This window comes from Kribbella sp. NPDC050459, from assembly GCF_040655315.1.
Classification (GTDB): Bacteria; Actinomycetota; Actinomycetes; order Propionibacteriales; family Kribbellaceae; genus Kribbella.
Window position 1 is genome coordinate 871971 of record NZ_JBFAJQ010000003.1, and the last position, 56346, is coordinate 928316.

53 protein-coding genes and 1 riboswitch (2 of these 54 running past the window's edge) are annotated in these 56346 nt (G+C 69.4%); of the genes, 19 read left to right on the top strand and 34 right to left on the bottom strand.

The window, feature by feature from the left end; all coding sequences use genetic code 11:
• The 5 genes from AB0I12_RS15345 to dut all read right to left on the bottom strand — a co-directional run.
• Positions 1–1434 carry the 5' end (the start) of a S8 family serine peptidase gene (locus AB0I12_RS15345; protein WP_359929497.1) on the bottom strand. The gene continues 2196 nt to the left of window position 1, outside the view, so 1434 of the gene's 3630 nt are visible here — the first part of the coding sequence; the start codon lies at positions 1432–1434; its stop codon lies beyond the left edge, outside the window.
• 160 nt (positions 1435–1594) lie between these two features.
• Positions 1595–2371, bottom strand: coding sequence for a DUF3159 domain-containing protein (locus AB0I12_RS15350; RefSeq protein WP_359929499.1), 777 nt, complete (start codon positions 2369–2371; stop codon positions 1595–1597).
• Entirely contained in the window at positions 2364–2753 is a 390-nt protein-coding gene (locus tag AB0I12_RS15355) for an OB-fold nucleic acid binding domain-containing protein (protein ID WP_355690469.1), read from the bottom strand. The genes AB0I12_RS15350 and AB0I12_RS15355 overlap by 8 nt, the downstream gene beginning before the upstream one ends.
• A 19-nt stretch (positions 2754–2772) precedes the next feature.
• Complete coding sequence (locus tag AB0I12_RS15360; RefSeq protein ID WP_359929501.1) at positions 2773–3420, bottom strand: DUF3710 domain-containing protein; 648 nt, start codon at positions 3418–3420, stop codon at positions 2773–2775.
• 75 nt (positions 3421–3495) lie between these two features.
• The gene (gene dut, locus AB0I12_RS15365) at positions 3496–3948 is read right to left on the bottom strand and encodes a dUTP diphosphatase (RefSeq protein ID WP_359929503.1); all 453 of its coding nucleotides are present in this window, start codon (positions 3946–3948) and stop codon (positions 3496–3498) included.
• A gap of 52 nt (positions 3949–4000) precedes the next feature.
• Here dut and AB0I12_RS15370 point away from each other — a divergent pair, with 52 nt between their 5' ends.
• Positions 4001–4468, top strand: coding sequence for a DUF3093 domain-containing protein (locus AB0I12_RS15370; RefSeq protein ID WP_359929505.1), 468 nt, complete (start codon positions 4001–4003; stop codon positions 4466–4468).
• A 27-nt stretch (positions 4469–4495) separates the two neighbouring features.
• Positions 4496–4825 (top strand): DUF4235 domain-containing protein, encoded by a 330-nt coding sequence (locus AB0I12_RS15375; protein ID WP_359929507.1) that lies wholly within the window; start codon positions 4496–4498, stop codon positions 4823–4825.
• Positions 4826–4905: 80 nt separating this feature from the next.
• Here AB0I12_RS15375 and AB0I12_RS15380 read toward each other — a convergent pair whose 3' ends face one another.
• From AB0I12_RS15380 to AB0I12_RS15390, 3 genes are all read right to left on the bottom strand, one after another.
• Entirely contained in the window at positions 4906–5205 is a 300-nt protein-coding gene (locus tag AB0I12_RS15380) for a DUF4193 domain-containing protein (protein ID WP_130379292.1), read from the bottom strand.
• Between the two features lie 295 nt (positions 5206–5500).
• Positions 5501–6295 (bottom strand): inositol monophosphatase family protein, encoded by a 795-nt coding sequence (locus AB0I12_RS15385; RefSeq protein ID WP_359929510.1) that lies wholly within the window; start codon positions 6293–6295, stop codon positions 5501–5503.
• Positions 6292–7362, bottom strand: a complete 1071-nt coding sequence (locus tag AB0I12_RS15390) for a ferrochelatase (protein WP_359929512.1) — start codon at positions 7360–7362, stop codon at positions 6292–6294. The genes AB0I12_RS15385 and AB0I12_RS15390 overlap by 4 nt, the downstream gene beginning before the upstream one ends.
• A 72-nt stretch (positions 7363–7434) precedes the next feature.
• On the opposite strand from AB0I12_RS15390, the gene AB0I12_RS15395 reads away from it, so the two are divergent.
• Together AB0I12_RS15395 and AB0I12_RS15400 are read left to right on the top strand one after the other, a co-directional pair.
• Positions 7435–8610, top strand: a complete 1176-nt coding sequence (locus tag AB0I12_RS15395) for an MFS transporter (protein ID WP_359929514.1) — start codon at positions 7435–7437, stop codon at positions 8608–8610.
• A 40-nt stretch (positions 8611–8650) separates the two neighbouring features.
• A complete protein-coding gene (locus AB0I12_RS15400; protein ID WP_359929516.1) occupies positions 8651–9367 on the top strand; it encodes a MerR family transcriptional regulator in 717 nt (238 codons plus the stop codon).
• On the opposite strand, the gene AB0I12_RS15405 is transcribed toward AB0I12_RS15400, so the two are convergent.
• Positions 9350–9967: a trimeric intracellular cation channel family protein gene (locus tag AB0I12_RS15405; RefSeq protein WP_359929518.1), complete on the bottom strand. Its 618-nt coding sequence runs from the start codon at positions 9965–9967 to the stop codon at positions 9350–9352. The two genes, AB0I12_RS15400 and AB0I12_RS15405, sit on opposite strands and share 18 nt — an antisense overlap.
• A 56-nt stretch (positions 9968–10023) precedes the next feature.
• Here AB0I12_RS15405 and AB0I12_RS15410 point away from each other — a divergent pair, with 56 nt between their 5' ends.
• The 3 genes from AB0I12_RS15410 (at position 10024) to AB0I12_RS15420 (ending at position 12197) form a co-directional block, all read left to right on the top strand.
• Positions 10024–11037: a phosphotransferase gene (locus tag AB0I12_RS15410; RefSeq protein WP_359929520.1), complete on the top strand. Its 1014-nt coding sequence runs from the start codon at positions 10024–10026 to the stop codon at positions 11035–11037.
• Positions 11034–11861, top strand: coding sequence for a formate dehydrogenase accessory sulfurtransferase FdhD (gene fdhD / locus AB0I12_RS15415; protein ID WP_359929522.1), 828 nt, complete (start codon positions 11034–11036; stop codon positions 11859–11861). The genes AB0I12_RS15410 and fdhD overlap by 4 nt, the downstream gene beginning before the upstream one ends.
• A gap of 84 nt (positions 11862–11945) precedes the next feature.
• Positions 11946–12197, top strand: a complete 252-nt coding sequence (locus AB0I12_RS15420) for a hypothetical protein (RefSeq protein ID WP_359929524.1) — start codon at positions 11946–11948, stop codon at positions 12195–12197.
• 21 nt (positions 12198–12218) lie between these two features.
• Here the strand turns inward: AB0I12_RS15420 and AB0I12_RS15425 are convergent, their stop codons facing one another.
• Genes AB0I12_RS15425 through AB0I12_RS15435 form a run of 3 tightly spaced genes read right to left on the bottom strand, consistent with a single transcriptional unit; the run spans position 12219 to position 19082 of the window.
• Positions 12219–15161: an AAA family ATPase gene (locus tag AB0I12_RS15425; protein ID WP_359929526.1), complete on the bottom strand. Its 2943-nt coding sequence runs from the start codon at positions 15159–15161 to the stop codon at positions 12219–12221.
• A gap of 37 nt (positions 15162–15198) precedes the next feature.
• On the bottom strand, positions 15199–17958 hold the full coding sequence (locus AB0I12_RS15430; RefSeq protein ID WP_359929528.1) for an AAA family ATPase: 2760 nt from the start codon (positions 17956–17958) through the stop codon (positions 15199–15201).
• The gene (locus AB0I12_RS15435) at positions 17955–19082 is read right to left on the bottom strand and encodes a metallophosphoesterase (RefSeq protein ID WP_359929530.1); all 1128 of its coding nucleotides are present in this window, start codon (positions 19080–19082) and stop codon (positions 17955–17957) included. The genes AB0I12_RS15430 and AB0I12_RS15435 overlap by 4 nt, the downstream gene beginning before the upstream one ends.
• 173 nt (positions 19083–19255) lie before the next feature.
• Here AB0I12_RS15435 and AB0I12_RS15440 point away from each other — a divergent pair, with 173 nt between their 5' ends.
• Both AB0I12_RS15440 and AB0I12_RS15445 read left to right on the top strand, forming a co-directional pair.
• Positions 19256–19807, top strand: a complete 552-nt coding sequence (locus AB0I12_RS15440) for a GNAT family N-acetyltransferase (RefSeq protein ID WP_359929532.1) — start codon at positions 19256–19258, stop codon at positions 19805–19807.
• Complete coding sequence (locus tag AB0I12_RS15445) at positions 19800–20294, top strand: HAD family acid phosphatase (RefSeq protein WP_359929534.1); 495 nt, start codon at positions 19800–19802, stop codon at positions 20292–20294. The genes AB0I12_RS15440 and AB0I12_RS15445 overlap by 8 nt, the downstream gene beginning before the upstream one ends.
• A 3-nt stretch (positions 20295–20297) precedes the next feature.
• Here AB0I12_RS15445 and AB0I12_RS15450 read toward each other — a convergent pair whose 3' ends face one another.
• From AB0I12_RS15450 to AB0I12_RS15470, 5 genes are read right to left on the bottom strand one after another with little or no spacing between them, the layout of a single operon-like run.
• Positions 20298–21971 (bottom strand): ABC transporter substrate-binding protein, encoded by a 1674-nt coding sequence (locus AB0I12_RS15450; RefSeq protein WP_359929536.1) that lies wholly within the window; start codon positions 21969–21971, stop codon positions 20298–20300.
• Positions 21968–22954: an ABC transporter ATP-binding protein gene (locus tag AB0I12_RS15455; RefSeq protein WP_359929538.1), complete on the bottom strand. Its 987-nt coding sequence runs from the start codon at positions 22952–22954 to the stop codon at positions 21968–21970. The genes AB0I12_RS15450 and AB0I12_RS15455 overlap by 4 nt, the downstream gene beginning before the upstream one ends.
• Positions 22947–23942 (bottom strand): ABC transporter ATP-binding protein, encoded by a 996-nt coding sequence (locus tag AB0I12_RS15460; protein WP_359929540.1) that lies wholly within the window; start codon positions 23940–23942, stop codon positions 22947–22949. Before AB0I12_RS15460 ends, AB0I12_RS15455 begins: the two co-directional genes overlap by 8 nt.
• On the bottom strand, positions 23935–24933 hold the full coding sequence (locus AB0I12_RS15465) for an ABC transporter permease (RefSeq protein ID WP_359929541.1): 999 nt from the start codon (positions 24931–24933) through the stop codon (positions 23935–23937). Before AB0I12_RS15465 ends, AB0I12_RS15460 begins: the two co-directional genes overlap by 8 nt.
• Positions 24933–25862, bottom strand: coding sequence for an ABC transporter permease (locus tag AB0I12_RS15470; RefSeq protein WP_359929543.1), 930 nt, complete (start codon positions 25860–25862; stop codon positions 24933–24935). Before AB0I12_RS15470 ends, AB0I12_RS15465 begins: the two co-directional genes overlap by 1 nt.
• Before the next feature lie 165 nt (positions 25863–26027).
• Here AB0I12_RS15470 and AB0I12_RS15475 point away from each other — a divergent pair, with 165 nt between their 5' ends.
• Both AB0I12_RS15475 and AB0I12_RS15480 read left to right on the top strand, forming a co-directional pair.
• Entirely contained in the window at positions 26028–26870 is an 843-nt protein-coding gene (locus tag AB0I12_RS15475) for an alpha/beta hydrolase (RefSeq protein ID WP_359929771.1), read from the top strand.
• Positions 26870–27562 carry a nucleotidyltransferase domain-containing protein gene (locus AB0I12_RS15480; RefSeq protein WP_359929545.1) on the top strand — a complete coding sequence of 231 codons (693 nt, stop codon included), beginning with the start codon at positions 26870–26872 and terminating at the stop codon, positions 27560–27562. Before AB0I12_RS15475 ends, AB0I12_RS15480 begins: the two co-directional genes overlap by 1 nt.
• Positions 27563–27723: 161 nt before the next feature.
• Here AB0I12_RS15480 and AB0I12_RS15485 read toward each other — a convergent pair whose 3' ends face one another.
• Genes AB0I12_RS15485 through AB0I12_RS15495 form a run of 3 tightly spaced genes read right to left on the bottom strand, consistent with a single transcriptional unit; the run spans position 27724 to position 29563 of the window.
• Positions 27724–28353 (bottom strand): hypothetical protein, encoded by a 630-nt coding sequence (locus AB0I12_RS15485; RefSeq protein WP_359929547.1) that lies wholly within the window; start codon positions 28351–28353, stop codon positions 27724–27726.
• 47 nt (positions 28354–28400) lie between these two features.
• Entirely contained in the window at positions 28401–29057 is a 657-nt protein-coding gene (locus AB0I12_RS15490; protein WP_359929549.1) for a hypothetical protein, read from the bottom strand.
• The gene (locus AB0I12_RS15495) at positions 29054–29563 is read right to left on the bottom strand and encodes a sigma-70 family RNA polymerase sigma factor (RefSeq protein WP_359929551.1); all 510 of its coding nucleotides are present in this window, start codon (positions 29561–29563) and stop codon (positions 29054–29056) included. Before AB0I12_RS15495 ends, AB0I12_RS15490 begins: the two co-directional genes overlap by 4 nt.
• A 114-nt stretch (positions 29564–29677) precedes the next feature.
• Here AB0I12_RS15495 and AB0I12_RS15500 point away from each other — a divergent pair, with 114 nt between their 5' ends.
• Together AB0I12_RS15500 and AB0I12_RS15505 are read left to right on the top strand one after the other, a co-directional pair.
• Entirely contained in the window at positions 29678–31189 is a 1512-nt protein-coding gene (locus AB0I12_RS15500) for a TldD/PmbA family protein (RefSeq protein ID WP_359929553.1), read from the top strand.
• Positions 31186–32592 carry a metallopeptidase TldD-related protein gene (locus tag AB0I12_RS15505; protein WP_359929555.1) on the top strand — a complete coding sequence of 469 codons (1407 nt, stop codon included), beginning with the start codon at positions 31186–31188 and terminating at the stop codon, positions 32590–32592. Before AB0I12_RS15500 ends, AB0I12_RS15505 begins: the two co-directional genes overlap by 4 nt.
• Here AB0I12_RS15505 and AB0I12_RS15510 read toward each other — a convergent pair whose 3' ends face one another.
• Positions 32593–33246 (bottom strand): class I SAM-dependent methyltransferase, encoded by a 654-nt coding sequence (locus AB0I12_RS15510; RefSeq protein WP_359929557.1) that lies wholly within the window; start codon positions 33244–33246, stop codon positions 32593–32595. It lies immediately after the preceding gene.
• 338 nt (positions 33247–33584) lie between these two features.
• Here AB0I12_RS15510 and AB0I12_RS15515 point away from each other — a divergent pair, with 338 nt between their 5' ends.
• From AB0I12_RS15515 to AB0I12_RS15535, 5 genes are all read left to right on the top strand, one after another.
• The gene (locus AB0I12_RS15515; RefSeq protein WP_359929558.1) at positions 33585–34580 is read left to right on the top strand and encodes a hypothetical protein; all 996 of its coding nucleotides are present in this window, start codon (positions 33585–33587) and stop codon (positions 34578–34580) included.
• Between the two features lie 97 nt (positions 34581–34677).
• The gene (locus tag AB0I12_RS15520) at positions 34678–36195 is read left to right on the top strand and encodes a PfkB family carbohydrate kinase (RefSeq protein ID WP_359929560.1); all 1518 of its coding nucleotides are present in this window, start codon (positions 34678–34680) and stop codon (positions 36193–36195) included.
• Between the two features lie 28 nt (positions 36196–36223).
• Positions 36224–37726: a PfkB family carbohydrate kinase gene (locus tag AB0I12_RS15525; RefSeq protein WP_359929562.1), complete on the top strand. Its 1503-nt coding sequence runs from the start codon at positions 36224–36226 to the stop codon at positions 37724–37726.
• 391 nt (positions 37727–38117) lie between these two features.
• Positions 38118–38255: a hypothetical protein gene (locus AB0I12_RS15530; protein ID WP_359929564.1), complete on the top strand. Its 138-nt coding sequence runs from the start codon at positions 38118–38120 to the stop codon at positions 38253–38255.
• A gap of 47 nt (positions 38256–38302) precedes the next feature.
• Positions 38303–39844 (top strand): PfkB family carbohydrate kinase, encoded by a 1542-nt coding sequence (locus AB0I12_RS15535; RefSeq protein ID WP_359929565.1) that lies wholly within the window; start codon positions 38303–38305, stop codon positions 39842–39844.
• 8 nt (positions 39845–39852) lie between these two features.
• On the opposite strand, the gene AB0I12_RS15540 is transcribed toward AB0I12_RS15535, so the two are convergent.
• The 7 genes from AB0I12_RS15540 to AB0I12_RS15570 form a co-directional block, all read right to left on the bottom strand.
• On the bottom strand, positions 39853–40704 hold the full coding sequence (locus AB0I12_RS15540; protein ID WP_359929567.1) for a hypothetical protein: 852 nt from the start codon (positions 40702–40704) through the stop codon (positions 39853–39855).
• 146 nt (positions 40705–40850) lie between these two features.
• Positions 40851–41513: a hypothetical protein gene (locus AB0I12_RS15545; protein ID WP_359929569.1), complete on the bottom strand. Its 663-nt coding sequence runs from the start codon at positions 41511–41513 to the stop codon at positions 40851–40853.
• A 271-nt stretch (positions 41514–41784) separates the two neighbouring features.
• Positions 41785–43494, bottom strand: coding sequence for an IucA/IucC family protein (locus AB0I12_RS15550; RefSeq protein WP_359929570.1), 1710 nt, complete (start codon positions 43492–43494; stop codon positions 41785–41787).
• Complete coding sequence (locus AB0I12_RS15555) at positions 43491–44750, bottom strand: SidA/IucD/PvdA family monooxygenase (RefSeq protein ID WP_359929572.1); 1260 nt, start codon at positions 44748–44750, stop codon at positions 43491–43493. The genes AB0I12_RS15550 and AB0I12_RS15555 overlap by 4 nt, the downstream gene beginning before the upstream one ends.
• Entirely contained in the window at positions 44738–45268 is a 531-nt protein-coding gene (locus tag AB0I12_RS15560; RefSeq protein WP_359929574.1) for a GNAT family N-acetyltransferase, read from the bottom strand. The genes AB0I12_RS15555 and AB0I12_RS15560 overlap by 13 nt, the downstream gene beginning before the upstream one ends.
• Positions 45265–46881, bottom strand: coding sequence for an IucA/IucC family protein (locus AB0I12_RS15565; RefSeq protein WP_359929576.1), 1617 nt, complete (start codon positions 46879–46881; stop codon positions 45265–45267). Before AB0I12_RS15565 ends, AB0I12_RS15560 begins: the two co-directional genes overlap by 4 nt.
• A gap of 32 nt (positions 46882–46913) precedes the next feature.
• Positions 46914–48410 carry a pyridoxal-dependent decarboxylase gene (locus AB0I12_RS15570; RefSeq protein WP_359929578.1) on the bottom strand — a complete coding sequence of 499 codons (1497 nt, stop codon included), beginning with the start codon at positions 48408–48410 and terminating at the stop codon, positions 46914–46916.
• Positions 48411–48587: 177 nt separating this feature from the next.
• On the opposite strand from AB0I12_RS15570, the gene AB0I12_RS15575 reads away from it, so the two are divergent.
• Positions 48588–49895, top strand: a complete 1308-nt coding sequence (locus AB0I12_RS15575) for a hypothetical protein (protein ID WP_359929579.1) — start codon at positions 48588–48590, stop codon at positions 49893–49895.
• Here the strand turns inward: AB0I12_RS15575 and AB0I12_RS15580 are convergent.
• The 6 genes from AB0I12_RS15580 to AB0I12_RS15605 all read right to left on the bottom strand — a co-directional run.
• On the bottom strand, positions 49870–51171 hold the full coding sequence (locus AB0I12_RS15580) for a serine hydrolase domain-containing protein (RefSeq protein ID WP_359929581.1): 1302 nt from the start codon (positions 51169–51171) through the stop codon (positions 49870–49872). The genes AB0I12_RS15575 and AB0I12_RS15580 overlap by 26 nt on opposite strands.
• A complete protein-coding gene (gcvP, locus tag AB0I12_RS15585; protein ID WP_359929583.1) occupies positions 51168–54002 on the bottom strand; it encodes an aminomethyl-transferring glycine dehydrogenase in 2835 nt (944 codons plus the stop codon). Before gcvP ends, AB0I12_RS15580 begins: the two co-directional genes overlap by 4 nt.
• Before the next feature lie 69 nt (positions 54003–54071).
• A riboswitch (glycine riboswitch) is annotated at positions 54072–54161 on the bottom strand.
• A 63-nt stretch (positions 54162–54224) separates the two neighbouring features.
• On the bottom strand, positions 54225–54857 hold the full coding sequence (locus AB0I12_RS15590) for a MerR family transcriptional regulator (protein ID WP_359929585.1): 633 nt from the start codon (positions 54855–54857) through the stop codon (positions 54225–54227).
• Positions 54858–55054: 197 nt separating this feature from the next.
• Positions 55055–55549 (bottom strand): bifunctional nuclease family protein, encoded by a 495-nt coding sequence (locus AB0I12_RS15595; RefSeq protein WP_355690393.1) that lies wholly within the window; start codon positions 55547–55549, stop codon positions 55055–55057.
• 74 nt (positions 55550–55623) lie between these two features.
• The gene (locus tag AB0I12_RS15600; RefSeq protein ID WP_359929587.1) at positions 55624–56322 is read right to left on the bottom strand and encodes a MerR family transcriptional regulator; all 699 of its coding nucleotides are present in this window, start codon (positions 56320–56322) and stop codon (positions 55624–55626) included.
• On the bottom strand, positions 56309–56346 hold the end of the coding sequence (locus AB0I12_RS15605; RefSeq protein WP_359929589.1) for an FHA domain-containing protein. The gene runs 514 nt beyond the window's last position; the window shows 38 of its 552 coding nt (coding positions 515–552); the start codon falls outside the window, past its right edge; its stop codon occupies positions 56309–56311. Before AB0I12_RS15605 ends, AB0I12_RS15600 begins: the two co-directional genes overlap by 14 nt.

Genomic DNA, 56346 nt, shown 5'->3' on the forward strand with positions numbered 1-56346 from the left:
GAGCCGACCGTTGCCGGCCTTGTACGGCAGGTACTGCGGCGTGGGCTTGGCGTTGCTCACCAGAGCGTCCTTCAGTTGCTGGCCCGACCAGTCCGGGTGTTGCGCAGCGAGCAGGGCCGCCGCGCCGGCGACGTGTGGCGTCGCCATCGACGTACCGCTGAGCTCCTGGTAGTACCCGGAGCCTTCGGCGGCGTACTGCGAGCGGGCCGCCAGGATTGCGACCCCGGGCGCGGTGATCTCGGGCTTCAGCCCGCCGTCACCGAGACGCGGTCCCCAACTGGAGAAGTCGGCCAGGTCGTCGGCGCCGTCAACCGCACCGACGGTCAGCACGGCGTCCGCGGCCCCCGGCGATCCGACGGTGTAGAACCCGGGTCCGGCGTTGCCGGCGGCCACGGTGAAGAGGGCCCCGGTCTCGACCGAGAGCGTGTTCAGTGCCTGACTCATGGGGTCGGTGCCGTCCGTGGGACTGCCGCCCAGGCTCATGCTGATCACCTTGGCGTGCTGGTCGCGGGCGGCCCATTCCATGCCCGCGATGATCCAGGACTCCTGGCCGCCGCCCTCGTTGTTCAGCACCTTGCCGACGTGCAGCCGGGCGCCGGGCGCGACGCCCCGCTCCACACCGCCGGAGGCGTCGCCGGTGCCGGCGATCGTCGAGGCGACGTGCGTACCGTGCCCCTGCCGGTCGGTGACGTCCTCGCCGGGGACGAAGCTGGCCGACGCGGTGATCCGGTCGTCCAGGTCGGGGTGCTCCAGATCGACCCCGGTGTCCAGGACCGCGACGTCGACGCCCTGGCCGGTGTTGCCGCCCTGCCACACCTCGGGCGCGCCGATCTGCGCGGTGCTGTCGGCCAGGTCGGCCTTGACCTTGCCGTCCAGCCAGACCTTGGCGATGCCGCCGGACAGCGCCGGTGTCTGCGACCGCGCGGTGGAGCCCGCGGTCAGCGAGTGCCAGAAGCCGGCCGTTCCGTCGGTGACCACCGCGGCGCCGTGGATGCTGTCCAGCGTGCGCTGGCGGCGGGCACCGGCCGGCACCTGCTGGGTCCGCGAACGCGCCGCGGCGTCGGTGTAGGTGACGATCAACGGCACCTGGTCGCCGTACCCGTCCGCCACCAGCCTGGTGACGTTGAACAGGTCGTTGTCGAGGAGCTTCGCGGCCAGGTAGCGGCCGGCCGAGCGCGGATAGACGTAGGTGTCGCCGCCGTCGACGTGTACGTCGTTGTCCGCGAGCCGGCCGTCTGGGCCGGTGACGGTCACGTTCTGCTTGCCGTCTGCTCCGACGGACAGCGTTACCTTGTCACCGGTGACCAGGGTGACGCTTCCCGCGACCGGCTTGGCAGCCGGCGCGATCTTGGAAGGCGTTGAAGGGGTGGTGCCGGGTTGGGCAGCGGCGGCGGGGCCGCCGGTCAAGGTCGCGGCCAGGACGACAACTGCCATACAGGCAGCTGCCGGCCCGGACCCACGGCCAAGGCGTGGTGTCACGAGTGCCTCACAGGATTCGTGCGAACAAAGTCGCGAAATCGTAGGCACCCGGACGCGGAGCGTTCAGCGGATAACTGTGGCCTGTTCTCGCCACGTCATCCTTGTGACACCGCGGCTACTTCTTGTTGCCCCGCAGCAGGTGGGTGATGCTGTCGCGGGCCTCGGCCCACTTCTCGGCGGGCATGGAACCGCGAAGGACGGCGTAGGCGAGCCAGATCGCCAGCGCATAGAAGGGCAGCCCCAGGCCGATCTTCGCGATGCCGAGCGCGTTCAGGCTGCCGGTGAAGTACAGCGGGACCTGGACGATCAGGCGGATCGCGAACAGGCCGACGAAGACCAGGGTGGCGCGGGAGAAGCCTTTGAGCAGGTCAGGATCGCGGCGCCAGGCAGTGCCGGTCTGGGTGATCACGCCGTACAGGACGCCGAACAGGGGCCAGCGGATCAGGACCGTGATCAGGTACAGCAGGCCGTAGCCGAGGTTGGTGAGCAGGCCGGGGACGTAGAAGTCCTTGGCGTTGCCGGTGCGGTTCGCGACCCAGGCCGAGATCAGTACGCCGATGAAGCCGCCGAACACGTTCCGCAAGGCTTGCCGGCGGATCAGCCGCACCACCGCGAGCACCGCGGCCAGTCCGACCGCGATGATCAGCGAGAGCTGCAGCTTGTGATCGGTGACGGCGTACGCGACCAGGAACGCGATCCACGGCAGGCCGATGTCGAGCAGCGCGCCCCAGCCGCCGAGCGCGTGGAAGAAGTCCTTGTCGGTGGACTTCGGCGGCTGCTCCTCGTGCGCGGCCTGGGTGGCGGCCGCCTCGACCTCGGGCTGCAGGATCTCGAGCAGCTTCTCCTGCAGATCTTCCTCGACCTGGTCCCGGCGGGACGTCGGCTCAGCCATGAGCAGCCTGGGGACGCAGCTCGTACCGCGGGTTGAACATCACCCGGTCGCCGTCGACGACGCCGATCCGGCCGGAGGCGATCAGCTCCGAGCCGGCGTGGATGCCGCCGATCTTGCGGCGGCCGAGCCAGATCAGCTTGACCGTGCCGGTGCCGTCGTACAACTCACCCTCCAGTGCAGGTACGCCGCCGCGCGGGCTGAACGTGATGGTGCGCAGCGTGCCGTACAGCGTGACCAGTTCGCGGTCGTGGCAGCCGGTGATGGACCGCGCGCCGCAGTCCTGCGCGAAGTCCTGGAGGACCTCCGCATCCTGCTGGTCACGGTCTCCGGCCAGCCCACGGAACGCACGCTTCCACAGCCCCGCGGGTTTGTTGCTACCCATGTCGTCGAGTGTAGTCCGCTCAGGCCTCTTCGGGCGCGTTCGGTTCGGCGCCCGGCGGCAGCTGCAGCGGCAGCGACTCGCGGACCGCCATCGGCTCGTTCCCGCGGACCACGACGACGTTGCGCAGCGTCGCCTCCATCGGCTCGGCGGCGTCCGGCTCGACGGCGGCGCGGCCGAGCACCGTGCCGCGGAGCAGCCAGCGCGGGCCGTCCACACCGATCACCCGGGAGGTCTGGCTGAACACCTGTCCCTCCGGGTCCTCGACCGGGACGACCAGCACCAGCTCGGTGCCGAACGGGCCGTCGGTCTCGGTCGCCGTACCACCCATCCGGGCGGCCTCGGCGGCGATCTCCTGGCGGACCTCGTTCCAGATGCCGGTGGTCTTCGGCGCCGCGAACGCGCGCAGTTCCAGGGCAGAGTCGTCGAGCATCAGCAGCACCGCCTGGACGACGCCGCTCTGCTCGTCCACCTGCAGGCCGAGCTCCATACCGGGCCTGCCGGTGACGACCAGCGCGCCCAGGTCGATCCGGTCCTCCGCCTCCAACTCGGCGGCGTCGACCTCACTCGAGTCGTACGGGCCCTCGGCGCGGACGTCCGCCGCACCGGCCTCCTCGAGGGTCTCGCTCGTCTCGGGCTCGTCGTTCTTGCCCTTGCGGCGGAAGATCACAGCTGTTGCCTACTTCCTTGGTTGATTGCGGCCGCCGTAGTTTCGCGCATCCGACAGGTCAACGGATGCACCTGCTCAGCGTGTCACATCGCCGAAACCGCCGGTCGACCCGTGTCCCCCGTCACCCCGTGCGGAGCCGGGCAGCGCGGTCACCTCGACGAAGCGGGCCTTCTCCACCTGCTGGACGACGAGCTGCGCGATCCGGTCGCCGCGGCGGATCGTCACCTCGGCGTGCGGGTCGAGGTTGATCAGGTTGATCTTGATCTCACCCCGGTACCCGGCGTCGACGGTGCCGGGGGCGTTCACGATCGAGACGCCGTGCTTCGCGGCCAGCCCGGAACGCGGGTGCACGAACGCGGCATACCCGTCCTGCAGGGCGATGGCGATCCCGGTGCCGACCAGGCCGCGCTCACCCGGCTTCAGGGTGAGGTCGGCGGCCGCCACCAGGTCCGCGCCGGCGTCGCCGGGATGCGCGTACGACGGGAGCGGGAGGTCGGGGTCGAGTCGCTGGATGAGTACCTCGGTCACGAGAGGCGACCCTATCGAGCGCGCCGGACGGTCCACGTGCCAGGCTGGTCCTGTGGGCGTGGAACAAAGCAAGTATCGCGAGAGTCTGCGGGTGCCGGTGTCGTGGTGGATCATCGCCGCCGCCGCTGTCATCACGCTGTTCGTCATCGTCGCCGTGCCGGTCGGGACGATCGCCGGCGCGGTCGTCGGCGGGCTCGCCGCGGTCCTGCTGCTGGCGCTGTTCCTGCGGTACGGCGGCGCGCGGGTCGAGGTCGACGACAAGCGGTTCAGGGCCGGCCGCGCCGAGATCGACCGCGCGTACCTGGGCGAGGTCGAGGCGCTGACCGGCGACGACGCCCGGCACGCGTTCGGGCGGGACTGCGACCCGCAGGCGTTCCTCGTCCTGCGCAGCTACCTTCGCGGGGCCGTCCGGGTGCAGATCACCGATCCGGCCGACCCGGCGCCGTACTGGGTGGTCGCCACCCGCCACCCCGACCGATTGGCTGCCGCCCTGAGCGGGCACAGCGTGGGAAGATCCTGACGTCAGCAGTCGTCCTAGGAGGGTGCAGTGGTCGGAGCGAAGATCGGCTGGAAGCTGGTGCAGGCCGCCTTCACGATCGTGGTGGGCCTGGCCGCGAGCAAGGCGGTCAGCACGGCCTGGAAGCTGGGATCGGGCGGGAAGCCGCCCAAGGACGGCCAGGGCGAGTACCTGGAGGTCATGACCTGGGCCGCCGCCAGTGCCGCGGCCGCCGCAGCTGCGAAGCTGTTCGCGGAGCGCCGCGCCGCGGCGTACTACCTGAAGAGCACGGGCCACGCACCGCCCGGGTATGTCCAGGACTCGGTGGCCGGGCGCCTGATCAGAGGTACGGACACCGGGCTGGTCAAGAAAGAGGACTGAGTCCGAACGCACAACAGCGGGACCTCCCACCGGAGTGGGACGGTCCCGCTGTTCGTTGTGCGAAGTAGGGCGCGCTGGTGTCAGGCTGCGCAGTCGCGGCAGATCAGCTGCCCGTTCTTCGTTTCGGCGAGCTGGCTGCGGTGGTGAACCAGGAAGCAGCTCGAACAGGTGAACTCGTCGGCCTGGCGCGGGAGGACCCGGACCGCCAGCTCCTCGTGACTCAGGTCCGCGCCGGGCAGCTCGAAGCTCTCCGCGGCCTCGGCCTCGTCCTCGTCGACCTTGCCGGAGTTCTTGTCGTGACGGCGTGTCTTGAGCTCCTCGATCGACTCTTCGGAAGCATCCTCGTCCGTCTTGCGCGGGGCGTCGTAATCAGTCGCCATGGTGTTTCCCTGCCCTCTTCGTACCCGTGGTGTTGCCTGCTGAGCCCTTGAACGGGTAAAGCGGCCGAGAAATTCCGCGTCGGAGCACCGCGCCGAACTTTCGTCCCCCGAAACCCTTGACAGCCAGGCCGGGACCGGCAAACACCGTTCCCGAGGACGGGATTGTGCCTTATAAAGGTCCGCAATGCACGACTGGGTCCATGGTGTGGCCCGCGTGTCGCCACAAATGTCAGGACCGAACAGCAGAATGCTCGTTAGTGCGCACTAGTGCGCAGAAACGAGCACTCTCCGGCAGCTACGCGCGCAACGGGTCGGCTGCGGCGAGTAACGCGTGGAACGGCTCGAACAGCGCCGGCGTGGCCGCGATGGACATCTCCGGCGACACCGGCGCGCCGTTCAGCCCGCCGATCCGGGCCCCGGCCTCGGCCGCGATCAGCGCCCCGGCGCCGTAGTCCCACGGGTTCAGGCCGCGTTCGTACACCACGTCCAGCCGGCCGCAGGCGACGTAGCACAGGTCGATCGCGCCGACCCCGATCCGGCGGATGTCGCGGACCTTGGTGATCAGGTGCTGGATCACCTCGGCCTGCACCTGCCGGCGGGCCGGGTCGTACCCGAAACCGGTCCCGACCAGTGCCTGGCCCAGCTCGGTCGCACCCGACACCTGGATCGGCCGTCCGTCGGCGAACGCCCCGCCGCCCTTCGTCGCCGTGAACACCTCGCCCTTCGGCGCGTCCACGACCACCCCGGCGACGGTCTCCCCGCCGTACTCCACCGCGATCGAGACGGCGTACGTCGGGAGGTCGTAGAGGTAGTTGACGGTGCCGTCGATCGGGTCGACCACCCAGCGCACGCCGCTGGTGCCGACCACGTCGTCGCCCTCCTCGCCGAGGAACGAGTCGTCCGGCCGGGCCTGCAGGATCCGGGCCCGGATCAGTTCCTCGGACTCGCGGTCCACCGCCGTGACCACGTCGGTGACGGTGCTCTTGGTGTCGGCGACGGTGATCGTGCCGCGGCGGCGTTCGACGATCAGGTGCGCCGCCTCCTCCGCCACGTCGACCGCAAGCTTCAACAGCTCATCTGAAGACGTCATACAGCTTCCTTAGCTGGGGTGGGTCGGCGGAGCGGTGGGCAGCAGTCGCGGCGGCAGTCGTCCCAGCCCGGGCCGAGCTCGCCGACGCAGGGCCGGGCCGGCTGCTCGCCGCGCTCGGCCGCCGCCCGCTCGAGCACCAGGTCGCGGAGCATCGTGACGAACCGCTCGTCGGTCCCCGGCGTCGCGGCCCGCGCCATCGGCAGCCGGAGCTTCTCGGCCGTCGCCGCGGCCTCGGTGTCGAGGTCGTAGATGACCTCCATGTGGTCGCTGACGAACCCGATCGGTACGACGGCCACACCGGGCACGCCCTCGGCGGCCAGCGCCTCCAGGTGGTCGTTCACGTCCGGCTCGAGCCACGGCACCTGCGGCGGCCCGGACCGCGAGCAGTAGACGAGGTCGGTCCGCCGGGTCTGCCCGGTGCGGCGCTCGAGCTCCGCGGTGATCGACGCGGCGACGTCCAGGTGCCAGCTGACGTACCCGTCGCCGTCCGGGCCGCTGGTCGCGTTCATCGCGGTCGGGATCGAGTGCGTGACGTACGCGATCGCGGCGCCGTCCGGGAGCGTGCTCAGCGCGTCGGCGGTCGACTCGACGAACGCGCCGACGAAGCCGGGGTGGTTCGCGTAGTGCCGGAGCTTGTCGATCCGCGGCGCGTCCGGGACCTCGCGGGCGGTGTCCTCGAGGTTCTCCCGGTACTGCCGGCAGCCGGAGTACGACGGGTAGGCCGACGTGGCGATCACCACGGCGCGCCGGATGCCGTCGGCGGCCATCTCGCGCATCGTGTCGGTCAGGTACGGCGCCCAGTTGCGGTTGCCCCAGTAGATCGGCAGGTCCAGCCCGATCTCGTCGAACGACGCCCGCAGCGCCTTCAGCAGCGCCCGGTTCTGGTCGTTGATCGGGCTCCGGCCGCCGAACGAGTAGTAGTGCTCACCGACCTCTTTCAGGCGCTCGTCGGGGATCCCGCGGCCGCGGGTCACGTTCTGCAGGAAGGGCAGCACGTCCTCGGGCTTCTCGGGCCCGCCGAAGGAGAGCAACAGCACAGCGTCGTAGGGAGGTGCGGCTGGCGACATATCCCAAGCTTCTCAGACGGCCGGAAGCTAAGCTGCTCCCGGTCTCTTATGCTCAAGCCTTACGTTCACCTCATGCGCCGTCCCGGTGCCGGCGCCTTCTTCGCCGCCGGGATCCTCGGGCGCATGCCGATCTCGATGATCGGCCTCGGCATCGTCATCCTGATCGCCCAGGAGAGCGGTTCGTACGGTCTCGCCGGGGCGGTCTCCGGCGTCGCTGTGATCGCCGGTGCGCTGACCGGTCCGGTCCAGGGACGCCTCGTCGATCGCTTCGGTCAGCGCGGGCTGATCCTGATCGGCTCAGTGACCTGCACCGTCGCTCTGGCCGCATTGCTGGTCGCGGTCCGCGCCGACGCTGCTATCTGGGTGCTCTACGTGCTGTCGTTCATCGCCGGTGGCATGAGGCCGCAGGTCGGCTCGTTCGTCCGGGCCCGCTGGACGCACTTGCTGGGCCGTGGTCGCGCACTGCAGACGGCCTTCGCACTGGAGGCTGTCGGCGACGAGGTGGTGTTCATCGTCGGCCCTGTCCTCGTCACCGCACTGGCGACGCAGGTGAGCCCGTACGCCGCTCTGTCGGCGGCCGGCGTCTTGGGACTGGCTGGTGGTATCTGGCTGGCGTTGCTGCGCGCATCCGATCCGCCCGGCCGTGGCAAGGCGAACGGCCACGAGCAGGCGCCCCTCCCCTGGCTGTCGATCATGCTGCTCAGCTTGATCGGTCTGGGTCTCGGCGCGACTCTCGGCGGCGCCGAGGTGATCACCGTGGCGTTCACCACCGAGAAGGGACAGGCCGGGCTGTCCGGCGTCGTACTCGCGGTCTGGGCGTTCGGCAGTCTCCTGGCCGGGCTCTGGTACGGCTCGGTGCACTGGCGCGCGCCGGTCGAGCGCCGGCTGCTGCTCGGCACGATCGCGCTCGCGATCACGCTGGCGCCGCTCCCCTGGGTCGACAGCATCTGGATGCTCGGTGCGGTGCTCTTCTGCTGCGGCATGACGATCGCTCCGACGATGGTCGCGGTCACTGCGTGTGTCGAGGAGTGGGTGCCGCCGGAGCGACTGACCGAAGCGATCACGTGGACCGTCACCGGCATCCTGCTCGGCGTCGCCCCGGGCAACGCGGCCGCCGGCCACGCGGTCGACGTGTGGGGCCCGTCGGACGCGTACTGGGTCCCGTTCGGCGTCGGCATCGCTTGCGCGCTCGTCGCCGCGGTCTCCATCACCTTCGCCCGCCCGAAGGAACGCTTCGCCCACAATTAGGCTTGCATCTCCAGTTACGGGAGGTGTTTGGGTGGTGGGCATGGACCACTCGATCGGGGCTGCGGCGCGGCTCGCCGGGGTGTCGGTGAAGGCCGTGCGGCACTACTCCGACCTCGGGTTGCTGACGTCCCGGCGGACTGCGGCCGGCCACCGGCGGTACGACGACACAGCCGTCGCCCGGCTGCGGCTGATCCGGACGTTGCGGGCCCTGGACCTGGATCTGCCGACGATCGGCGCCGTGCTGCGGGACGAGCGCTCACTCGCCGACGTCGCCGCCACCCATGCGGAGGCCTTGGCGATCCAGATCCAGACGCTGCGCCGGCAGCACGCCCTGCTCACGGTCCTCGCCCGACATCCCGAACCGAAGGACCTTGACCTCATGACCGAACAGTCCGAGCAGGACCGCCGCGCGCTGATCGCAGACTTCCTCAGCGCGACGCTCCGAGGCGTCGACCAAGCGATCCACCAGAACCTCACCCCGGTGCTGCCCGAGGACGCCGACGCCAGCCAGCTCGCCGCCTGGTCGGAGATCACCAGACTGGTGTCCGACGACGAGTTCCGTACGTCGGTGCGCCGCCTGGCGACCGGCTACCAGGCGCTCGCGAGCCAGCGCACCGACGACCCGCTGCGCGCCGACCCGGCGTACCGCGGGCGGCTGATCGCACTACGCCGCGCCGTGGATCCACGCTGGGAGCGCTATCTCGAGCTCGTTGCCGTCGTCAACGGCTGGGCTGCGCCGTCACGGATTGCGGGGTAGCGGGGCATTCCAGCCGCGGCGGATCGCGACCAGCCGGATCGCGAAGCAGGTGACGGCGGCGGCGATCGGGATCCACAGGGCGTGGTAGTCCAGCGCGGACGCGATGACCACGATGGCAGCGCCCAGGAGCGCCGCGGTGGCGTAGATCTCGGAGCGCAGGACGACCGGGACGCGGCCGCTGAGCACGTCGCGCAGGACTCCGCCGCCGATGCCCGAGAGCACTCCGAGGAGTGCCGCGGAGATCGGCGACAGGCCGAACTCGATCGCCTTCAGTGCCCCGGTCACGCAGAACAGGGCTAGACCGGCCGCGTCGAAGATGTTCACCAGCCGCTCGACACGGCCGATACCCGGGTGCAGGAAGAACGTCAGCAGGCCGGCCGCGATCGGGACGACCAGGTAGCGCCAGTCGCGGAGCGCGGCCGGCGGCGCCTGGCCGATCAGCACGTCCCGGATGAAGCCGCCGCCGAGCCCGGTGACCAGTGCCAGCACCTCGATCCCGAACACGTCCAGCTTCTTGCGTACGCCGACCAGCGCGCCGGTGATCCCGAACACGAAAATCCCGATCAGGTCGAGCACCTGCAGCACCACGGATCCACTCACAGCCCGCACGCTAAACCACGCGCGCCGCCGCTCCCGCGCTTCTAAGGTTTGTGGACATGAGCCGCGCCCCCGACGTCGACTACTCCGCCACCTCGCTGCGCCCGAGCTGGGACTCGCTGCCGCCAGCCCTGCACGAAGCTCTCGCGGTTGCCCTCGGCACGGAGATCACTTCCGTGGCCAAGCCGGTGTCATCGGGTTTCACCGGCGGCTTCGCGGCCCGCGCCACACTGGCGGACGGCCGGCACGTCTTCATCAAGGCGGCCCCGGAGGGAATGCACGCCTACGAGGCCTACCAGCGCGAGGCCGAGGTCGTCCCACAGCTTCCGCCTTCCGTGAGAGCGCCCGCGATCGTCACCACGGCCCACACACCCAACCCGGCCGGCTTCGCCGGGGGCGACGGGCCGCGCTGGTTCGCGGTGGTGTCGGAGTGGGTTGAGGGGCGGATGCCGGGGACGCCTTGGACCGTCGAGGACTTCGGGCGGGTTACTGCTGCTTGTGAGCAGATGGCCGAGGTCTTGCGGCCGAGCCCGCTTAGCGGGCTGAGCGTGTTCGCGGAGCTGGTCGGGGACGACGTAGGTGTCCCGGCGCAGATTCTGGCGGGTGAGCGGGAGATGCCGACGCGACTGCAGAGCTGGCTGCCGCGCGTGCTGCCTGAGCTCGCGGAGCTGGTAACCCTCGCACCGGAGGCGCTCTCCGGCGACTCGGCCACGCACTCCGACCTGCGCCCGGACAATCTGCTGATCGACGACGCCGGCACCTGCTGGACCGTCGACTGGAACTGGCTGACCCTCGGCCCGCGCTGGGTGGACTGGGTCGGCCTGCTGCCGATCGCCCAGCACCACGGCATCGACACGTTCACCGCCGTCACCCGCAGCCCGCTCACCGCCGACGTACCGAAGGATCATCTCGATTGCCTGGTGGCCGTGATCGCGGCGTACATGATGAAGAACACCGACGCCCCACCGCCACCCGGCTGTACGCCGGCCCTGCGCGACCACCAGCGTCTGTCCGCATGGACATTCCTGGACTGGCTGGCGGTACGACGCGGCTGGCCTACCGTGGAGGTATGACGAAGGCTCCCACCAGCAGGTTCAAGGTCGAGGTGCTCGACGGTGACCGCACGTCGCGGCGCGAGGACGTCGTCAGCACCGAGGAGCCGCTGGAGCTGCGCCTGGAGTGGCCGGGCCGGCCGCCGGAGCCGCTGGTCGTGACGATGCGCACCCCCGGCTCCGACTTCGAGCTCGCCGCCGGGTTCTGTCTCGGCGAGAGCTTCGCGGTCCGCCCGGACGCGATCCGGACCGTTGCCTACTGCACCGATGTCACGCTGACCCGCGAGCAGCAGTTCAACACCGTCACGGTGACCTTCGACGGTCCCCCGGACCGCGAACCGCCCCAGCGGTACGGCGTGACGTCGGCGGCGTGCGGCGTGTGCGGCCAGCAGAGCCTCGACGAGCTCGCCGAGCGCCACTACGATCCCGTGGACCCGGTCGAGGTCCCGGTCGACGTCGTACGCCGGCTGCCCGACCTGCTCCGCGAAGCGCAGCCGATGTTCAGCCGCACCGGCGGTCTGCACGCCGCGGGCCTGTTCACCGCCGACGGCCGCAAGGTCGTGGTGAAGGAGGACATCGGCCGGCACAACGCGGTCGACAAGGTCGTCGGCTGGACCGTCCTCAACCAGCACAGCCGCAAGGGCCTCGTCCTCACCGTGAGCGGCCGGGCCGGCTACGAGATCGTCCAGAAGGCCGTCGCCGCCGGCCTCGGCATGGTGGTCGCCGTCGGCGCCCCGTCGAGCCTCGCCGTCGACCTCGCCCGCGAATTCAACATCACGCTGGCCGGCTTCACCCGCGGCGACCGCTGCGTCCTCTACTCCGCCCCGGAGCGGATCATCCGGTAAGGAGATCTGCCGCAGATCTAAGGGGGTATGCCTGATGTGAGATCCCCGCCACCGCCGGAACGTGGAGGTGGAAGGGACACGATCATGAAACTGCACTACACCGTCATCGCGATACCGCTCTTCGTCTGCGGCACGGCCGTGGCCGGAGCGGCCCAGGCTTCGGCAGTTCCCCCGCGCGAGCCCGATGCCCAACAGAGCCAGCCGCGTGTCGAGGTCCCGGTGGACGACACCGCCAACGAGGTCGCACAGACAACCGCCGGAGTGCTGGCGGGCGCCGGCCTGGCCGCTACAGCCACCTGGTTCTACCGCCGCCGCCATCCACTCGCTGCCAATTGAGCCGACATCCGGCGGCGAAAATCAGCCGCCCGGATCCGCCAGCCGCTCCGCGAGCGCCGCTGCCTCGAAGCGCGTCGTCGTACCCGTCTTCCGCAGAATGCTCGAAACGTGGACACTCACCGTCTTGTCACTGATCACCAGATCCTTTGCGATCTCGCCGTTCGATCGGCCGGTGACCAGGAAGGCCAGGATCTCCCGCTCTCGCGGGGTGAGAGCCGACAGGACCGACTCCTCCCGATCGGGTACGACGAGCGGCTCCGGTTCACGCAGGCTGATCCGGACCCGCCGGGCGAGCGATTCGACGCTGCGCAGCAGTGGCTCGGCGCCCAACTCGTCGGCACCACGTCGAGCTTGCCGGAGCGGCTCGGCGACACCGGTCGGCGGCCACCCCGCCGCGATCGCCGCCTCGGCATAGCGCCATTGCGCCACCGCTCGATGCCATGGCGCACCCACTGCGTCGCAGGCCTGGGCTGCGCGCTGCCAACGGCTCGCCTGGTCCGGGTCGTCACGACACCGCGCGACCTCGGCGTGAAACAAGGCACTCCGCATCGATTGCACCGACGCGTCTGTCTGCTTCCGGGTGAACGGCTCCCACGGCCAGGAATCGAGGATCTCCTCGAGACCGGCAACGGCCCGCGTGGCACTCGCGGTGTCACCTACGTCGCGTGCCGCCTGTGCGAGCTCAGCAGCCGCATTGGCGTACAGCACCAGCAGGTCATCGTCCTCCGGAGTCGGAGCGGCGCCCGGCCGGGTCAATCTGGCCCGCAGCCAGTCGACCGCCTCCTGCGGCTTGCCCTCGGCGATCAGCACTTCGGCTCCGCCCGCGGCCAGTGTCTCGCGGATCCCGACGAAGTTCTCGGCGATCAGCTCCCGAGCCCGATCGAAATGAAGCCGGCCCTCAGCCGTCCGGCCACGACGTACGGCCAACGATGCCGCGGCCAGCCTGACCGCGGCACCGGGAATGCTCGGACAGCGCGCGGCCAGTGCGGCCCGCAATATCGCCTGACACTCCTCCCACCGTCCCGCCTCCAACAATCCATCGGTCCCGAGGTAGGCGAGGAAGTACCCGAGCATGTCGCGCCCAGGTACCGCCAGTTCGGAGTAGCCGCGGAGCGCCAGATCAGTTGCCTCCGTACGTCGTCCAAGAGTGCGCAACGCGTGCACCTGCCAGACGAACGCCATCAGCCACTCCAGCATCGCGCCACTGGCACGGGCCAGTTGCTCCGCCTCCCGCCCGTCCAGCAACGCCTGTTCGGGTGCGCTGCCGGCGAGCACGCTGCACCGATATCCCAGCGCGGCGGCCAACACCCGGTCAGAGCCGGCGGCACGCGCCACCCGAACGGCCTCGTTCGCATGGGCGACCGCGATGGGGAGACTCTGCCAGTTCTCGGCCCAGGCGACAGCTGCAAGTGCCCGGGCGTAGGCGGAACTCTCGGGGCGGCGACCCGACAGGTCAAGCGCCTGCCCGAGGTCCACCATCACCGCCTCGATCGGCTCCGTCCGGTGCCAGCGCATCATGCCCCGGTCGACAAGGATTCCGGACGCCACCAGCGGATCCCTCGTGCTGTCGATCATGCCGAGCGCATCGCCGGCGAGTTCGATCGCCTGGTCGTTGCGGCCCACCCGCGAGCACACAGCACTGGTCCGGAGGTACAGCGCCGTACGGTCGGCCGGACTGCCGCGAAGGGCTGGTGAGGCTTGCTCCCACAGGTCGCACATTCGCTCCAGCTGGATGACTTCCTCGGCCGGCGTGCGGAGGTTCGCAGCCTGTTCGGCGGCAATCCGCGACCACTTGTAGGCCTCGTCGATCCGTCCTGCCCGGAGGCTGTGTACCGCCAGGTCAGGGGCCACCGATGCCCCCGCCCGGGCTTCCAGTACGTCAAGGTAACCGGCGTGGATGTCCGGCGCCTGGCCCGGTGGCAGTCCGTCGTACAGAACCTCGGCCAGCAGCGGATGCCGGAACCAGCACGGATCAGCCGTGCCCATCGCCAGAACGCCGCGCTCCTGAGCCTCCGTCACACACGCGGACAACCCGGTGACGTCGACTCCCTGACGAGAGGCAACCGCCGCCAGTACGTCGAGAGTGGTCGGGCGACCGCCGACGGCGAGCACCTGGACCAGCTGGCGAGCCTGCTTCGACAAGCGGTGCCATGCGGCGAGAAGCGCCTCCCTGAGTCCTTGGGGGACCGTGTCCGGCAACGTGACCCCGGACAGGTCCTGAACCAGCAACTCCGTGAGGTACGGATTCCCGTCCGATCGGGCCTGGACCTGCGCAACGAGATCGATGTCCGGCAGTACGCCGAGCAAGTCCTCCACCTGGGCACCGGTCTCGGCGAGCTCGAACCGTTCGAGACGGATCTCCTCGAACGACGGCATCCGCCGCATGTCGGCGAGCCAGCCGTGCAGTGGATGGCCCACGCCGAGGTCCTCGTCGCGGCACGTGCCGAGCACCGTCAGGCGCTGGCGGCGGAATCCGGTGATGAGATAGGCCAGAACGTCCAACGACGCGAGATCTGCCCAATGCAGATCGTCGACGACCACGACGGTGCGATGCCGATCCGCGATGCGGTTCAGGACGAGGTCGACGACAGGAACGAGGCGCCCGGCCGGCACGTCGTGTACAGCGCGCACGCCGGGCAACAGGCTGGCCAACTCATCGGCCCCGGCGAGTACCTGAGCCTGCTCGGCCGGATCGGCCGCCTGGAGCCAGTCCTGCAGGATGCCGACGACCGGCGCGTACGGAACGGATGATCCGCCGAAATGGACGCAAGAACCCCAGAGCACCAAGAGCTCCGGCTCTGTGCACAGTTCCCGCACCAAGCGGGTCTTGCCGACCCCCGCCTCACCGCGCACGATCGCGGCGGCCGGCCGCCCCGCTGCGCCGCCGGCCAGGATCCGCCCGATCCGTTCCCGCTCGGCGCCCCGCCCGACGAGCCGATGACCAGGCTGTGCCTGCCCCCTCACGACCAACAGTCTCCACCCGCGCGCAGGTGGTCGCCAATCATCCGTCCAGCGTGATGAACATGGCCTTCGGGACGTATTCGTAGCGGTCCGGCATACAGGTCAGGACGATGATCTGGCCGTGGTCGCCGGCGCGGCCGAGGAGGGCGCCCATGTCGCGGAGGCGGGCCTTGTCGGACCAGCCGAGGGCGTCGTCGAAGATCACCGGCACGCTGCCCTCGCCGGTGCTGACCAGGTGGCTGATCGCCAGCCGGGTGATGATCGCCAGCTGCTCCTGAGCGCCCGTCGACAACGCCTCGACCGGCAACCGGACGCCGTCGAGTTCGCGCTCGGCGACTGCGAGGTCGTCGTCCAGCCAGACCCGGAACGACGGACCGTACACGCTGCGCCCGAGCGACTCGATCCGGCTCTGCAGCGGCTCGGAGTACTTCGTCTGTGCCTCGGCCCGATGCCGGCTCAAGGTCTCGTGCACGCGCTGCGCCGCTTCCGCGCGCCGCAGCAGGCTGTCGTGCTCCGTCCGTACGGCGGCCAGCTCCAGCTCGGCCAGGTCGCGCCGCGTCGCGAGTCCGTCCCGGCCGGACTGCTCGAGCCGGCCTTCCGTCGTACGGAGCGCGTCGCGCAGCCGGTCGCGCTCGTCCTGCAGCCGTTTCGCGACGGCCAGGGCGTGCGTCAACTCGTCGGCGACCCGGTCGGCCCCGGCTTCGTCGGCCTGGGCCTGGACGGCGGTCAGCTCGTCGAGCACCGCCTCGACCTCGGCCGTCGCCTCCGTCTCGGCCACTGTCACGGCCTCGTCGTCGAGCACCGACCGCGCCGACTCCAGCGCCTCGGTCGCGGCGGCCAGCCGCTCTCCCGCCAGCTCGGACCGGGCGCGCGCGTTCTGCGCCTCGGACCGGTCTTCGTCCGCGGCCTTCCGCGCCTGCTCCACGGCGAACTCGGCGTCCTTCAGCAGCCGCTCCGCCTCAGCCAGTCCGTCCCTGGCAGCGTCGAGCGCGCGCTGTGCGCCCGGCAGATCGGCCGGCGCCGGCCCGGTCTCGGTGACATCGTCGAACAACGTGTCATGCGGCGACGCGAACTCCGTGAACTCCGCGAACAGCGACATCTGCCCCGGCACGCCCTCGACGGCGGGTTGTTTGCCGCCGACGTCCTCGGCCTCGTCGACGCTGCCGAGGCGCGCCGTCAGTACGGCGATCCGTTCTCCCGGGTCACCGCCGGCGGTCAGCGACTTCTCGGTCCGGCGTGCCTCGTTCAGCTCGGCGCTCGCGGTGTCGGCCTTGCGCAGCAGCTCTCGCGCCGCGGCGACGTCCTTGACGCCGGCCTTCTTCAGCAGGTCCTTCTCCCGCCGCACGGCGTCGTCGACCCGGGCGCGCAGCGTCGCCGCCTCGCCACCGGCCCGGACGATCACCTCGACCTGGCCCGGTACGCCGACAACGAGCTCGCCGGAGACCAGCACCTCGGTCGACTCGTCGAAGCCCAGCTCGGGCGGCGCGTTGCCTTCCAGACCCGTCCCCGACAGCTCCACGGGCTCCGCGCCGAGTCGGCGTACCGTCACCTCCGGTACGCCGGCCGCGAGCGCCGCGCGCGCCTCGACCACCGCCGCCCGGGCGTCCTCCAGCGCCGCCACGATCGCGTCGTCGACCTTGATCCGGTCCAGGATCGTGCCCGCGGCCGCGATCCGCGCGCGGACGTCGACGAGCTCGGTCTGCTGCCCGACGAGCCGGTCCAGCTCGGCGCGGTCCATCAGGTCGGAGACGCGCCGCTCGGCCGCCTGCACGTCGGTGCGCCGCAGGTCCTTCAGCTCCACGACCTCCGCGAGCGCGGCCTCCGCCGCCTGCACGGTCTCGGCCGCGGTCTTCGCGACCAGCTCCGCGTCGGCCCGGCGCCCGGCCAGCTCGGCCTCGAACTTCGTGAAGCGCTCGACCTCGTCGAGCAGCCGTTCCCGCTCCAGCCGGGTGCGGGTGTGGTTCTCCAGCCGGGCGCGTGCGGTCTCCGCCCGCGACCGCACCGAGTCGCGCCGGAGCAGGATCTCGTCGGTCGCCTGCTTGCGCTCGCGCAGTGCCTCGAGGACGGTGAGATGTTCGGTCAGGCGGCCCGTCACGTCGTCGAGGTCCAGGTTCAGTCGCTCGGCACGGCGGATGTCGGACTGGACCTCCTCCATCGCCTGGAACGCCTGCTTGCAGGACAGCTCGGCCGCGGCAACGGCCTTCGCGGACCGGGCGAAGTCGCCGGTCGGCTTGCCACGGGGCGTCCAGTACCGCAGGTACTCGTGCTCGACGGCCGTCACCAGCGGCATCGACGCACCGTCCACCGGCGTCCCGGACTCCGCGGTCACCGCGGTGATCAACGGCTCGGCATCGGCCGGCGTTGGCAGCACCAACGACTGCCCCTGGCTGACCATCAAGGTCTGCCAGAGCACCGGGTCGACGTTTTCGTGGAACAGCCGCTCGGCCTCGTTGTGCGCCTCGCGCCCCGTCCAGGACTGCCGGCGGCCGTCGGGCTCGACGATCGTCAGCTCGGTCGAGCGGTTCTTCAGCCAGCGCTTCGAGTACGTCAGCTCCCGGCCGCCGAGACTCAGCTCGGCGGTCACCTGCGGACCGACGTCCTGGCCGACCGGCTGGATGTCGCGGATCCGGGTCGACTTCGAGTCGTCGGGCAGGTCGAAGATCAGCCCGAACGCCTCGACCAGGCTGGACTTGCCGACCTCGTTGTCGCCGACCACCACGGTGGTGCCCAGCGCGCGGAACCGGACCATGCGGTCCTTGACGCCACGGAAGTCCCGTAGCGCCAAGCTGTGCAGTCTCATCCCGCGTCCCGCGCCAATCGGTGCATCAGGGACAGCGCGGCGCCGGCGCTCTCGTCCCCACCGGCCAGAGCCTGGCGCAGCTCCTCCATCGCGGCCCGGGCCGGGCCGCTGAGTTGCAGCGACTCCAGGTCCGCCGCGTCCGGCGCCGGGCGCACGGTCCAGAACTTCACCCAGCGCTCGACACTCGCGAAGACCTCGCCCTGGGCGTCGATGATCGTGTCCAGCCGGGCCAGCAGCGGAAGCGACAGCGAGCCGTCACCGGCGAGCCGCACGTACGTCCGCTCCTTGTCCGGCAGCTCGGCGAACCAGTCCTCGAGGGCCGTGATCGACTCCTCGTCGAACAGTTCGACCCGGTGGTCGACCATGTGCCAGGCGCCGACCCGCACCGGCTCGACGTCGATCGCGCCGTCGGCGATCGTCACCTTCAAGACGTTGCCCGGGTCGTCCTCCTCCGGCGACGTCACCTCCTGCGTCCCGGAGAACCAGATCCGGTCGGTGACCCGGGTCGTCGAGTGCCGGTCGCCGAGGCCGACGTACTGCAGCCGGCCGTCCGCGACCGCGGCCTCGAGTGCGGCCTGGTCGATCGGCGGTACGTCGGACATGCCGCCGGACAGGCTCGTCAACTGGCCGTGCGCGAGCAGGATCCGCGTGGTCTCGGCAGCCGGCGTGAGGTCGGCGTACCCGGGCGCGGCCGGATCCGACAGCGGGCGGCGCGAACGCCACGGCGCGCCGACGATCTCGACCCCCGGCATGATCTGAAAGGGCGTCGTTTCGGTCAGCACCGTCACGTGTTCCGGCGCGTGCGCGAGCCACTGGCTCGACGTCCACAGCGACCCCGGCTCCAGCGCGTCGTGGTTGCCCGGGAGCAGCACCACCGGGACAGGGATCCGCTTGAGCGCCTCACAGGCCCGCAGGATCGTCTGCCGCTCGACCTGGTTGTGCTCGAACACGTCCCCGGTGACGACCACGAACGCCGCGCCCGTGTCCTTGGCGACCTCGCCGATCCGCGCGACAGCATCCAGCCGCGCCTGACCCCACCGGGCCTGGCCGTCCGGCCCCAGGAACCGGCGCATCATCCCCAGCTGCCAGTCCGAGCTGTGCAGAAACGTGATCGACTCGCCCATAGCGTTGAGAACGCTAACCCGCGGCACCGACAACCGCGCAACCCAACACACACAAACCGCTACACCGCCCACACTCCGGACGCTCCGCCGAGCCGACTTCGAGCACGGATCAACCATTTTCGTGCGCCGGAAACGGTTGGTGCGTGCTCAAGGACGAATGAGAGGGTCGGCAGGTGGATGCGTACCTGACGACTGAGCGGCTGGTGCTGCGGCGGTTCACGGCGGACGACGTCGCGCTGCTGGTCGAGCTCGACTCGGATCCTGAGGTGATGCGGTACCTGACCGGGCAGCCGACGCCGCGCTCCGAAATCGAGGACGTCGCACTGCCGGCGATCCTCAAGGTGTACGACGAGCATCCGGGGCTGGGCACGTTCAAGGCCGAGACGCGGGACGGGTTCGTCGGGTGGTTCGGGCTGCAGCCGACCGCGGATCCGGGGACCGTGGATGTCGGGTACCGGCTGCTGCGGACCGCGTGGGGCAAGGGGTATGCGACGGAGGGGACGCGCGCGTTGATCGCGCACGCGTTCAAGGGGCTCCGGGTGCAGCGGGTGGTCGCGGACACGATGGCGGTCAACCACCGGTCGCGGGACGTGATGCGCCGGTCCGGGCTGCGGTTCGAGAAGGTGTACCACGAGCACTTCGACGATCCCCTGCCCGGAACCGAGTTCGGGGAGGTCTTGTACGCGACCGACCGCGCGACCTGGGAAGCTGTGCGGCATGGGTGACGACCGGCCGTACGCCGTACTGGACATCGACGCGACGCTGTCCGACACCAGCCAACGGATCCACTTCCTCGAACAGAAGCCGAAGGACTGGGACTCGTTCTTCGCACACGCCAAGGAAGACGCGGTCCTCGACGAGGGTCTGGCGGTCGCGACGACACTCGCCACGGACCACGAGATCGTCTACCTGACCGGCCGCCCCGAACGCCTCCGCCGAGACACCGAGAAGTGGCTGAAAGACAACGGCTTCCCCGACGGCAAGCTCTACATGCGCGGCAACACCGACCGCCGCCCGTCCATGCTGATGAAGCTGGGCCGCTTGAAAAGCCTCGCCGAACAGCGCCCGGTGGCCGTCCTGGTCGACGACGACGCCAAGGTCGTCGCCGCCGCCCAGAAAGCCGGTTACACCGTGATGAGGGCCGACTGGGGCCTCGATCCCGAGACCCAGCCGACTCTCTTCGAAGCCCAGGAATCCGAAGGCCGGACCTGACCGCTACTTGCTGAGGCCGACGATCAGCTGGTTCGGGTACGGCGGGTAGGCGGACAGGTAGAAGTTCTGGACCTTCGACCCGTGCAGGAACGCGTTGCGGGCGTAGATCAGCGGGACGATGGGTGCGTCCTGCATGATCTGCTTGTCGATGGCGCCCCACATGCCGGCGGCCTTACCCCGGTCGGACTCAGCGGTCGCCGCGGCGATTGCGGAGTCGACGGCCGGGTTGGAGTAGCGGGAGATGTTGTATCCGCCGTTGCCGATCTCCGAGGACGCGAACAGCGGCTGGATGTTGCCGATCGCGCTCGGGAAGTCCGGCAGCCAGCTCGAGACGGTGAGGTCGAAGTCCGGCTTGTTACCGGTGATCAGGTCGCTCAGCGGCTCGCTGTCCAGCGGCTTGATGGTGACGGTGATGCCAGCCCGCTTCAGACCCTGCTGGATCGCCTGTGCCACGCCGAGACCGGTCGTGTTGTCGGCGACGAGCACCAGGTTCAGGTTGCTGACACCGGCCGCGGCCAGCATCTGCTTGGCCTTCTCCGGGTCACCGGCCGGCGGAGCCTGGTACAGGTCGTACTTGTTGTACCCGTCGATGCCCGGCGTGATCAGCGTCGACGCGATCTCACCGCCGTACTCCGGTCCGCCCTCGGCGACCTGGACGGCCTGCTTGTCGACGGCGTACTCGATCGCCTTGCGCACCGCCGGGTTGGCGAGCGCCGGGCGCTTGGTGTTCATCGCCAGGTACTCCAGCGCGCCAGACGGCGAGGTCGCCACCCGGGCCTTGACCGCCGGGTTGCCGGTGATCGTCGGGATCAGCGCGGCCGGGACCGACGTACCGGTGGTTGCGGCGAACTTGTCGTCGCCGGCGTCGGCGATCAGCCGCTGGTTCACGACGTCGGGCTGCAGGCCCATGTCCAGCACGATCGCGTCGGGCAGGCCGGTCCGGGCCTGGTCGGTCGACTTGTCCCAGTTCGGGTTGCGTTCCAGCTCGAGCTTGGAGCCGGGCGCGTAGGACTTGACCTGGTACGGCCCGCTGGCCGCCGGCTTCTCGCCGTAGTGCGCCGGGTCGGTGTCGGCCTTCTTGGGCACCGGCGAGAACGCGGGCATGCTGACGATCCACGGCCAGTCGCCGTACGGCTTGTTCAGCTTGAACACGATCGTGGTGTCGTCGGGCGTCTCGACCGAGGCCAGCTCGCCGCCCTTGTACGGGCCGGTGTACTTGTCACCGCCGACGAGCAGCGACTTGTGGTACTGCAGACCGCCCGACAGCTCCGGCGCGAAGGAGCGCTCGATGCCGTACTTGATGTCGCCGGCGACGATCGGCGAGCCGTCGGCGTACTTGAGACCGGACTTCAGCTTGTACGTCCAGGTCTTGCCGCCGTCGCTGACCTGACCGGTGTCGGTGGCCAGGTCCGGCACCAGCTCGGCGGCCTTGCCCTGCTCGGTCTTCCACGACGTCAGGCCGCGGAGCACCAGGTGGATCGAGCTGATCCCCAGGTTCTGGCTCTTGGCCGGGTCGAGGCTGATCTCCTTGCTGGTGGTCAGGATGTGCCAGGTGCCGCCCTGTTCGGCGGTTGCGGTGCTGCCGCCACCACTGCTGGACTTGTCGTTGGCGTTGCACGCGGCTGCGGCCAGCGCCAGCACGGCCGCTGCCGCGACCGCTCGGGTTATGCGTTTCATTCTGTCCTCTCAGAGGTGGGGGGCTCAGGGAAGTAGCAGGCGGCACGGTGCTCCGTATTCCCGTTGACGGGTTCGAGCACGGGTCGTTTCGTCGCGCAAACGTCCTCGGCCTTGTAGCAGCGGGTCCGGAAGGGGCAACCGGACGGCGGGTCGACGGGCGTCGGGACGTCGCCGGTCAGCACGACCCGCTCGCGGACGGCTCCCGGCTCCGGCACCGGCACGGCGGACAGCAGCGCCTTCGTGTACGGGTGAGCCGGCGCGCCGTACACCTGCGCGGCCGGCCCTTCCTCGACGATCGTGCCGAGGTACATCACGGCGATCCGGTCGGCGACCTGACGGACGACGGCGAGGTCGTGGGCGACCAGGACGTACGACAGGCCGAGCTCGTCGCGCAGGTCGGCGAGCAGGTTGAGCACCTGCGCCTGCACCGACACGTCGAGCGCGGACACCGGCTCGTCGCACACCAGCAGGTCAGGCTTCACCGAGAGCGCCCGGGCAATCCCGATCCGTTGCCGCTGCCCGCCGGAGAACTCGTGCGGATACCGCTCCAGGTGCTGCTCGGACAGCCCGACCTGTTCGAGCAGTTCGACGAGTTGGGCCCGGGTCGGCCGGATCCCCTGCGCGCGGAACGGCGTACTCAGGATGGTGCCGACCGACTGCCGCGGGTTCAGCGAGGCCTGCGGGTCCTGGAAGACCATCTGGATCCGGCGGCGGATCGGCCGCAACCGGCGGCCTTTGACCTTGGTGACGTCCTTGCCGCCGATTTCGACCCGGCCGTGGGTCGGGTCGAGCAGCCGGGTCGCGACCCGGGCAAGTGTGGACTTGCCGGACCCGGATTCGCCGACCAGCCCGACGGTTTCGCCTTTGCGGACGACGAGACTCACGCCGTCGACCGCGCGCACGGCCTGCGCCTTCTGCCACGGGACGCCGCGCAAGCCGAAGTACTTGCGAACGTCCTTCAGGTTCAGCAGCTCTTCAGACATCCGCCGGCCTCCGACCCAGGTGGCAGGCCGCCTCGTGATCGCCCTCGCCGGGACGCGGGGTGAGCTCGGGACGCTCGGTGACACAGCGCTCCCCCACGAGATGCGCGTACGCGCACCGCGGCTGGAACGGGCACCCGGTCGTGATCGACCCCGGAGTCGGCGGCGTGCCCGGGATGGTGGTCAGCCGCGGTTTCGGGGGTACGTCGACGCGCGGCATCGCGCCCAGCAGACCGAGGCTGTAGGGGTGCGCGGCCCGGAAGAACAGGTCGCGGACCGTGCCGCGCTCGGCCGCGCGCCCGGCGTACATCACCAGGACGTCGTCGGCGACCTCCGCGACGACTCCGAGGTCGTGCGAGATCAGGATCAGCGCCGTCCCGAACTCCTCCTGGACGTCGTCCAGCAGACGCATGATCTGTGCCTGCACGGTGACGTCGAGTGCGGTCGTCGGCTCGTCCGCGATCAGCACTCTCGGGTCGTTCACCAGAGCCATAGCAATGACGACCCGCTGCCGCATTCCCCCGGAGAACTCGTGCGGGAAGCTGTCCGCGCGGCGGGCCGCGTCCGGGATGCCGACCTTGTCGAGCATCTCGACGGCCCGGCGGAGCGCCGCCTTCTTCGAGACGTCGTGGTGCAGCCGGTACGCCTCGGCGACCTGCCAGCCGACGGAGTAGTACGGGTTGAGCGCGGACAGGGCGTCCTGGAACACCATCGCGATGTCGTTGCCGCGGATCTTGCGCAGCTCGTCGGCGGGCAGGCCGTTCAGCTCGCGGCCGTCGAGCAGCACCTCGCCGGCGACCTCGGCGTTCGACGGCAGCAGCCCCATCACCGCGGCCGAGCTGACGCTCTTCCCGGATCCGGACTCGCCGACGATCGCCAGCGTCTCGCCCGGCGCGACGGCGAAGTCGATGCCGTCGACGGCCGGCACCAGGCCGCCCTCGGTCGTGAAAGTGACCTTCAGGTCGTGCACCTCGAGCACCGGCTCAGCCATGGCTCACCCTCGGGTCGAGCACACCGTGCACTATGTCCACCACCAGGTTCGCGAGGATGATCAGGAAGGCCGAGAACAGCGTGACACCGACGACCACGGCCACGTCGAGCTGACCGACCGCGGTGATCAGCAGATCGCCGAGACCCTGCATGCTGAACACCTTCTCGGTCAGGATCGCGCCGCCGAGCAGGGCGCCGAGATCGAGGCCGAACAGGGTGATGACCGGGACCAGCACACCGCGCAGCCCGTGGGTCAGCACCACCCGCGCCTCGCCGGCGCCCTTCGCGCGGGCCGTGGTGATGTAGTCGAGGTTGAGCTCCTCGAGCATCTGCGACCGGGTCAGCCGGATGTACGAAGCAGCCGACAGGATCGCGAGCACGATCCACGGCGTGATCAGGTGCCAGGCCCAGTCGACCGGGCTCTCGGTGAGCGGCACGTAGCCGCTGACCGGGACCATGTTGAGCCAGAACCCGAACACCAGGATCGCGAGCAGGCCGAGCAGGAACGACGGGGTCGAGACGCCGAGCAGCGCGACCCCGATCGCCAGCCGGTCGGCGAGGCGGCCGCGGTTCAGCGCCGCGATCACGCCGAGCGACACACCGAGCACAAGCCACAGGACGGCCGCGCCGAGCGCGATCGACGCGGTGATCGGCAGCCGGTCCAGGATCAGCGTGGTGACCGGGCGGGCGAGCGGGAACGAGTACCCGAAGCAGGGCGCGTTGCACTGCACCGCCGCCGCGCCGTCGCCGAACGTACGGCCGGCGACGATGCCCTTCAGGAAGTTCAGGTACTGCTGCAGGGTGCTCTGGTCGAGCTGCATGAAGTGCCGCGCCTGCTCGAGGCGGTCGGGCGTACAGGGCTTGCCGCAGGCCAGGTGTGCCGGGTCGGCGGGGATCGCGTAGAAGATCAGGTAGACGGCGAGACTCAGCGCGAGCATCACGATCAGGGCGGCGGCCAGGCGCCGCGTCACGAACCAGACGAGGCCGGGCATCAGCTCGTCCTCCGCAGCCGGACGTCGAACGCGTCCCGGACGCCGTCGCCGAGCAGCGTGAAGCCGAGCACGGCGAAGAACAGCATGGTGCCCGGGAACAGCAGGTACCACGGGTCCGCGCCGGTGTACACCCAGGCGATCGAGTCCGAGATCGACCGCCCGAGACTCGGTGTCGGCGGCGGGACTCCGACGCCGAGGAAGGACAGCGCCGCCTCGGCGCCGATGTACCCCGGGATCGCGAGGGTGGCGACCACGAGCACCGGGCCGATCAGGTTCGGCAGGAGCTCGCGGGTGATCACCATCCAGCCGCTGGACCCGACGCTGCGCGCCGCCTCGACGAACTCCCGGGCGACCAGCGACCGGGCCTGGTTGCGGATCAGCCGTGCGAGGCCCGCCCAGCCGAACAGGCTGAGCACCAAGATCAGCAGCAGCCAGCGCGGGAACCGGGCCGGCACAACGATGCCGAGGGCAATCATGAAGACCAGTTGCGGGAAGCCGAACAGGAAGTCGAGCAGCCGCGACAGCACCGCGTCGTACCAGCCGCCGAAGTACGCCGCGCTGATCCCCGCGAGGGTGCCGACGACGGTGGTGATCAGCGTGACCACCACCGCGATGAACAACGACGTCCGCAGGCCGAGGACCGTGATCGCGAACAGGTCGCGTCCGGTCAGCGGCTCCACCCCGAACCAGTGGGTGCCGCTCGCACCTCCGACCGGGCCGCGGGGCGCGTTGCCGCGCGCCGGGTCGAGCAGGTCGATGTGGTACGTCGTGGCGTCCTGACCGGCGAGTCGCACCAGCAACGGCGCAGCCGCGGCGATCACGATCAGCAGGGTGACCAGGACGAGGCCGATCCGCGCACTACGGTCCCGCCGGAACCGGCGCATCGCTTGCCGGGTGGGCGATACGGTCCCGGCGACCGAGGAACTCACAAGCACTCCTGACAGGTTCGAATCACAGTGATCCGTGATGGCCGACAAAACCTAGGCGGCATCCTCCCACCACGCCGCACGCATCTCGAATCCCGAGAATGTCTGGCTGTTAACTGTGCATTCGGTTAGGTGCTCCCGGACGGTTACGCTCCGCAGGTGGATCAGATGGTGCGAATCGGCGACCGGATGCTCATGTACGCGGTCTACGGCCCGGCCGAGGGCGTCCCCGCCCTGTCGTTCGGCGGCACGCCGAGCACCCGGTGGAAGCGGCCGGAGGTGGTCGCGACCATCGAGGCGTCCGGACTGTGGATGGTGATGCCGGACCGGCCCGGGTACGGCGGATCGACACGGCAACCGGGCCGATCGGTGGCCTCCGTCGCGTCCGACGCGGCCGCGCTCGCCGACTCGCTCGGATGGGATCGCTTCGCGGTCACCGGAGGCTCCGGAGGCGGGCCGCACGCGCTGGCGTGCGCCGCGCTGCTGCCCGGCCGGGTGACGCGCTGCGCAGTGACTGCGAGCAACGCACCGCCGATCGTCGACGGCCCCGAGCCGACCGAGGCGGAGGAGCAGGCCGATCCGCGCCGCAACCGCACGTCCTGGCTGGCGGTGCACGGCGACCTGCGACCGGGGCTCGAGGAGACGGCGCGGTCGATCATGGCCGCGGTCGAGGCGGGCGGGCCGGAGTTCCCGCCCGATCCCGGCGCGCCGCCGGGGCCTGCGGCGCGCGAGGATCCGGAGGCCGTGGCCCGGCTGACGGCCACCTTCGTCACCAGCCACGACGGCTGGATCGACGACCACATCGCGTTCGCGAACCCGTGGGGATTCGACCTCGGCGCGATCGAGGTCCCGGTCAGCCTCTGGCACGGATCGGCCGACGAGCGCGCCGGCAAGTACGCCGACCATCTGGCCGCCGCTCTGCCGCACGCAGAACGCCGGTACTACGTGGGCGGGCACATCCCGCCGGCAAATGCGTACCGCGAACTGCTGCAGTGGCTGACACTGTCCTGATGGACATCGCACGCCAACTCGTTCTCGACCTGTATCCGGACGCCCGGGCCGCGTGGCTCGGTGGCAGTGTGGTGCGCGGTGACGCGGGTCCGACGTCCGATCTGGACATCACTGTGCTGCTGGACGGTCCCCCGGCGCCACGACGGAAGTCGCTGGAGTACGCCGGGTGGCCGGTCGAGCTGTTCGTCCACACCGAGAAGTCACTGCGCTACTTCGCCGACAAGGACCAGCTGCGACGACAGCCCACGATGATGCGGCTCGTCGGCGAGTCCGTCGTACTGCTGGACACGGACGGGTCCGGGGCGCGGCTGAAGCAGGATTACCTGGCCGAGGCGGCAGCCGGACCGAAGCCGCTGTCCACCGACGAGCTGGATCTCCTGCGTTACATGATCACGAACCTGCTGGACGATCTGTCCGACGCCGAAGGCGATGTGCGGCTGGCCATCACGTCGGTGCTGTGGCAGGACGCGGCTCGCCTGCTCCTGACCGGAGCGGGCCACTGGTCCGGCACCGGCAAGGGCCTGCTGCGCGAGCTCACGACGTACGACGTTGCTCACGGCACCGACTACGCGACAGTGCTGCTGGACGGAGTACGGGCGTCGGACGACCGCCTGGTGGTCGCAGTGGACCGCATCCTGGCCGCGTACGGCGGACGGCTGTTCAACGGCTTCGAGCTGGCTGCTGACATCTAGGCCCTGTCTGGTTATCCATCGCCTACTGCGGGGCACTCGGCACGGCACCTCGCCGCACGGGTGCAAAGGCCACGATGCTCCGCATCGAGACCTTCGCCCCCGCACGCCGATGCACCGCACCGAGCACCTCCTCGCGACGGCGCTGAATAACCAGACAGGACCTAGTCGATCAGGTCCCACTGACGCTTCGGGAACAGGCGTACGGCGACGACGGCGACCGCTGCGCCCAGCAGTACGCCGGGGATTATCCAGCGCCAGCCGGTGAAGAAGCTCGGCGACGCGGTGACGTTGGTCTGCACCGGCGCCGGCGTCGGTGTGGTCGTCTGCTCCTGCGACGGGACCTCATAGCCGTCACTAAGGCTAGGCCCGCCCTCGAACTCGCCTTCGAGAAGCTTGAGCGAGGTCAGCAGCTGCAGCAGCTTGACCGGAGCCGTTGAGCGGTGCCAGGTGGGTTGCGCCTGCTTGAGCTCCCCGTTGAACTCCTCGGTGGCGATCCACGGTCCGCCAGGCGCGTCGGGGTAGATGACGTCGATCCGCCAGACGCTCATGTCGTGGATCAGCCACGTCGCGCGGACGAAGCTGCCGACGGCGTGGCTCTCTCCCGTCGCCTCGTCGTGCTGGGTCGTGGTCTGGACCAGCTGCTGCAGGTCGGAGTACTGCTGGTCGTTGTAGCCGAAGGCGATGACCGACGGTGGTGCGCTGAGCAGGACGCTGGTCGGGCCGCCGGCCTGTGCGGGGGTGGCACCGAGCGCGAAGAGCAGGACGACGAGCACGAGGATGCGGCGGACCATGGCAGCCCTCTCTTTCGGTTCCGTTGCTGCTGGTACACCGCTCGCGGTCAGGAGGTTCCGGTCGCCAGCTCCACCGCGCGTGCCTTGTCGACTCCTTCGAGGCGGAACGTGATGCCGTCGCGCTCCCAGACCAGGGTCGGGCCGGCGATCCGTACGACGCGGTTGTCGACCAGCACCAGCTGGTGCGGCGTACGGAACCAGAAGCCGGAGATCTCCGGGACGTAGTCGAGCCCGTCGTAGTACTGCTTGATGTACCTCGGCTCGATACCGGACTGGAACTGTTCCAGGCGCACGCTCCCCCAGCTGGTCGCCAGGAAGCCTTTTGAGGCCTCGACACCCGTCGGAGCACCCAGTGCACCTGGGAGCTTCGGCGTGAAGCCGGCGACGCGTTCAGCGGCCTCCAGGGACAGGTTTCCGGCCGCTGTCGGCGGAGGCGGTGCAGTGCTCGGCCGGGTGCCCACCGGCTCCGCCTGAACGCCTCCGATCTGCAGCCACTCCGCGACCGTCGCGCGGACCGGAGGTGTCAGGGCAGCGCCCGCAAGCAGCACGAGGAAGCCGGCCAGGAACATCCGCCACCTGTCCCGCAGACGCTTCCGCACGGGCACGCCGGCGACTCGCGACAGCACGGCTGCGGTGAGGCCGTCGTCCACGGGAGGCACGACGACCGAGCGTCCGACGGACCGCAGTTCGTCTTCCAGGCTCATCGCTGCACCTCCTTGTCGGGTAGTGCGTCACGCAGGCGGCCCAGCGCCCGGTGCAGACGAGACTTGACGGTCCCGCGCGGCCAGCCGAGTACTACTGCGGTCTCTTGCTCATCCAGCTCCAGCAGGTATCTACAGGTCACGACCAGCCGCATCTGCTCGGGCAACGCCCGGACAGCGGCCAGCAACGCAGTACGGCGTTCCAGCGACACGGCCGCGTCAGCCGGATCCAGTACGACGTCAAGCGGCGCCGCCAGCTCTTCCCGCCGCGCCCGGCGCCCGCGGGCACGCAGCGCGTTCCGGGTCTCGTTGGCCACGATCCGCAACAGCCACGGCCGGAACGCCGCGCCGTCCCGGAAGCTGCCGAGACTCCGGTACGCCTTGACGAAGGCTTCCTGCACCACGTCGTCCGCGTCCGCCCCCGCGCCCAGGAAGGCGGCCGTCCGCTGGGCCACGAGGGCATGCAGCGCCACCAGCTCGCCGTACGCGGCGGTCTCCCCGCCCCGCACCCGAGCCACGATGTCGGCTTCCACATCCAGGCTGATCCGTGCCTCCTGTCTACATCCGGACACTGGCACTACACCGCCGATCATCTCCAGGTTCCCGTGTATAAGGTCGGGTTCGTGCCTGATATCGACGCAAGCTTTCTCGCTCTCCCCCGGCAGGAGTTGGCGGCGGCCGCCCTGCAGCGCGCCCGTGACCTCGGGGCCACGTTCGCCGAGTTCCGGCTGGAGCGGATCCGGTCCGAGTCCATCGCGCTGCGCGACAGCGTGCTGGAGAGCGCGACGGACGACGAGGACCTCGGTCTCGCCGTGCGCGTCATCCACGACGGCACCTGGGGTTTCGCCGCCGGTGTCGCGCTCACCACCGACGAGGCGGTCAGCCTGGCCGAGCAGGCCGTGAACATCGCCCAGGTGTCGCGACCGATCAACGCCGAGACGATCGAGCTCGCCGACGAGCCGGTGTACGACGACGTCACCTGGCTCTCGTCGTACGAGATCGACCCGTTCAGCGTGCCGCGGGCCGAGAAGGTCGCGCTGCTCACCGATTACAGCGATCGCCTGCTCGGGGCCGACGGCGTGGCGCACGTGAGCGTGCACGTCGCCACCATCCACGAGTGCAAGTACTACGCGAACACCGCCGGCACGTCGTACACGCAGCAACGGGTCCGTATCGGTCCCGACATCACTGCGCACGCCGTCGCCGAGGACCGCTTCGACTCGATGTCGTCCACGGCTCCGCCGGCCGGGCGCGGCTGGGAGTACATGACCGGCACGGGCTGGAACTGGGACGAGGAGCTCGCGCAGATCCCCGGCTGGCTGGCCGAGAAGATGGCCGCGCCGAGCGTCGAGGCCGGCACGTACGACGTCGTCATCGACCCGTCGAACCTCTGGCTCACGATCCACGAGTCGATCGGCCACGCGACCGAGCTCGACCGCGCCCTCGGCTACGAGGCGAACTACGCGGGCACCAGCTTCGCCACGCTCGACCAGCTCGGCGCGCTGAAGTACGGCTCGCCGGTCATGCATGTCACCGGGGACCGGACAGCGGAGCACGGCCTGTCCACCGTCGGGTACGACGACGAGGGCGTGGCCGGCCAGCAGTGGGACCTGGTCAAGGACGGCGTCCTGGTGGGCTACCAGGTCGACCGCCGGATGGCGAAGAAGAACGAGGACGTGCTCGGCACGCCCCGCTCCAACGGGTGCGCGTACGCCGACTCGTCCGGCCACATCCCGATCCAGCGGATGGCGAACGTCTCGCTGCAGCCCGCGGCGGACGGCCCGTCGACCGAGGAACTGATCAGCCAGGTCCGGAACGGGATCTACATCGTCGGTGACAAGTCCTGGTCGATCGACATGCAGCGGTACAACTTCCAGTTCACCGGGCAGCGGTTCTACAAGATCACCGACGGCAAGCTCGACGGTCAGCTCCGCGACGTCGCCTACCAGGCCACCACGACCGACTTCTGGGGTTCGATGGAGGCCGTCGGCGGCCCGCAGACGTACGTCCTCGGCGGCGCGCTGAACTGCGGCAAGGCCGAGCCCTCGCAGTCCGGCGCCGTCAGCCACGGTTGCCCGTCCGCGCTCTTCCGCGGCGTCCGCATTCTCAACACCACTCAGGAGGCCGGCCGGTGACGGGCATCCAACTCACCCCGCAAGACACGATCGAGCGGGGGCTGGCCCTGGCCGCGGACGGGGGCGCCGACGGCTGCGTCGTACTCGTCGCGGAGACCTCGAGCACCAACCTGCGGTGGGCCAACAACACCCTGACCACGAACGGCGCGATGCGCGGCTCGAGCGTAACCGTGATCGCCACGGTCGGCGCCGGCGAAGGTACGGCGGCGGGCGTCGTCGGCCGTTCGTCGGTCACCGACGACTCGCTGCAGGAGATCGTGTCCGCCGCGATCGCCACGGCCCGCGCGGCGGCACCCGCCGAGGACGCCCGTCCGCTCGTCGACGGTACGGCGTCGGCGGACTGGGATCTCGAGCCGGAAGAGACCTCCGTCGGCGTGTACGAGAAGTTCGCGCCGTCACTCGGTGAATCGCTGAAGCGCGCCGGCCTCGAGCGGCGCCGGCTGTACGGCTTCGCGAACCACGAGGTCGCCACGCTGTACGTCGGTTCCTCGACCGGTCTGCGACTGCGGCAGGCGCTGCCCCGCGGGTACGTGTCGTCGACCGGCAAGAACGCCGATCTCAGCCACTCGGCCTGGGTCGGTACGGCGACGCGCGACTTCACCGACGTCGACGCGCTCGCGCTCGACGCCGAGCTCACGCGCCGGCTCGGCTGGGCGACCCGGACCGTCTCGGTCGACGCCGGGCGGCACCCGACCATCCTGCCGCCGGCCGCGGTCGCGGACCTGATGACGTACCTGTTCTGGCAGCTCGACGGCCGGGACGCCTTCGAGGGCAGGACCGTCTTCTCCAGGCCCGGCGGCGGCACCCGGATCGGTGACACGCTGTCGTCGCAGCCGGTCACGCTGCACTCCGACCCGGCGCTCGCCGGGCTCGAGGCATTCGCGTTCGCCGTGGCCCGCTCGTCCGGCGGCTCGTCGAGCGTCTTCGACAACGGCCTCACGCTCGCCGCGACCGACTGGATCCGCGGCGGCAAGCTGGAAACCCTGATGACGAGCCGGTACACGGCCGACCTGATCGGCGCCCCGGCGGCGACACCGGACATCGAGAACTACGTGGTGTCGGTCGACGGCGCGACCGGCTCGACCGACGACCTCGTCGCCGGGCTCGGCAACGGACTGCTGCTGACCTGCCTCTGGTACATCCGGATGGTCGACCCGCAGACACTGCTGCTCACCGGCCTGACCCGGGACGGCGTCTACCTGGTCGAGAACGGCGAAGTCACCGGAGCGGTCAACAACTTCCGCTTCAACGAGAGCCCGGTGGACCTGCTGGCCCGGTTCACCACCGCCGGCGCGACCGTTGCGTCGTACTCGAGGGAATGGGGCGACTACTTCTCCCGCACCGCGACACCGCCGCTGCTGATCCCGGACTTCAACATGTCGAGCGTCAGCCAGGCGAGTTAGCTATTTGGACAGAGCGACGCGCCACATCACGCGTTGCCCTTCCTGGTACGGCGTGAGCTCGTCGAGGGTCCAGTTCTCGGCGAGTTCACGGACCAGGGCTTCGTCGAAGAAGCGGCCGACGAACCCGTCGTGCACGCGCAGTCCGCCGTCGAGCTGCTGCCAGTGCCGCGAGCAAGCATCGTCCGACGACCACACGGCGTACACGAAAACGCCGCCCGGGCACAGCACCCGGTGGATCTCGGCGACGAGTGACCGCAGCTCGGACACCGAGAACGCCATATTCAGCAGGAGATTCGCGAACACCGCGTTCACTCCGCCGTCGGCCGGCGGCAGCGGGTCACGGACGTCGTGCAGCGCAGCCGTCACCCGGTCGTCGAGGCCCTCGCGCTGCGCCTCATGCCGCAGCTGATCGAGCGCGGTCTCGCTGAAGTCGGTCGCGTGCACGCTGAATCCCTGTCTGGCCAGGAAAAGCGCGTCCCGGCCGTGGCCGGCGCCGAGCTCCAGGACGTCGTCGATGCCCGCGGCACCGAACCTCTCCGCGGCCCGGTGCGCCGCAACCGACGGCTCCGGCCCGTGCAGCTGCGGGCGTTTCGCGTACGCCGAGTCCCACCGTTCTTGCTGAGCCCTTGCGAGCTCGACATGCCCTGTATTCATAGTGCTCCCCGTGGTCGTCACGCCGGTCTGGACGATCGGCAGACCGCAGCAGCCTACGTCAGAACTTTGAGTAGACGTACTCAGGCGGCGGCCCGTTCCGCCCCGCGAGAGTGGAACGGACCCGAGGAGGACCCGATGCCGACCGCCACCATCTCCTGCCCCACCTGCCGCACCCAGCTGCACCTCACCCTCGAGCCGGCCCCTTATCCACAGCCTTACCCACAACTCCCTGCGCGCCCAGCCCCGCCCCACCTCGGCATCTGCCTCGCCGCAGCAACCGGCATCGCCATCCTCCACAAGCGCCCGCTCCCCGCCGCAATTCCAGCCGGACTGGGCGAATGCGTCTGCGCCGCGGCCGCCGCCTTCGCAGTCGCGACCACGCTCCCCCAGCTCCCCGGCCCAGCCGCTGGTTCACCACAGCACTCGTCACAGCCCTGGCCATCACCGAGCTCGCGCGGGTCGCCGTCGTCCTGCACGCCGCGACCATCACCGTCGCCGCCGTCGACCTCGCCTGCTGCCTCGCAACACAAGACATCCGCCAGCTCGGCTACCTCGCCGCGATCCTCGCCGTACTGGCCGTCCTCGCCGCCGTCCGCAAGCTCACCGACCCGGTCCCCACAGCCACCGCCGCCAGCCTGAGCGCACAGTTCGCAATCATCCTGTTCGCCTTCGACGGGTACGTCGACACGTGGCAGGCCGCCGTCGCACTCGCCGTCGTCGCCGCGATCGGCATCGCCGTCACCTGCGGGTACGTCGGTCAACCGTTGGAGCCCGCCCTGCTCAGCACGGCCGCCTGCGCCGCCGTACTGGCCGAGATGGCTGCCGTGGCAGCCTCCCGGCACACCGCCACCGGCGTCGTCCTCACCATCGTCGCCGCCCCACTGATTGCCTACGGCATGAACCCGCGCCGCCGCCCTTCACTCCTGCAGGCCGCGCTTCTTCTCGTCATCGCCAACACCACCTTCATGCTCGGCGCCGACGCCCACACCCTCGAGTGGTACACGGTCCCGCCCGCCTTGATCCTGCTCGCCACCGGAGTCGTTGCCTGGCGCAACCAACCGAGCTGGGTCTTCCTCGGCCCCGGCCTGCTGCTCGGCCTCGCCCCATCCACCCTCATCGCCAACACCACCGACAACTGGCTGAGAGCAACCCTGGTAGTCGCCGCCGCCGTGGCCAAGATCGGCATCGCCCAGTTCCTCGAGGTGGCCCCGCTCATCCCCCGCTGGATCACCCTCGCCACCGCAGGCCTCATCCTCCTCACCACCGGAGCCACCTACGAACGCCGCCTGGCCCAAGCCAAACAGGCCACCCGCTGGATCAGCTCGCTGCGCTGACAAACGCTCGTCCCAGTGCGCGACACTCGGCATCCGGTCGCCGCGCTGCCAATTGGCGGATACTGAGATTTCGGGCAACTGTTTCACCGGGGGCACCATGTCTGGCGACCACTTCTTGCCATCAGAGGCCAAGGCGCTCGTCTACGACTTCACGGTGCTCCGGAAGAACCAGGGCCTGAAACAGTCCCGGCTGACCGAGGACCGCGCCGGCAACCTGCTGGGATCGCGGGCGGTCCGCGACTACATGGCGAAGCACGGCGTCGGTGATCCCGCGGCCGCCGCGATCCAGGTGGTCATCGACGCCGTACGCCAACTCTCGGTCCCCTCCGACCAGATCGTCGCGGACGCCGTCTTCGGCCTCGGTCTCTTCCTCACCGAGTACGCCGACCAGCACGTACAACTGCCGGTGATCCGCGCCCTCGAGACCGCCGACCTGGGCGACCGGCGAGACTCGTTGCGCAACCACTGGCACCACCTGCACCAGGCCGTCGGCGCCTCCGCCCCCGAGACGCCGGGAGACCGCTACCTCCGCGACACCATCGAGCCGCGAATCTTCCGCGACCTGGCCATGCTGATCACCGGATCCACCGACGAGCATGCGCAGGCGGGCCCGATCACCACTGCCCCCAGGAGGCTCTCCGAAGGCGCCCGGACCTCGTCGCCGGGCCGGGTAGTGGTCGTCGGCGGCGTCGCGATGGATCACGTCTTCCACAGTGACGCCGTACCGCTGCCCGAGACGTCTGTCAGAGCCACTGACCACGTCCGATCCCCTGGCGGCAAAGGGCTGAGCCAGGCGGTCGCGGCCGCGCGTCTCGGTCTCGAGGTCGCGCTGATCGCCGCCTGTGCCGACGACGAGGACGGTGCGACGATCAAGCAGTACCTGGACGACGAACGCGTCGACACCTCGATGATGAAGATCGTCCGCAACGAGACGACGCCGCAGACCGCGGTGATCGAGTTCCCCGACGCGGAGAGCGCCGCGGTCGTGTGGCACAACGAGAACGCCGTCAGCCTGACCATGCAGGACGTCCATCAACATCGCGCCGCGCTAGCGGCCTGCGACGCCGTACTGCTGACCTTCGAGATCCCGCAGGACGTGCTGTCCAGCACGCTGCACCTCGTGACAGGGCTTGGTGCGGAGCGGCCGGTCACGGTCGTCACGCCCGGCCAGCCCTATGACACCGGCCCGCCGTCCGGCCAGGCATTCGCGCAGATCGACTACCTGGTCGCCCACAGCTGGGAGCTCCGGCGACTCAGCTACTACACGCCCGGCAGGCAAGCCTCGAACCACCTCGGCGAGAACTTCCTCCGCCTCGGCGTGAAGTCGGTCTGCGTACTCGGCAACCGTGGCGGAACCATCTACTCCCAGAACGCACCGCAGCGATCGATCACCCCGCCGCCGTCGATGCTGAAGGAATCCTCGATCACGAGAGACCTCTTCTGCGCCGCCCTCGTCGCCCGCCTGGTGGAAGACCGCTCCCTGACCGACGACGCCGTCCGCTGGGCGACAGCCGCCATGGCCAGCTTCGCCGAGGACTACGCCAACGCCCGTACCTTCCCCGACCGCAACCGCATCGAACAAATGCTCCGAGCCTTCCCCGGCGAAGCCTGGTGATGACTCCAACTCTTCTTTGGCGGGTCAGATGTCCGATCAGTTCACCGCGCGATCACCCGAGGTAGCCCCACTCGTCTCGGTGTTCGTCGCCCTGCGCAAGAACGAGGGCATGACCGCGCAGCGCCTCGCGACCGGCCGGGCGCAGCCCCTTCTTCACCTGTCGGCGGTGCGCGATCGAGTTGAACGGACCGGGGAACCTTCGACGGAGGTCGCCATCGAGTTGGTCCGCGAGCAGGTGCGCAGGTTGGACAGTCTCACCGACAGGATCATCGCCGACGCAGCACTGGGACTGGCCAGCTTTGCTGACGTCTACCGGTCGGACGGCGTGCCTGCCAACGTCCTCCACAAGCTCGAGGCCGGAGACCTCGGAGTCAGACGGGCGGTCGTGCTGTCGCACTGGGCAGATCTTCATCAGGCCTTGGCGGGGCCAGGCTTCGCCGGCGCGCCGGAAGCTCCCAGCGATCGCAGTCTCCGCGGGCGAACCGAAGACGAAGTGTTCGAGCGGCTCGCCGTCCAACTGCTCAACGCATCCGCTCTCCACACCTCTGACCGGGCGTCCGGTCACACGGCAACCGCTCCGGTCGCGTCCGAAGCGCCGCCGAAGCCGACGGGTCGTGTGATCGTCGTCGGCGGAGTGACGATCGACCACGTCTGGCGGGTCGACCGGCCGCCCGACCTGGAGACCTCGCGGATCGCGACTGGCTACAGCCGATCTCCGGGCGGTAAGGGCCTCAGCCAAGCGGTGGCTGTCGCCCGGCTCGGATTCGACGTTGCGCTGGTCACCGCGGTCGGGAAGGACCGCGAGGGCCAGGAGATCCTCGATCATCTGGAGCTCGAAGGCGTCGACCGGTCCTTGATCAGAGCTGTACCCAACTCGACGACGCCGGCCACCGGTATCTTCGAGCGCCCGTTCGGCGAGAGCGCGGCAGCAGTCTGGCGCGGCTCCTTGGAGCTCGACAGCCGCCACCTGGATCGGCATGCCAAAGCCTTGTCAAGCTGCGCAGCTCTCCTGCTGACCTTCGAGGTCCCGCTGCCCGTCCTGCAGCGAACGCTCGACCTGGCCACGAGCCGGCCCCTCATCATCGTCACACCGGGTCAGCCTTACCCGGACGCCGAGCTGACACGGGACGCCTTGGGCCAGATCGACTATCTGGTCGCGCGCCCGTGGGAGCTGGAACGGTACGCCCGATCGGCGGACGCCCGGTACGACCCGCAACTGATCAGCAACGAACTCCTGAAGCAGGGCCTGAAGGCTCTGTGCGTCCTCGGCACCCGCGGCGGCACCGTCTACCTGTCAACCGGCGACTCGATCGACATCCCGTCCACGTCATCAGTCATCAAGGAGTCGTCAATCACCCGCGACGCCTTCTGCGCCGCCCTCGCCACCGGCCTGATCGAACACCGCCCCCTCCCCGACGCCATCCACTGGGCAGCCGCCGCAATGGCCGCAGTCTCCGCGGACTACCTGAAGTCCCCCTCACCCCCACTCCGCGCCCGCGTCGACGCCATGTACCAGAAACACTTCGCCTGAGTCGACCTGCCGATTGGCAGCCGGCCGCCGCCCAGAGGCACCCCGACGGGTGCGACCAGACCAATTGGCAGGCCCGGGCCACCCAGCCCATCGACGGGCGTACCAGGTCGGTCACGGTCACCCGCCATTTGGCGCCGTTCGCGTCCGGGCTGCCGCCAACCTGCCCGCGGGGGCCAAAAAGTAAGTCGTTGACACCCAAATGTCCTGAGCTGCAATGGATGGTGAGACGAATTTCAAGCGGGGATCCGGGGGGATCCTTGGCAGCTGACCAGCAGCACGAATGGTTGTGTGAAATTCAGAATCGAGACTCACCATGGCCGAAACTCAAGCAGTAGTCGCGCTAGTATCGAGCGTTGTCATTGCCTACTACGTCGTCAGTCGCTGGAGAGCGTTGGCGTCCTTCCTGGTCTTCATCGTGCTCGCCGTCTTCGTGTTCGGGGTCTTCATGCTGGTCCAGACGTTCAACGGCGAGCCACCCACCCAGGGGGACCAAGTCGTGAAGACCGAGACTACTTCTCACCCACGCTGAGCGTTGGCCGCGGGTTCACCGCGGCCAACCACCGACAGGGGAGCATTGTGCACGCCACCATTTCGTCCGGCCGCCTCCAGATCGTCTTGCTACACATTCTCGAGTATTTCCGGTCGACCGGCGGTTTGACCTTTTCCGGCCTGCAATTCTGCCCGGAAGAATTGGCTGCGCCGTTGCTCGACCTCGCGATGGTGCGCCGCTACTCCCTTGTGCACGATGTCGCTCTCGAGACCAGCGCACTGGCGGTGGTCGCACAATGCGCTCGCGAATTGCGCCCTACGGATCAGATTGTCATCGACGCTGCACTGAGCTTCCGGCTGCACTCCGAGCGATACGCACGATCCGGCATCAGCCGGCAAACCATTCGGCAACTCTCGGACCGCGATCTGGACCGGCGGCGCCACGCACTCCTCGGAAACTGGCGGAGTCTGCACGAGGCACTCCTCGACGCGTCCGACGCACCGCCGATCGGCAGCGGCCCGAGTGAGAGCAGCTTCCGTGCAACGATCGAACCGACCGCGCTTCGAACTCTCGCCCGGCAGTTGGCACTGCGGGAGCTCGACTCCGTCGGGTCCGCCAACAGTTCTCCGTCTTCTTCGACCGACACCGATCACCAGCACACCGAGCGAACGCGCGGCAGGATCATCGTCGTCGGCGCGGCAGTGATGGATGCGGTGTTCCGGATCAGAGACCTTCCGCGCTGGGAGACATCGATCGAAGCGCACGACCTCACGTTCTCGCCAGGCGGCAAAGGCCTGACGCAGGCTGTCGCCGCGGCGCGGCTCGGCCACCGCGTCTCCCTGGTGGCCGCCATCACCGACGACCGGTTCGGGGCGGAGATCGTCAACTATCTCCGCGCCAACGACGTCGACACCTCGCTGCTGAAAATCGTGCCGGGTGCGGACACGCCCTTCACCGGTGTCCTCGAGATGGACCGGGGCGACAGCCTCGCGACCTATTGGCGCAACGAGAACGAGGTGCGGCTCGATCCGTGGGACTGCGACGAACTCGTCTCCGAACTCGTCGAGTGCGATGCCGTCCTGATGACGTTCGAGGTCCCCCGTGAGACCGTCGAGCACAACCTCGCGCTACTGCGGGACATCGGCGACGCGAGACCGTTGACCATCGTCACTGCCGCCCAGCCGTACGCCGACGCAACGCTCTCAGCCGATGCTTTCCAGCAAATCGACTACGTGGTTGCACATCCTTGGGAGCTTCGGTGCCTGAGAAGCACAAGCCCCCAGCACTTCGACCCCGACCCGAGCGCTCGCGAGCTCCTGAAAATGGGCGTCGGATCGGTGTGCGTTCTGCTGCGGGGTGCATGCACGATGTACTCACAGTCGGCCGAGGATGTCGTACAGGCTCCTGGCCTTGCCTCGAGCTACAAGGAGTCGGCAACCGCCCGCGACGCGTTCTGCGCCGCACTGGCGGACGAACTGATCCAGAGCGGCCGACGGTTCTCCCCTCGTGCAACCAACTGGGCATCAGCGGCGATGTCGTGTGCGATCGCCGACTACCCACTCAAGGTCTCACTGCCGTCGCCGAGACGGATCGAGACCATGCTCGCTCGCATCACACAGCCGGCGTAGCTCGGCATTCATCTACGCAGGCGGTGCAGCTCGGCAAGGGGAACCGGCTCGGTCGCGCCTCGAATACGCCAGCAGTAGATCGACGAGTCGAGCAGCGTCGCTCTACTCACCTCCAGCCTGACCCCCAATCGCTCACGCAACTCGTCCTTGTTGGTTGTCCCGAACTGCTGGCGTAGCTGACGAGGACTGATGTACTGCCGGTTGAGGTACAGATAGGGCCGAGGCCGTACCCGCAACCACTCCTGCCAATTGGCAGCCCGATAGCTGGTTCCGGTGAACCCCATGTTGGGGTCGACCGTCGTCACCAGAAGACTCGCATCGCGCCGCTCACGCCGGAACCAGCGCCGCACCTGCGCGAGCAGCCTGGAGATCGCGCTGTGCGGCGCGACCTGGAACGAGTAGACCCGCGAGATGTCCCACACCTCCCGCGGCGGAACGCCGAACCGCCGCTCGAGCGCGCCCCCCAACCGCCGCCAGTCCAACGGCGTCGCACTGCACAACGCAACAGGCAACCCACTCGAGCGATCCACCAACGCAAAGTTCACCGAGCCTGGTCGTGCGCTCCTGAGATAATGCAGGTGGCTGAACACGGCGAACGCCTTGTCGTCGTCATACACAACGAACCGCAGATCATCGAGCCCACGGGTTTCACCGCTCGGCACCAGCCCACGAATCGCAGCGATGTCGGCCGACAGATGCCGGGCACTCCGGATCACCTCCGCCAGCGCCAACCGCCGGCCCACCGTCCCATCCGACCGAGCCACCCGAGGAAGATGCAGCCTGGCCCGCACCGCCAGCCCGCGGGCATCGACACCGCGGCGCTCCGCAACCTTGGCGACCACTTCAACAAACCCGGACATCGGCTGCCGACACTCGGCCAAAGAAAGCCCTACTGGTAGGAACGCAAGCAAGTCGTCGGCAAAGTCCCGCCTGACATTTGACAAGCCGCGCTACCCATCCTCACATGGAGCCACCCAGCCAGTGCCATGATACGCGGCATCAGGTCTTACCGCTGCGTGAGAGTCGCGCCTCTTTGCCTTTCCGAGGTTCGCTTCTTGCTCGTGGCCTCGAGAAGGATCTGATAGCGCTGCCAGACGTCGTCGTCACGCAGATTGCCGAAGCGCATCCGGCGCTCGCGCTGATACTCGATCGATTCACTCAGAAGCGTTTCGTGCGGCGCGCAGAGCACCTTTCTCCGGTCTCGATACCCAAACTGATCGAAGGTCAGATCGATGACCAAACGCCGAGCTGAATCACCGATCTCGACCCAGCAGTGAAACTCTGATTTCCCGCCGCGGCCTCCGTCGAAGACGACATAGCCGACGCAATAGTTGGCACGCAACCGTCGGTGCCAACTCAGCTTTGAGATGAGCCAAGCGGAACTGACGCCGCACTGTCCGATTGAAGGCGATTTGCCGCTCTGCAGGAGCTGCACAAACGGTTGGTAACAGGTTGCCTCTGACCATGCTTCGGTGAGGACACCTCGATACTCCCGCAGCCGCTTCTTCAGTTGCCACAGGCACACAAGGGCGACCGCTTGCTGCACGCCCTGTTCTGTATAGATTCTCCGGAGCTTGCGAGCGCGGCGTTTGGTGAGCGCGATCAGATCACGCTGGCGAGCCGTGGACTTCGAGGTCGCGCCGGGTGCCTCGCTGACGGCAGTGCTCACCGCCTGCTCATGCTCGACGCACGTCACCCCGTTGACCCCATCTCCCGACCAAGCGCTTGGTGAGTCGCGAGTCTAGGGCCAGGGTCACCTAGAGTGTCAAGTTCGACACTCTGGGTCAAAATCTCGAGATAGGGCGCTGGTTCCGGGCAGAGCGCGCCCGGTGTACGCACGAGCATCTTCACCGACCGGTTGCACGAGGCAAATGCATGAGCCATTTGATCCGCTTTGGCAACCGATTGGCAAGGGGTTGCCAGCATGAGATTTTCCGCAGTCAGTCCTTCGAGTCGGCGCTATGCAAAGGGTTTGGAATGGTGCCTGTGACAGGGATCGGTGGGCGGGTGGCGAGGTCGGTGTAGCCGAGGGTTAGGCGGTAGCTGTTGAGGGGGTAGCGGAGGAAGGTTTCGGCGGTTAGGGCGGTGGCTTTGAGGCGGTCGGCGTGGTGGGGGTGGGCTTGGGTGTAGCGGTCTATTTCGGAGCGGGTGAGGGACCAGAAGGTGGGCTCGGGGATCAACTGGTGGGCGGCGAGGGGGTTGAGGACGCCTAGGAGGAGGGCGTCGACGACGTACTGGCGGAGGATGGGCCAGGGTTTGCGGGGTAGGACTCGGGTGTGGGCGTCAGGTTCGGGGCCTCGGGCAACGATGGAGGTGGTGGAGAGGTTGATGTCGTCGACGAGGTCCTTGATGACGAGGCGGGTGGGGATGCCGGCGTCGTTGCAGATGATGGCGAGGTTTTCGCCGTGGGGGTTGACGGTGATGCCGTAGTGGTGGAGCAGGTGGAGGAGGGGGCGCAACACGGTGGCCAGGAGGTGGCTCAGCCAGGTTTGGGCGTCGGTGCCGGCGCGGGTGATCGCGGTTGCCGCGAAGCCGGGGTGGAGGACGGCGGCCAGTGGCCAGACGGTTTCGTCGGCGCGTAGGCGTGGGTCGATGGGGTCGCGCCAGATGCAGCCGAGGGTTTCGGTCCACTGGTACGGGATGCCGGGGTGGGTGGAGAGTTCGGGGTGCGGGACGGTGACCGAGGCGACCTCGCCGAGGAGTTCGGTGCCTAGTTCCTGGAAGACCTCGTCGCGGGACCACAGGCCGCGGAGCCACTGGGTGATCATGGGGGCGGCGAGGGTGCAGTGTGACGGGATACCGCGGTAGACCGAGGTGTTCAAGATCTTCAGCGGCAACTTGACCAGGTAGCGCGCAGGGTTGGAGATGTTGACCGTCGTGCGGATCGACTGGGTCGGCAGGTACTCGTCGGGGCTCTCCCCCAGCACCACGATCTCGCCGGTCGCGAGTTCGCGGACCCACTGGGTGCGGACGACGTGGTCCAGCTGCCACGGGTGACACGGCAACCAGACATAGGCGTCCGGATCGTCCAACCTCGCGCGGAAGGCCGAGATGGTCGGCGGGTCCAGCTCACGCGCGATGACAGCGTGCTCCGACAGGTCCGGCGTACCGCGGAACTCGGCGAGTCCACGTCGTACGGCGAGCCAGACGAGGCGCAGCGGCGTACGCGCCTCAGGTGCATACCGCTCGCTGTCCGACGCCGAGAACCCCAAGCGTCCCTTGTTGGCCACCAGAAGTGGATGCCCGGTCAGATGCCCTTCCAGGCGGCTGTGGTGCAGTTCGAGCAACTCGGCAGCGGGCACGGCCGTGGAGGCCATGCGTACGTCGGCCGCGAGGGTGCTCGTGAGCTCCGCGACGTACCCGGCCACGGTCGACCCGTCGACCCCGAGTACGCCTGCGGCGTCGACGAAGAACTGGATCGGATCGGTCGCGACCTCGCTCTCGTCGTTGCCGAGGATGCCGGAGGTGGTCCGTCGTATCGACGCCGGATCGACCCGCCAGCTCCCGAACCCGCCGCGGGTCGCCTCGAACACATAGGACACCGAGCCGAAGTCGAGTCGATCGTCGACAGGCTCCAGCAACCCTTCGCTGCAGAACTGTGAGATCAACTTCGCCAGCAGCTCCGACGAGCACTGCGCCCAGACGCTCATCCGGGGATCGCAAACGTCGTGTACGCGGTGGACTTGGGCAGCCGGAACACCTCTCGGCCGGCCACACTGTTCAAGATCGTCGCATTGCGAACCGCTCCGATGCCAAGGTCGGGCGCAGCGACGCCGTGGCTGTGCAGGTCGGCGTTCGCCACGAAGAGACGGCCCTCCAAAGCACCCTGCACACTGTGGTTCCGGTTGATGACCCAGCGGCCGGCAGCGTCGTGGTCGATCTGCGACTGCAGAGACTCCATGAAAGGCAAAGAACGGTTGCGGTAGCCGGTGGCGGCCACTACAGCGCCGGTGGTGTGCTGGAAGGTCTTGCCGCTGTCAGCGTGCAGCATGGTCAGCTCAAGAGCGTCAGCGCGGGCGACCGCGGACACAACACCCACGCCGACCTGCAGCTCGGCCGGTGCGGCGCTCAGGTCCCGCGCGTAGAGGAGGTCGTGAATGTCCTCCAGAGTCTCCGACGAGATGCCTTTGTAGTGGCGCCACTGGTCCTTCACCAGCTGGTCACGCACACGCTCGTCCAGTGCGTGGAAGTAGTCGACGTACGACGGCGTAGTCATCTCCAGCACGAGCTTCGAGTAGTCGAGAGGTGTGAACGCCGCCGTGCGGGTCAGCCACGACACTGCCGGGCCATCTGAGCGCAGCAGGTCCAAGAAACACTCAGCACCCGACTGGCCCGAGCCAACCACCGTCACATGACCTGTGCGCAGCAGGTCGTCCCGACGGAACAGATAGTCCGCCGAGTGCGTGAACCGCTCAGCCGGCAGCCCAGCCAGCGCAGCAGGTACGAAAGGCTCCGTGCCGACGCCAACGACCAAGTGCCGGGCCTCGAACCGCTCCAAAGAAGCCTCACCACGCTCAACCGTCAGCTCGAACCACGACCCGTTCCACACCACCTCCCGCACGTGGTGACCGAAGTGCAGCGAATCGAGCTGCGCTGCACACCACCGCAGGTACGCCTCGTACTCCCGCCGCGTCGGATGGAACTTCTCCCGCACGTAGAACTGATACAGCCGGTCGTTGTCCTTCAAGTACGACAGGAACGACAGGTGATGCGCCGGCTCGACCAACGACACGAGGTCCGCCAGAAACGACACCTGCAGCATCGCGTCCTCGAACATCAGCCCGCGGTGCCAGGTGAACTCGGGCCGGCTGTCGAGCACAGCCAGTTGTACGTCGTCCACACCGTCGGCCAGTGCGGCCAGTCCGAGGTTGAACGGCCCGCAGCCGATCGCGATCACGTCGTACATGTCATGCCTCCCTGCACGGCCCGGGTGCGGACCATCAGTAGTGCTGTCTTCTCGGGCAGCTGTAGCTCCCCGTGCTGGACGAAACCCGCCGCGACGAACGCCCGGACGGACGGGGTGTTCTCGATGTCCGGTTCAGCCACCACCTGCGAGCAGTCTGGGTCCGCCTGCAGCACCACAGCAGCCAGCGAACGCAACAACTCACGCCCGAGTCCCTGCCCGACGCGCGTGACGTCACCGATCGCTACATGCACGCCCCAGTCGTCTTCGCCGTATGCGTAGTACTCCGCCAGGCGGTCGAGCCGGACCCGGTACAACTCGACGTACGCGAACTCCTCCCCGTCCACTGCGACCAGGTACGGCGTGGAGTGCTCCCCCGCCGCTTGCTGCTCGATCTCCTGCGCCCAGCGCTCAACCGACCAGCCCTGGTGCCACCAGCGAGCGATGTGCGGCTGTGACATCCACTGGGCGATCCGCGGGGCGTCGGACGGGTCAGCCGCGCGCAGTTCGAAGGACGTCACCGCAGCGGGTTGGGGATGTCGAGATAGACCGACTGTGCGTCCAGTGGCGCCACTACCTCATCGATGCCACGCAGCCGGGTCAGCATGTTCGCCTTGCACGGCAGGGTCTTCGCCTCGAGCCAACGGCGCGCCAGCCGGTCGCCGTCGGGTCCGGCAGCCTTCAGCAACGGCAGTGCGAGCCTCAGCCGCTCCCGCACCACACCGAGCAGCTCGCCCTCGTCGGCAACCCCATCCGCCGCGAGGCATCCGACCACGGCCAGGGCCTGGTTGTGCAGCAGGTAGTAAGTCAGTCGATCGTCGACAATCGGGTCGTCAACCACCGCCAGCGTCGAGTCACGCAGCCCGGTGACACCGAGCAGACCACGCAGGTACGACGATGCGAGGTAGTACCCCTGGTTGTCGCGGTACGCACCGCCCTTGATCCGCCCTGCCCCGTCGAGCCGTACCAGCGTGTTCTGTTGATGCGCCTCGAGGCCGATGCCTGTCTCGGCATACAAATGCAGCATCGGGATCAACACGTTGTCGATGTACGCCGCCGTCCAGCCGGAAGGATCATCGGCGGCACAATCGCTCAGCCGGCTCACACCACCGGGACGCGGCGCGACCAGACCCGCCAGGCAGGCGTAGCTGTTGACGTCGGCCGGCACCTCCCGCACTGCCACGTCCAGACCGGTCAACGTCGGTCCGCCTTCGTCGAGCGCAACCCACGCCGGGTCGCGGACGATGCTGAAGCGCGGGTGCGCGGTCGCCGTCCCCGCGTTGTACGCCGCGTCGAGCAGCCGGTTGATCTCCAGCCCGCGGCGCAGCTCGGTCGGCGTCGACTCCCGCCGCGAGTTCGTGATCCGCAGCCCGAGCGACAGCTTCAGCATCACCGGCAGATCCGGATGGAACACGGTCCGCAGGCTGGACGTCGGGTACCACTGGGCGCCGGCCGGCCCCAAAGCCTTCACTCGGCCGGCAGAGATCAGCGAGGCGACCCGCGGGCGCGCGGCCACGGCGGCCGCCTGCCACGGATGGGCCGGGATCAGCACGCGGGCCGACGACGGGGTGAAACCGGCCAGCGCGCCCATCAGCTGCACAGCGTCCAGTCCCTGCAGCGAGGGCGCGCCGGCCACCTGGTCCGACGACACCAGCTCGGCGTCGGCTTCGAACCAGTGCATGGCGAAGCGGCCGCCGAGCTCCGGCGAGTACGCCGCCAGCTCGTCACCGCTCAGTCCGTCCCGGCTCTTCGGCGCCGGATGGTTCAGATGCCCGAACAGCAACGCCTGCTCGAACTCGAGGAAGCGTCCCGGCCCCCGTACGCCGTCGGCCTGGTCGACGAACAGCGACACGTTCCGCACCGACTCCGCCGTCCGCGCCGCCAGGTCGTCGATCTCGGCGGGATCCGCGTCCGCGGACAGCAACCGCACCAGCTCCTCAGGCGCCGGCCGTACGCCGTCCACCCGCACGTCGCCGAACTGGTGCAGCCCCGTCCGCGAGGCGTGCTCGACCTGCGCCGTCACGGTCGACTCGCCGACCGGGAAGGTCAACGGCCCGACGGCGACCGATACCGCCGACTCCCTCGTGTAACACCGCAGGATCGCATTCAGATGCGCATCGACCGCAACACTCATGCCACTGCTCATGCCACTGCTCATGACACTGCTCACGCCGCTCCTTCGCCGGTCAGGATGTCGAGGCCGGTGGCCACGACCTGGTCGAGCAGGTCTTCGATGTCCGTCGCGGTGGCGTTCGGGTTCAGCAGCGTCAGCTTCAACGCGACCGCCGCCGGGCGGCCGCCGCGGGTCGGCAGCTTCGTCCGGCCGATCAGCACCCGGCCGGACGTCAGCAACCGGCGCCGGACCTCACCCTGGACGGCGTCCAGCGCGGCCGCGTCCAGCCCCTGCCCGGCGACCCGGAACAGCACCGTGGTCAGGGTCACCGGCGCCAGCAGCTCCAAGTTGCTGTCGGCAACGACCCGGGCCGCGGCGGCGTGCGCGAGCTCGTGGCAGGTGTCGAGCATCGTTCCCAGTCCGGCCCGTCCGTAGGCCGCCAGCGTGGTGGCAACCTTGACCGCGTCCGGACGGCGCGTGGTTTGCAGGCTGCGACCGAGCAGCCCGTCCAGCCCCGAGTCGATGTCGTCGGCCGGGTTCAGGTAGTCGACCGAGCGGTCGAAGGCCGAGAAGCGCGTCCGGTCCGCCACCAGCAGCATGCTCGTCGCGGCCGGCTGCCAGCCGATCTTGTGCAGGTCCAGCGTCACCGAGTCCGCGAGCGGCAGGTCGGCGAGCAGCGGCTCCAGCCGGTCGGAGAAGAGCGCCCCGAACCCGTACGCCGCGTCGACGTGCAGCCAGACGCCGTACTGCCGGGCCAGCGCGGCGATCGGCGCGATCGGGTCCACCGACCCGAAGTCCGTCGTACCGGCGGTCGCGATCACCGCCACCGGCGTCCGGCCGGGCCGGGCGAGCTCGTCGGCGAGGACGTCCGTCCGCATCCGGAAGTTCTCGTCGGACGCGATCGTGATCGCCGCCTCCTCTCCGAGCCCGAGCGCGGCGCAGGCCCGCTGGACGGAGAAGTGCGCGAGCTCGGAGCAGAACACGACCGGCCGGTCGAGACCCTGCAGACCGTTCCGCCGGACGTCGACGCCGGCCGCGGCGGCCGCACTGTCGCGCGCGATCAGGACCGCGAGCAGGTTCGAGATCGAGCCGCCGGGCGTCAGTACGCCATCCGCGCGCGGGCCGAACCCGGCCAGCGAAGCGAGCGCCTTCACGACCCACTGCTCGATCGCGAGCGTCGCCGGTCCTGAGTCGTAGGTGTCCATCGAGGCGTTCGAGGCCGACGCCAACGCGTCCGCGTCGACCGCCACCTGCAGCACGGGCGGCTGTAGGTGCGCCGCGGCGTGCGGGTGACTGAGGTCGATCCCGTGCTCGGCGAGCAGCCCCGCAATCAGGTCGAGCGCCGCGGACTCCCCCATGCCGATCGACGGGACCCGCGGCTCGCCCAGCACCTCGGCAGCGCGCCGCAGGACCGCTCCCGGCGACCCGTGCGGCAACGGTCCACGCTCACGGTCCGGCACCGTCGAGGCCAACGGCCAACGCGCGGCGAACGGATCCTGAACGGGTGCGGGCGGCACTGTCACGGCGGACAGACGCGCGGGCTGCGACATCCAGATCTCCCGGGAAGTTGTCGAGTAAGGCAACCCTTACTAAGGCAGCCCTAACTTTTGCCCGGCTCACCCACCGTGTCAACTCGGCCACGGCCGGAGTGAACATCCTCACGATCCGAAGCAACCGGATCCCCACCTCGATGCATCTCACTCATCAACTGAGCGAAAGGGGCGGCCATGACGAGTGTGCGCGCGATCCTGACCCGCGGCATGGTGCAGGCGGTGGCCACGCTGGCGGTGCTGACCGGTCTGGCCGGCTGGATCGCGGGTGCACGGTACGGACACGCGCTGGTCACCCTGGGGCTCGCGGTGTACATAGCGACGTTCTTCACCCGGCGCACGAGCTTCAGGCGCTCCTGGGGAACGCTCGAGCTGATGCAGGCGACCGGGGACGATGCGCTGGAGCATGTCGAGGGCGCCGTCCGCAGCTTCCGGAAACTCGCGGCCAAGCGACCCGGCGAGGCCCACCACCTGGCCAACGCCCTCGACAAGCAGTGGCAGCTGCTCAACGAACGAGACAAGCACGAGGAGGCCGTCGCGGCCGCCCGGGAAGCGGTCGAGACCTGGCGATCGCTGGTGGTGGACCACCCGGGGTGCCGCAGCAACTTGTCCAGGGCGCTGAACCATCTGGCGCTCAGCCTCGGCAGGCTCGATCGCGACAGCGAGAGCATCCAGTACAACGAGGAAGCGATAGTCGTGCAGCGTGCTCTGGTCGTGGCGGAGGAGAACATCTTGGCGCAGCACCTGGCCAACCAGGCGATCGGCCTGCGCAGATGCGACCGGTGGGAAGAGGCCCTCCCCGTCGCGACGGCGGCGTGCGAGCTCTACCGGCGCGTGGTGCCCCTGAAGCCCGACATGCTCGAGGACGCCGCCCAGGCCGCGGAACGGCTGGTGACCACCCTCGGGCACCTCGACCGGCGCGAGGAAGCGGTCCTCGCGGCCCACGAATGGATCGGGTACGAGCGCGCCCTCGCCGAGGCGGATCCGGCCCGGGTGCCCGAGCTCGCCGAGGCGGTCCGCGTCCTCGGCGGGATCATGCTGCTCGCCCACCAGGACGACGGGCTGAGCTACTGGCGGGAGTCGTTGGAGATCCTGCGGCGGGACGGCGGACACCCGGCGACGTACGCCGCGCTGTGCAGCACCGTCGGGCGCGGGTTCGCATCCGTCGGCGAACACGACGAGGCGCTGGCCGTGTACCGGACCGGTCTCACCGTCCGCCGAGAACTCGCGGCCGCGGAGCAGGGACAGTTCGGCGACCTCCTGACCGAGCTCGCGGAAGCGGCCTTCTCGATGCGCGTCTACCCGGGCCACAGTGAGCCGGCCGCCGCCCAGTTCACCGCCGAGGCGACCGCGCTCGCCCGCGAACACGCTTCGTCCATCAGCCGTGCCGCTCTTGCCGAGGCCGCGAATCTACTCGGCCGCGCCGAGTTCGCCGACGAGGCACGTGAGCTCGAGGAGCTCAGCGACCGTAGGGCGTCCTCGTGAGGACGAAGGTGGCGACGTTGAGGTGGGAGATCGTGTCGCCGTCGCGGATCACGTGGAGTTTCTCGCCGGCCAGGTAGCCGTCGCGGCCCTGGTAGAGGTCGGGGCCGAGGGGTGAGAGGCGGGTGGTGAGGCCGCCGGACAGTTGGAGGATGCCGGCCGTCGCGGAGATGGTGACCGGCGTGTTGCCCCAGTACCAGTGGCCGAGCAGTTCGGCGCCCTGGGCGAGCGGCGGCTCCGGCAGCCACTCCTGCGTGAGCGGCGGCTCGTACCTCGTCAGGATCCGCACCAGGTCCGGTGCGAGCGAGGCGACCCGGCCGTACGTCGCGTTGCCCAGCGTCACCGCTCCGACCCGGCGGACCCGGTCGACGAACAACCCGGCGAGGAAGCCCGGCATCGACCCGGTGTGACCGATCAGCAGATGCGGGTCGTCCGCGATCAGCCGCAGGCCCAGCCCGTACGACGCGTTCAGCCCTTCGCGCGGATCCGAGGCCACCGGTGACGCCATCTCCTCGACCGACTCCCGGCTCAGCACCTCGTGCAGCGGGTCGATCCAGAACCCGGCGTACCGGGCCAGGTCCTCGATCGTGCTCCACAGCTGCCCCGCCGGCGCCATCGCGCGCGAGTCGTACGACGGCTCCGGGTCGAGCTGGCCGCTGAACGGATGCACCGAGAAGCCCTCCGCGGACGGGCCTTCCGGGAAGTACGTCGTACGCCGCATCTCCAGCGGATCGAGGATGCGATCGCGCACCAGCTCCAGCCAGGACGCCCCGCGCAGCCGCGCCACGATCTCGCCGAGCAGGCCGTACCCGAGGTTCGAGTAGTGGTGCCGCCGGTCCGCGGGGCCCGCCGCCTGCGAGTCGTTCATCGCCGCGGTCAGCTCGTCGAACGAGACGCCCGGATTGCGTTCCCACCAAGGGCCCTCGGGCTCGGCGTTCATCCCGCCGCTGTGCGCGAGCAACTGCCGGACCGTCCGGTCCCCGAACGCGATCCCGGGCAGATGCTTGCCGACGGCATCGTTCAGCGCCAGCAACCCGTCGTCGCGGCACTGCATGATCAGCAGCGCCGTCATCGTCTTGGTGATCGAGCCGATCCGGTACTGCACGTCCGTGCCCGGCAACGCCCCGTCCGCCGTCGCGAACCGCCCACGCGATCCCGTCCAGACCAGCGCGCCGTCGCGCACCACCCCGGCGTTCACCGACGGCAGCTTCGACTCCCCCTGCGCCGCCGCGACCTCCGCGAACAGGGCAGCGGCGGTGTCAGGACGTACGGAAGTCACTCAAAGGCCTCCGGGGCGGGGCACGAGCAGATCAGGTTGCGGTCGCCGTACGCGCCGTCGATGCGGCGGACCGGCGGCCAGTACTTCGAGGTGCGGTCGACCGAGCGCGGGAACGCCGCCTCCTCGCGGGTGTAGGCGTGCTCCCACTTGTCGTTGATGACCGACTCGGCGGTGTGCGGCGCGTTCACCAGCGGGTTGTCGGCGGCCGGCCACTCCTCGGCGGCGACCCGGTCGATCTCGTGCCGGATCGCGATCATCGCGTCGCAGAACCGGTCCAGCTCGCCCAGGTCCTCGGACTCGGTCGGCTCGACCATCAGCGTGCCGGCGACCGGGAACGACATCGTCGGGGCGTGGAACCCGTAGTCGATCAGCCGCTTCGCGACGTCGTCGACGGTGATGCCGGTCTCCTTGGTCATCGGCCGCAGGTCCAGGATGCACTCGTGCGCGACCAGGCCGTTCTCGCCCGTGTACAGCACCGGGAACGCACCCTCGAGCCGCTTCGCCACGTAGTTCGCGGTCAGCACGGCGGCCTTGGTCGCCGCGGTCAGGCCCTCGGCGCCCATCATCCGGATGTACGCCCAGGAGATGGCGAGCACGCCCGCGGACCCGAACGGCGCCGCGCTGATCGGGCCGACACCGGACTCCGGGCCGGCCTGGTCGAGCAGCGGGTGGTTCGGCAGGTACGGCGCCAGGTGCGCCGCGACCGCGACCGGCCCGACGCCCGGGCCGCCGCCGCCGTGCGGGATGCAGAAGGTCTTGTGCAGGTTCAGGTGGCTGACGTCGCCCCCGAACTCGCCCGGCTTGGCGAGGCCGAGCAGGGCGTTCAGGTTCGCGCCGTCGACGTACACCTGGCCGCCGTGGTCGTGGACGATCCGGCAGACCTCGCGGACGCTCTCCTCGTACACACCGTGCGTCGACGGGTAGGTGATCATGATCGCGGCCAGCTTCTCCGCGTGCTCGGACGCCTTCGCGCGCAGGTCGTCCAGGTCGATCGTGCCGTCGTCGTTGCCCTTGACAACGACGACCTTCATGCCGGCCATCACCGCGGAGGCGGCGTTCGTGCCGTGCGCGGAGGCCGGGATCAGGCAGACGTTGCGGTCCGCCGAGCCCTGGGCACGGTGGTAGCCGCGGATCGCGAGCAGACCGGCCAGCTCACCCTGCGAGCCGGCGTTCGGCTGGATCGAGACCTTCGCGTACCCGGTGACCTCGGCCAGCCAGCGCTCCAGCTGACCGATCAGCTTCACGTAACCGGCCGCGTCCTCGATCGGCGCGAGCGGGTGCAGGTCCGCGAACTCCGGCCAGGTGACCGGCTCCATCTCGGTGGTCGCGTTCAGCTTCATCGTGCAGGAGCCGAGCGGGATCATCCCGCGGTCCAGCGCGTAGTCCATGTCGGACAGCTTGCGCAGGTACCGCAGCATCGCCGTCTCGGACCGGTGCGTGTTGAACACCGGGTGCGTCAGGTACTCCGTGGTCCGCGGTACGGCGACGGCGGGCGCGCCCAGCGTGTCGTCGTACTGAGCGCCGAAGGACTGGCAGACCCGGGTCAGCGTCGCGACGTCGGTCTTCTCGTCGCACGAGATGCCGACGTGGTCGGCGTCGACGAGCCGCAGCCAGATCCCGTTCTGCCGGGCGGCGTCCACCACGTCGGCGGCGCGTCCGGGGACCCGGGCGAGGACGGTGTCGAAGAAGTCGCCGTGCACGACCTCGACGCCGCCGGCCCGCAGCGAGGCGGCGAGCTTGCCGGCGTACGAGTGCACACGCTCGGCGATCGCCTGCAGGCCGTCGGGGCCGTGGTAGACGGCGTACATCGACGCGACGACCGCGAGCAGGACCTGCGCCGTACAGATGTTGGACGTCGCCTTCTCGCGACGGATGTGCTGCTCGCGCGTCTGCAGCGCCAGCCGGTACGCCGGGGCGCCGTCCGCGTCGACCGAGACGCCGACGAGACGACCGGGCAGCGACCGCTCCAGACCGGAACGCACGGACATGAACCCGGCGTGCGGACCGCCGTAGAACAGCGGCACGCCGAAGCGCTGCGACGAGCCGATCACGATGTCGGCCCCGGCCTCACCCGGCGCCTCGAGCACCGTCAGCGCGAGCAGGTCGGACGCGACGGCAACCAGCGTGTCGCGCTCGTGCGCCGCCTCGATCAGCGGCTTCAGGGCGCGGACGGCGCCGTTGGAGCCCGGGTACTGCACGAGGAAGCCGAAGAAGTCACCCTCGGGCAGGCCGTCGGTGGTGTCGGCGACGACGACCTCGATACCCAGCGCCTCGGCGCGGGTCTGCACGACCGCGATCGTCTGCGCGAAGGTGTCGGCGTCGACCAGGAAACGGTCGGACTTACTCTTCTTGTTCGACCGGTGCGCCAGCGTCATCGCCTCGGCGGCCGCGGTGCCCTCGTCGAGCAGCGACGCGTTCGCGGTCGGCAGGCCGGTCAGGTCCGAGACCACGGTCTGGAAGTTCAGCAGCGCCTCGAGGCGGCCCTGGGAGATCTCCGGCTGGTACGGCGTGTACGCGGTGTACCAGGCCGGGTTCTCGACCAGGCGGCGGACGATCACCGACGGCGTGAACGTGCCGTAGTACCCCTGGCCGATCATCGAGGTGGCGACGGTGTTGCGGGCCGCGAGCTGCCGCAGCTCGGTGAGCGCGTCCACCTCGGAGGCGGGCTCGGGCAGCCGCAGCCCCTCGGCGGAGCGGATCGACGCCGGGACCGCGGCGTCGACGAGCGCGTCGACATCGGCGTACCCGAGGGCTTGCACCATCCGCGCGACCTCGTCGGGACGCGGCCCGATGTGGCGGTCGGCGAACGTGGCGGAGAGTTGTTCGGTCATCAAGAGGCTCCGTTGCTGACGTGCTTCCGGTCGCCTCCCCCTCTGTCACGCACTACGCTCCAGAGTCGCCTGTGACACTCGGTCCATGGGCCTGAGAGGTTCCGGGGAGGAATTGCCCCTTCGGCGCCCGATGACACGGGACTCTCCCGAGTGCTGTGAACGGCTGTCCCGAGGCTACCAGGAATCCGCGCACAGTTCGGGCACGCAGGACCGAACGAGACGTCAGCCGGTCATCCGGGCGCGGCGCCGGGCGGCGAGCTCGTCGCCCGCGTGGCCGTCCGAGTCGCCGTCGTCGTGACCGTCGGCCCGCTCGGTCGGCAGCTCCGACAGCGTGCCCTCGACCTCGCGCCAGACACCGCCGAGCGCGATGCCGAACACGCCCTGGCCGCCGGCCAGCAGATCGATGACCTCGTCGGGCGAGGTGCACATGTACACCGACGCGCCGTCGCTCATCAGCGTGATCTGGGTCAGGTCGTCGAAGCCGCGCTTGCTGAGGTGCGCGATCGCGGTCCGGATCTGCTGCAGCGAGATCCCGGCGTCGAGCAGCCGCTTGATCACTTTCAGCAACAGGACGTCGCGGAAACCGTACAACCGCTGCGTTCCCGAGCCGGTCGCCGGGCGCACGGACGGGGAGACCAGGCCGGTGCGGGCCCAGTAGTCGAGCTGCCGGTAGGTGATCCCGGCCGCGGCGCAGGCCGTCGGCCCCCGGAACCCGACGTCCTCCGGCATCGGCCGCAGGTCGTCGTCGAACAGCAGACCCTGGACGCCGGCGGTGGCTGTAGCGGCAGCCATGGCCTCTGCGTGCGCGTCGGACGTCGACTGCGCCGTCAGATCCGTGTCCCCGGTGCGTGTCACGCCTGAGCCTCCCTGGATACCGACTGGAACGAGTCATCTGCGTGGAGTGACATCACCCCACGACTCCTTCACGGTAAGCCGCCGCCCGAACCGGGTCAACGACAACCGCGCCGAGCCGCGAGCGTGTCGCGACCGTCGTACGAATCGTTACCTAGCCGCACTTGCACCTTCTGCCGCACCACGGCGGGGCCGGGGTGTCAGCTCTTGTCGAAGTCCTCCGGGGTCACCTGGTCGAGGAACTCCCGGAACCGCTCGACCTCCTCTTCCTCCTCCACCTCGTCGGCGTCGTTCGCCTCGCTCTCCGGGACCGGGATGCCGGCCTCGGCGAGGATCTCGTCGGCGCAGAACACCGGCGTGCCGGTCCGCAGCGCGATCGCGATCGAGTCCGACGGCCGGGCCGAGATCTCGGTCTTGTCGTCGAACACCAGGATCGCCTCGAACACGCCGTCGGTCAGGTTCACGATCCGGACCTGGCTGAGCGTGTGCCCGAGCACCCGGATGGTCTCCGCGAACAGGTCGTGGGTCAGCGGCCGGGGCGGCTCCATCCCCTGCTGGGCGAAGGCGATCGCACTCGCCTCGGCAGCACCGATCCAGATCGGCAGGTATCGCTCACCTCCGACCTCCTTGAGCAGCACGATCGGCTGACTCGAGGGCATCTCCACCCGGACTCCGACCACGTCGACTTCGCGCACCCCTTCAGCCTACTCCGAGCCGAAGCACCGGGCGGGCCGAAGGGGTCACCTGTGGACGAAGGCCGTGCGGTCGCCTAAGGACGCGGCAGGCGGGAGCGGACCAGAGCGGTGTGCAGCCGGACGGTGAGGGCGGCCAGCTCCCCGGTCTGTTCGGTACGGCGCGGTCCCGTGACCTGCTCGATCAGGCCGACCTCGCGGTCCGCCGCCGTTCGAAACGCCCGCAGGTGCCGCGGCTCGATCCCGTACGACGCCAGCTCGGCCGCGACCTGCGCGACGACGATCGCGTCGCCGCCGTAGTGGTTGCCGCTGGCCACCACCAGGCCGTGGCCCTCCAGCTCACCGAGCAGCTCCGAGGACACTCCGGCGGCCCGCAGCAGCTCGTCGCGGGTCAGCCGCAGCTCGGTGCCCGCGGCACCGAAGTCCTCGGCGACCGGCTGGCCGGGAGTCTGCGGCAACGAACTCGGCGCGACCGGTGGACCCGCAGCCGCCGGACGCAGGCCGCGGTCGATCGCGCCGAGATGTTCCTTGATCACCTTCAGTGGCAGGTACTGGTCGCGTTGCGCGGTCAGCACGTACCGCAGCCGCCCCAGGTCGGCGGCGCTGAACTTGCGGTAGCCGGACGCCGTCCGGGCCGGCGTGACCAGCCCCTCGGCCTCCAGGAACCGGATCTTGGAGATCGTGACGTCGGCGAACTCGGCCTGCAGGAGCTGCAGCACCTCGCCGATGCCGCGGCCGCCCACCGGCCCTTCGGCGCTGGGATCAGGCTTGGCCACTGGCGTAGTACACCAGCCGGTACT

What these genes read in the sequence shown, in the direction of transcription:
- AB0I12_RS15420 (WP_359929524.1), top strand. Translation starts at nt 11,946, where the DNA reads ATGAAACTGCACTACACCGTCATCGCGATACCGCTCTTCGTCTGCGGC.
- AB0I12_RS15350 (WP_359929499.1), bottom strand. Translation starts at nt 2,371, where the DNA reads ATGGCTGAGCCGACGTCCCGCCGGGACCAGGTCGAGGAAGATCTGCAG.
- AB0I12_RS15385 (WP_359929510.1), bottom strand. Translation starts at nt 6,295, where the DNA reads ATGACGTCTTCAGATGAGCTGTTGAAGCTTGCGGTCGACGTGGCGGAG.
- fdhD (WP_359929522.1), top strand. Translation starts at nt 11,034, where the DNA reads ATGACGAAGGCTCCCACCAGCAGGTTCAAGGTCGAGGTGCTCGACGGT.
- AB0I12_RS15460 (WP_359929540.1), bottom strand. Translation starts at nt 23,942, where the DNA reads ATGGCTGAGCCGGTGCTCGAGGTGCACGACCTGAAGGTCACTTTCACG.
- AB0I12_RS15480 (WP_359929545.1), top strand. Translation starts at nt 26,870, where the DNA reads ATGGACATCGCACGCCAACTCGTTCTCGACCTGTATCCGGACGCCCGG.
- AB0I12_RS15510 (WP_359929557.1), bottom strand. Translation starts at nt 33,246, where the DNA reads ATGAATACAGGGCATGTCGAGCTCGCAAGGGCTCAGCAAGAACGGTGG.
- AB0I12_RS15540 (WP_359929567.1), bottom strand. Translation starts at nt 40,704, where the DNA reads ATGTCCGGGTTTGTTGAAGTGGTCGCCAAGGTTGCGGAGCGCCGCGGT.
- AB0I12_RS15445 (WP_359929534.1), top strand. Translation starts at nt 19,800, where the DNA reads ATGGGTGACGACCGGCCGTACGCCGTACTGGACATCGACGCGACGCTG.
- AB0I12_RS15410 (WP_359929520.1), top strand. Translation starts at nt 10,024, where the DNA reads ATGAGCCGCGCCCCCGACGTCGACTACTCCGCCACCTCGCTGCGCCCG.
- gcvP (WP_359929583.1), bottom strand. Translation starts at nt 54,002, where the DNA reads ATGACCGAACAACTCTCCGCCACGTTCGCCGACCGCCACATCGGGCCG.
- AB0I12_RS15380 (WP_130379292.1), bottom strand. Translation starts at nt 5,205, where the DNA reads ATGGCGACTGATTACGACGCCCCGCGCAAGACGGACGAGGATGCTTCC.
- AB0I12_RS15395 (WP_359929514.1), top strand. Translation starts at nt 7,435, where the DNA reads ATGCGCCGTCCCGGTGCCGGCGCCTTCTTCGCCGCCGGGATCCTCGGG.
- AB0I12_RS15520 (WP_359929560.1), top strand. Translation starts at nt 34,678, where the DNA reads ATGTCTGGCGACCACTTCTTGCCATCAGAGGCCAAGGCGCTCGTCTAC.
- AB0I12_RS15455 (WP_359929538.1), bottom strand. Translation starts at nt 22,954, where the DNA reads ATGTCTGAAGAGCTGCTGAACCTGAAGGACGTTCGCAAGTACTTCGGC.
- AB0I12_RS15390 (WP_359929512.1), bottom strand. Translation starts at nt 7,362, where the DNA reads ATGTCGCCAGCCGCACCTCCCTACGACGCTGTGCTGTTGCTCTCCTTC.
- AB0I12_RS15485 (WP_359929547.1), bottom strand. Translation starts at nt 28,353, where the DNA reads ATGGTCCGCCGCATCCTCGTGCTCGTCGTCCTGCTCTTCGCGCTCGGT.
- AB0I12_RS15450 (WP_359929536.1), bottom strand. Translation starts at nt 21,971, where the DNA reads ATGAAACGCATAACCCGAGCGGTCGCGGCAGCGGCCGTGCTGGCGCTG.
- AB0I12_RS15465 (WP_359929541.1), bottom strand. Translation starts at nt 24,933, where the DNA reads ATGCCCGGCCTCGTCTGGTTCGTGACGCGGCGCCTGGCCGCCGCCCTG.
- AB0I12_RS15435 (WP_359929530.1), bottom strand. Translation starts at nt 19,082, where the DNA reads ATGGGCGAGTCGATCACGTTTCTGCACAGCTCGGACTGGCAGCTGGGG.
- AB0I12_RS15515 (WP_359929558.1), top strand. Translation starts at nt 33,585, where the DNA reads ATGCGTCTGCGCCGCGGCCGCCGCCTTCGCAGTCGCGACCACGCTCCC.
- AB0I12_RS15355 (WP_355690469.1), bottom strand. Translation starts at nt 2,753, where the DNA reads ATGGGTAGCAACAAACCCGCGGGGCTGTGGAAGCGTGCGTTCCGTGGG.
- AB0I12_RS15565 (WP_359929576.1), bottom strand. Translation starts at nt 46,881, where the DNA reads ATGAGTGTTGCGGTCGATGCGCATCTGAATGCGATCCTGCGGTGTTAC.
- AB0I12_RS15575 (WP_359929579.1), top strand. Translation starts at nt 48,588, where the DNA reads ATGACGAGTGTGCGCGCGATCCTGACCCGCGGCATGGTGCAGGCGGTG.
- AB0I12_RS15550 (WP_359929570.1), bottom strand. Translation starts at nt 43,494, where the DNA reads ATGAGCGTCTGGGCGCAGTGCTCGTCGGAGCTGCTGGCGAAGTTGATC.
- AB0I12_RS15525 (WP_359929562.1), top strand. Translation starts at nt 36,224, where the DNA reads ATGTCCGATCAGTTCACCGCGCGATCACCCGAGGTAGCCCCACTCGTC.
- AB0I12_RS15400 (WP_359929516.1), top strand. Translation starts at nt 8,651, where the DNA reads ATGGACCACTCGATCGGGGCTGCGGCGCGGCTCGCCGGGGTGTCGGTG.
- AB0I12_RS15570 (WP_359929578.1), bottom strand. Translation starts at nt 48,410, where the DNA reads ATGTCGCAGCCCGCGCGTCTGTCCGCCGTGACAGTGCCGCCCGCACCC.
- AB0I12_RS15555 (WP_359929572.1), bottom strand. Translation starts at nt 44,750, where the DNA reads ATGTACGACGTGATCGCGATCGGCTGCGGGCCGTTCAACCTCGGACTG.
- AB0I12_RS15430 (WP_359929528.1), bottom strand. Translation starts at nt 17,958, where the DNA reads ATGAGACTGCACAGCTTGGCGCTACGGGACTTCCGTGGCGTCAAGGAC.
- AB0I12_RS15475 (WP_359929771.1), top strand. Translation starts at nt 26,028, where the DNA reads ATGGTGCGAATCGGCGACCGGATGCTCATGTACGCGGTCTACGGCCCG.
- AB0I12_RS15490 (WP_359929549.1), bottom strand. Translation starts at nt 29,057, where the DNA reads ATGAGCCTGGAAGACGAACTGCGGTCCGTCGGACGCTCGGTCGTCGTG.